The 55,838-nt window shown below is 44.4% G+C and carries 44 protein-coding genes and 1 tRNA gene (1 of these 45 cut by a window edge); 29 read left to right on the top strand and 16 right to left on the bottom strand.

Annotation, left to right across the window (positions count from 1 at the left end):
* The first annotated feature begins 203 nt into the window (after positions 1 to 203).
* Positions 204 to 277: transfer RNA gene (locus NAF19_RS04330), tRNA-Pro, on the top strand.
* A 116-nt stretch (positions 278 to 393) separates the two neighbouring features.
* Here the strand turns inward: NAF19_RS04330 and NAF19_RS04325 are convergent.
* From NAF19_RS04325 to NAF19_RS04310, 4 genes are all read right to left on the bottom strand, one after another.
* A complete protein-coding gene (locus NAF19_RS04325) occupies positions 394 to 828 on the bottom strand; it encodes a hypothetical protein (RefSeq protein WP_252788578.1) in 435 nt (144 codons plus the stop codon).
* Positions 829 to 1,017: 189 nt separating this feature from the next.
* Positions 1,018 to 2,067 (bottom strand): DUF6807 domain-containing protein, encoded by a 1,050-nt coding sequence (locus NAF19_RS04320; RefSeq protein WP_252788577.1) that lies wholly within the window; start codon positions 2,065 to 2,067, stop codon positions 1,018 to 1,020.
* Positions 2,067 to 3,425, bottom strand: coding sequence for a Gfo/Idh/MocA family protein (locus NAF19_RS04315; protein ID WP_252788576.1), 1,359 nt, complete (start codon positions 3,423 to 3,425; stop codon positions 2,067 to 2,069). The genes NAF19_RS04320 and NAF19_RS04315 overlap by 1 nt, the downstream gene beginning before the upstream one ends.
* Before the next feature lie 123 nt (positions 3,426 to 3,548).
* On the bottom strand, positions 3,549 to 5,306 hold the full coding sequence (locus NAF19_RS04310) for an SWIM zinc finger family protein (RefSeq protein WP_252788575.1): 1,758 nt from the start codon (positions 5,304 to 5,306) through the stop codon (positions 3,549 to 3,551).
* 114 nt (positions 5,307 to 5,420) lie between these two features.
* Between NAF19_RS04310 and NAF19_RS04305 the strand changes: the two genes are divergently transcribed.
* Positions 5,421 to 5,864: a UPF0158 family protein gene (locus tag NAF19_RS04305; RefSeq protein ID WP_252788574.1), complete on the top strand. Its 444-nt coding sequence runs from the start codon at positions 5,421 to 5,423 to the stop codon at positions 5,862 to 5,864.
* 58 nt (positions 5,865 to 5,922) lie between these two features.
* Here the strand turns inward: NAF19_RS04305 and NAF19_RS04300 are convergent, their stop codons facing one another.
* A complete protein-coding gene (locus tag NAF19_RS04300) occupies positions 5,923 to 6,387 on the bottom strand; it encodes a hypothetical protein (protein ID WP_252788573.1) in 465 nt (154 codons plus the stop codon).
* Positions 6,388 to 6,617: 230 nt separating this feature from the next.
* Between NAF19_RS04300 and NAF19_RS04295 the strand changes: the two genes are divergently transcribed.
* From NAF19_RS04295 to NAF19_RS04285, 3 genes are all read left to right on the top strand, one after another.
* Positions 6,618 to 7,004 (top strand): hypothetical protein, encoded by a 387-nt coding sequence (locus NAF19_RS04295; protein WP_252788572.1) that lies wholly within the window; start codon positions 6,618 to 6,620, stop codon positions 7,002 to 7,004.
* Positions 7,005 to 7,186: 182 nt separating this feature from the next.
* The gene (locus tag NAF19_RS04290; protein WP_252788571.1) at positions 7,187 to 9,466 is read left to right on the top strand and encodes a TonB-dependent receptor; all 2,280 of its coding nucleotides are present in this window, start codon (positions 7,187 to 7,189) and stop codon (positions 9,464 to 9,466) included.
* Positions 9,467 to 9,589: 123 nt separating this feature from the next.
* Entirely contained in the window at positions 9,590 to 9,808 is a 219-nt protein-coding gene (locus tag NAF19_RS04285; RefSeq protein ID WP_252788570.1) for a heavy metal-binding domain-containing protein, read from the top strand.
* A 9-nt stretch (positions 9,809 to 9,817) separates the two neighbouring features.
* On the opposite strand, the gene NAF19_RS04280 is transcribed toward NAF19_RS04285, so the two are convergent.
* Complete coding sequence (locus NAF19_RS04280) at positions 9,818 to 11,038, bottom strand: hypothetical protein (protein WP_252788569.1); 1,221 nt, start codon at positions 11,036 to 11,038, stop codon at positions 9,818 to 9,820.
* 680 nt (positions 11,039 to 11,718) lie between these two features.
* On the opposite strand from NAF19_RS04280, the gene NAF19_RS04275 reads away from it, so the two are divergent.
* From NAF19_RS04275 to NAF19_RS04260, 4 genes are read left to right on the top strand one after another with little or no spacing between them, the layout of a single operon-like run.
* Positions 11,719 to 12,243 (top strand): RNA polymerase sigma factor, encoded by a 525-nt coding sequence (locus NAF19_RS04275; RefSeq protein ID WP_252788568.1) that lies wholly within the window; start codon positions 11,719 to 11,721, stop codon positions 12,241 to 12,243.
* 12 nt (positions 12,244 to 12,255) lie between these two features.
* Positions 12,256 to 13,071 (top strand): zf-HC2 domain-containing protein, encoded by an 816-nt coding sequence (locus tag NAF19_RS04270; protein WP_252788567.1) that lies wholly within the window; start codon positions 12,256 to 12,258, stop codon positions 13,069 to 13,071.
* 12 nt (positions 13,072 to 13,083) lie between these two features.
* Positions 13,084 to 13,935 (top strand): DUF4097 family beta strand repeat-containing protein, encoded by an 852-nt coding sequence (locus tag NAF19_RS04265; protein ID WP_252788566.1) that lies wholly within the window; start codon positions 13,084 to 13,086, stop codon positions 13,933 to 13,935.
* A 14-nt stretch (positions 13,936 to 13,949) separates the two neighbouring features.
* Positions 13,950 to 14,768, top strand: a complete 819-nt coding sequence (locus tag NAF19_RS04260; RefSeq protein WP_252788565.1) for a DUF4097 family beta strand repeat-containing protein — start codon at positions 13,950 to 13,952, stop codon at positions 14,766 to 14,768.
* Between the two features lie 64 nt (positions 14,769 to 14,832).
* On the opposite strand, the gene NAF19_RS04255 is transcribed toward NAF19_RS04260, so the two are convergent.
* Positions 14,833 to 16,896 (bottom strand): beta-L-arabinofuranosidase domain-containing protein, encoded by a 2,064-nt coding sequence (locus NAF19_RS04255; RefSeq protein ID WP_252788564.1) that lies wholly within the window; start codon positions 16,894 to 16,896, stop codon positions 14,833 to 14,835.
* A 254-nt stretch (positions 16,897 to 17,150) separates the two neighbouring features.
* Between NAF19_RS04255 and NAF19_RS04250 the strand changes: the two genes are divergently transcribed.
* From NAF19_RS04250 to NAF19_RS04220, 7 genes are all read left to right on the top strand, one after another.
* Positions 17,151 to 18,197 carry a sensor histidine kinase gene (locus NAF19_RS04250; protein WP_252788563.1) on the top strand — a complete coding sequence of 349 codons (1,047 nt, stop codon included), beginning with the start codon at positions 17,151 to 17,153 and terminating at the stop codon, positions 18,195 to 18,197.
* On the top strand, positions 18,194 to 18,907 hold the full coding sequence (locus NAF19_RS04245; protein WP_252788562.1) for a LytR/AlgR family response regulator transcription factor: 714 nt from the start codon (positions 18,194 to 18,196) through the stop codon (positions 18,905 to 18,907). The genes NAF19_RS04250 and NAF19_RS04245 overlap by 4 nt, the downstream gene beginning before the upstream one ends.
* A gap of 105 nt (positions 18,908 to 19,012) precedes the next feature.
* Positions 19,013 to 21,784 carry a TonB-dependent receptor gene (locus NAF19_RS04240; protein WP_252788561.1) on the top strand — a complete coding sequence of 924 codons (2,772 nt, stop codon included), beginning with the start codon at positions 19,013 to 19,015 and terminating at the stop codon, positions 21,782 to 21,784.
* Positions 21,775 to 22,569, top strand: a complete 795-nt coding sequence (locus NAF19_RS04235; RefSeq protein ID WP_252788560.1) for a DUF4249 family protein — start codon at positions 21,775 to 21,777, stop codon at positions 22,567 to 22,569. The genes NAF19_RS04240 and NAF19_RS04235 overlap by 10 nt, the downstream gene beginning before the upstream one ends.
* A gap of 114 nt (positions 22,570 to 22,683) precedes the next feature.
* Positions 22,684 to 23,463, top strand: coding sequence for a serine hydrolase domain-containing protein (locus NAF19_RS04230; protein ID WP_252788559.1), 780 nt, complete (start codon positions 22,684 to 22,686; stop codon positions 23,461 to 23,463).
* 37 nt (positions 23,464 to 23,500) lie between these two features.
* Positions 23,501 to 23,755 (top strand): hypothetical protein, encoded by a 255-nt coding sequence (locus NAF19_RS04225; protein ID WP_252788558.1) that lies wholly within the window; start codon positions 23,501 to 23,503, stop codon positions 23,753 to 23,755.
* A gap of 82 nt (positions 23,756 to 23,837) precedes the next feature.
* Entirely contained in the window at positions 23,838 to 24,734 is an 897-nt protein-coding gene (locus tag NAF19_RS04220) for a CPBP family intramembrane glutamic endopeptidase (protein ID WP_252788557.1), read from the top strand.
* A 121-nt stretch (positions 24,735 to 24,855) separates the two neighbouring features.
* Here the strand turns inward: NAF19_RS04220 and NAF19_RS04215 are convergent, their stop codons facing one another.
* The 3 genes from NAF19_RS04215 to NAF19_RS04205 form a co-directional block, all read right to left on the bottom strand.
* A complete protein-coding gene (locus tag NAF19_RS04215; protein WP_252788556.1) occupies positions 24,856 to 25,143 on the bottom strand; it encodes a sigma-70 family RNA polymerase sigma factor in 288 nt (95 codons plus the stop codon).
* Between the two features lie 300 nt (positions 25,144 to 25,443).
* Positions 25,444 to 26,058 carry a response regulator gene (locus NAF19_RS04210; RefSeq protein ID WP_252788555.1) on the bottom strand — a complete coding sequence of 205 codons (615 nt, stop codon included), beginning with the start codon at positions 26,056 to 26,058 and terminating at the stop codon, positions 25,444 to 25,446.
* Positions 26,059 to 26,060: 2 nt separating this feature from the next.
* On the bottom strand, positions 26,061 to 28,052 hold the full coding sequence (locus tag NAF19_RS04205; RefSeq protein ID WP_252788554.1) for a tetratricopeptide repeat-containing sensor histidine kinase: 1,992 nt from the start codon (positions 28,050 to 28,052) through the stop codon (positions 26,061 to 26,063).
* A 160-nt stretch (positions 28,053 to 28,212) separates the two neighbouring features.
* On the opposite strand from NAF19_RS04205, the gene NAF19_RS04200 reads away from it, so the two are divergent.
* From NAF19_RS04200 to NAF19_RS04150, 11 genes are all read left to right on the top strand, one after another.
* Entirely contained in the window at positions 28,213 to 29,490 is a 1,278-nt protein-coding gene (locus NAF19_RS04200) for an OmpA family protein (RefSeq protein WP_252788553.1), read from the top strand.
* 38 nt (positions 29,491 to 29,528) lie between these two features.
* Positions 29,529 to 30,068, top strand: a complete 540-nt coding sequence (locus NAF19_RS04195; RefSeq protein ID WP_252788552.1) for a hypothetical protein — start codon at positions 29,529 to 29,531, stop codon at positions 30,066 to 30,068.
* Positions 30,069 to 30,142: 74 nt separating this feature from the next.
* Entirely contained in the window at positions 30,143 to 31,153 is a 1,011-nt protein-coding gene (locus NAF19_RS04190; RefSeq protein ID WP_252788551.1) for an RICIN domain-containing protein, read from the top strand.
* A 26-nt stretch (positions 31,154 to 31,179) separates the two neighbouring features.
* Positions 31,180 to 32,607 carry a hypothetical protein gene (locus NAF19_RS04185; RefSeq protein WP_252788550.1) on the top strand — a complete coding sequence of 476 codons (1,428 nt, stop codon included), beginning with the start codon at positions 31,180 to 31,182 and terminating at the stop codon, positions 32,605 to 32,607.
* 20 nt (positions 32,608 to 32,627) lie between these two features.
* The gene (locus NAF19_RS04180; RefSeq protein WP_252788549.1) at positions 32,628 to 33,728 is read left to right on the top strand and encodes a hypothetical protein; all 1,101 of its coding nucleotides are present in this window, start codon (positions 32,628 to 32,630) and stop codon (positions 33,726 to 33,728) included.
* Positions 33,729 to 33,776: 48 nt separating this feature from the next.
* A complete protein-coding gene (locus NAF19_RS04175; RefSeq protein WP_252788548.1) occupies positions 33,777 to 34,907 on the top strand; it encodes a hypothetical protein in 1,131 nt (376 codons plus the stop codon).
* On the top strand, positions 34,904 to 35,746 hold the full coding sequence (locus tag NAF19_RS04170; RefSeq protein ID WP_252788547.1) for a hypothetical protein: 843 nt from the start codon (positions 34,904 to 34,906) through the stop codon (positions 35,744 to 35,746). Before NAF19_RS04175 ends, NAF19_RS04170 begins: the two co-directional genes overlap by 4 nt.
* Before the next feature lie 15 nt (positions 35,747 to 35,761).
* Entirely contained in the window at positions 35,762 to 38,383 is a 2,622-nt protein-coding gene (locus NAF19_RS04165; protein ID WP_252788546.1) for a zinc metalloprotease, read from the top strand.
* 101 nt (positions 38,384 to 38,484) lie between these two features.
* Complete coding sequence (locus NAF19_RS04160; RefSeq protein ID WP_252788545.1) at positions 38,485 to 40,977, top strand: hypothetical protein; 2,493 nt, start codon at positions 38,485 to 38,487, stop codon at positions 40,975 to 40,977.
* A 65-nt stretch (positions 40,978 to 41,042) separates the two neighbouring features.
* Entirely contained in the window at positions 41,043 to 43,541 is a 2,499-nt protein-coding gene (locus NAF19_RS04155) for a hypothetical protein (protein ID WP_252788544.1), read from the top strand.
* A 137-nt stretch (positions 43,542 to 43,678) separates the two neighbouring features.
* Complete coding sequence (locus NAF19_RS04150) at positions 43,679 to 44,548, top strand: pirin family protein (protein WP_252788543.1); 870 nt, start codon at positions 43,679 to 43,681, stop codon at positions 44,546 to 44,548.
* A 71-nt stretch (positions 44,549 to 44,619) separates the two neighbouring features.
* On the opposite strand, the gene NAF19_RS04145 is transcribed toward NAF19_RS04150, so the two are convergent.
* Complete coding sequence (locus NAF19_RS04145) at positions 44,620 to 45,003, bottom strand: hypothetical protein (RefSeq protein ID WP_252788542.1); 384 nt, start codon at positions 45,001 to 45,003, stop codon at positions 44,620 to 44,622.
* A 108-nt stretch (positions 45,004 to 45,111) separates the two neighbouring features.
* Between NAF19_RS04145 and NAF19_RS04140 the strand changes: the two genes are divergently transcribed.
* Positions 45,112 to 46,377, top strand: a complete 1,266-nt coding sequence (locus NAF19_RS04140; protein WP_252788541.1) for a gliding motility protein GldB-related protein — start codon at positions 45,112 to 45,114, stop codon at positions 46,375 to 46,377.
* A gap of 68 nt (positions 46,378 to 46,445) precedes the next feature.
* On the opposite strand, the gene NAF19_RS04135 is transcribed toward NAF19_RS04140, so the two are convergent.
* Together NAF19_RS04135 and NAF19_RS04130 are read right to left on the bottom strand one after the other, a co-directional pair.
* Positions 46,446 to 46,922, bottom strand: a complete 477-nt coding sequence (locus tag NAF19_RS04135; protein ID WP_252788540.1) for a DinB family protein — start codon at positions 46,920 to 46,922, stop codon at positions 46,446 to 46,448.
* 12 nt (positions 46,923 to 46,934) lie between these two features.
* Positions 46,935 to 47,624, bottom strand: coding sequence for a DUF2461 domain-containing protein (locus NAF19_RS04130; RefSeq protein WP_252788539.1), 690 nt, complete (start codon positions 47,622 to 47,624; stop codon positions 46,935 to 46,937).
* Positions 47,625 to 47,918: 294 nt separating this feature from the next.
* On the opposite strand from NAF19_RS04130, the gene NAF19_RS04125 reads away from it, so the two are divergent.
* Complete coding sequence (locus NAF19_RS04125) at positions 47,919 to 48,890, top strand: YeiH family protein (protein ID WP_252788538.1); 972 nt, start codon at positions 47,919 to 47,921, stop codon at positions 48,888 to 48,890.
* Between the two features lie 15 nt (positions 48,891 to 48,905).
* Here NAF19_RS04125 and NAF19_RS04120 read toward each other — a convergent pair whose 3' ends face one another.
* The 3 genes in view from NAF19_RS04120 to NAF19_RS04110 are tightly spaced (at most 12 nt apart) and all read right to left on the bottom strand, a layout consistent with a single transcriptional unit that may run on beyond the window.
* Positions 48,906 to 52,145 (bottom strand): caspase family protein, encoded by a 3,240-nt coding sequence (locus NAF19_RS04120; protein ID WP_252788537.1) that lies wholly within the window; start codon positions 52,143 to 52,145, stop codon positions 48,906 to 48,908.
* A 12-nt stretch (positions 52,146 to 52,157) separates the two neighbouring features.
* Entirely contained in the window at positions 52,158 to 55,496 is a 3,339-nt protein-coding gene (locus NAF19_RS04115; protein WP_252788536.1) for a caspase family protein, read from the bottom strand.
* 8 nt (positions 55,497 to 55,504) lie between these two features.
* Positions 55,505 to 55,838: the end of a caspase family protein gene (locus NAF19_RS04110; RefSeq protein WP_252788535.1), read on the bottom strand. It continues 2,009 nt past the right edge of the window; 334 of the gene's 2,343 nt are visible here — the last part of the coding sequence; its start codon lies beyond the right edge, outside the window; its stop codon occupies positions 55,505 to 55,507.

Here is a 55,838-nt window from a genome sequence, read left to right as displayed (position 1 = left end):
GCTTTCTTGTTTTATACGTATTTCCAATCCGGACAATGAAGTTAAGCCCGCCAGACCCGGTGGTACTGTCCGCTGGTTAGCGGATGGGAGAGTAGGTCGGTGCCAAATCTTATCAAGGTTAAACCCTAGGTTCTTCTTGGACCGAGGGTCTTTGAGTTAAATGCAGGGGCATTGGTTCTTAGTTGAAGCCTGGTAGACCCTTACGGGATTTAGCGCAGTCCGATATCGCGCCACATTTGGGATGTGGAGGCCGCAGGTTCGAATCCTGCCATCCCGACAGATAGCGATACCAATAGAAAAACTCCTTTCAGAGCAATTTGAAAGAGGCTTTTGCTTTAATAGAGAATTATCAGATCAATCGCGTACCCTAAATTACTCAAACAGGGATGTTAATCATGATTTTCTTTTAATCGAGGTTAGTATATGCTTTACATCGTCAATATGTTCTTGATTTGGGACTGTCGAACAAATAAATGTAGCAAATATAAAGTTCTGTCCGTCAGTTATATGCCAAATAGAAGTGTAAGGAAACCGGGAATTAGAAAATTGCGCGTAACCAAATATACCGTAATCACATTTTCCAAATACCTCGTTTTGTAAGTTTCCAAATTCATTTTTTAGCCCTATATTCTTTGATAGTTCAATTAAATCAGCTACGCCAGGATTAGGTATTTTTCCTGACAGAAATTCTGCTGTGGAAATTTGCAATACACCTGAATTATCTATTGTATCATCGATAAAGGTTGGAGGGCCGTTAGGATTATCTGCAGATATATCTTCCCAGTTGTCAGGTAACTTAATCTCCAGGGTTTTCAATCGCTTATCCATTAATCATGTTTAATTATAAAAGTCCAATTTAGCCGATACCCTCTAATTACCCACCATTTTTGCATAAATATTGAAGATTGTATCAAAGAACTAAATTAGCTAATAATTGTAAATCATGCAGAAAAAGGTTGGAAAATTGTACAAAGAGGGCGACTGACACCAAGTTTTATTTTTCGAACTCCCCTCTGATTATTCAGTCACTTTGGCAAAATTCTCAGCAAGCATATTAAGTTTGGCGGTACTTAAGGTTTCTCCCCCACTACTAATCACAATCCTATACCTAAACGTCACTTCCTCCCCCTTTTTCAACCCCAAATTCTTTTCAGATTTCCCATTCGTAAATATTTTTTCACCCAATGGGTTTGCTGCAAACAATCCATAACCCCTGGCATGCCAAAAGGTAGGATAATTCGGGTTTTTAGGGTGATCAATAATCGCGATACTCACCGAATCGGTGCCCATTTTGCCGTAAACTTTGCACCACACACCACGGGTGCTCCAGGCATCGTTACCGGTTTTGCCGGCGCTGGTGAGGTAGTTGCCGTTGGCCACATGGTCGGTGCCGCCTTTTACTACGGTTACATTGCCTTTGTTATCGGTAAATTGCTGGTCTTCCTTAGTCGGCATTTGTAATTCGTGACCCAAACGGAGACCCAGCATGCCATCTTTTGCATCGTTAAAAACAACATCAACATTTGCTTTTAATGTAGTGATACGGTCTATTACGCGTCGGTTTTTATCGCCACTAAATTCAAAATGGGTGGTTTCTTCCAAAAGAACATCCTTTTGCTGGTTTGTCCAGTTAGCATGATAGGCTAGTTTCCCGGTTTTTCCGCCAGACGTTTCAAGTATTTTATCAGTCCGTATCCATCCATACTGGCTTTTTTTATTTGCAGGTATAGCGTACGAATTATTCCAGAAATCAAGCCCGTTTACATTCTCGAAATTAAACCAAAGGCCGATGTGATGCGGATGGTCGGTTGGCTCACCGGCTTTTGGGGCAAGCGGAAAGCCGCGGGTAACTACAGTGCCGTTTGCCGCATATAGCGGGAACAACACCGGTTTTTCCAGGCTATCCGGATACAGGAAACTGGTAAACGGCTTGCCGCCAATCGACACATCAATCTTGTTTTCCGTAGTAGATTTTACAACCTTTACCGACTCTGTTTTTTGAGCAAACACCAAACACGGTAGCAATGCTATCGCGACAGCAAAACTCAGCTGCTTAAATTTGTTCATCACGAATATTTAAATACTTTGCCATTGGCCATTACTTCCTGTGTTTTCTCATCAAACGTTGCCTTATACCCTGTATGTACCGCAGCATTAGTCATAATATTTGCTATGGAGTGGCTATACCCTGCCTCAACCGGAGCATTTGGCTCTTTACGGCTGCGTACACATTCCATCCAGTTGCGTACATGGTTCGAGGTGAGTATGTCGCCGCCTGTATTAGCCGATGCCACAACTTTTTCGGTATTTGCCAGGCTCAATTCGGGCAATAGGTTAGCCTGCATATTCATGGCTGCTGCCATTTTTTGCGTTAGCCCACCGGCTGGCGAAACGGTATTATTTATCAGGTTCAGCTCGCCGCCATTTGAATAGTAAATTTCGGCAGGGTGCTCATCGCCATTGTGCATGCGTGAACCAAATGTAACCTGGAAACCCGTCGACGGGTCATCCAGCGGGCCGTAATCAAAAGCGGCGGTTATGGTATCCCAGTTGCGACGACCATCCTTCCACATATAAATACCACCGTTTGCTACCACGCTGCGCGGATGCTTAAGGCCGGTAAACCAGTGCACGGTATCGATCTGGTGGCTCATCCACTGACCGGGCAGTCCTGAGGAATATGGCCAAAACAGGCGGTACTCCAGGTAAATGCGCGGGTTGAACGGCTCGTAAGGCCGGTTCATGATAAAGCGTTTCCAGTCGGTATCCTCTTCTTTTATTACGCCTAATAATTCGGGCCGGCGCCACCTGCCGGGCTGGTTAACATTCCAGGTTAGTTCGACCATCGTTATCGGCCCAAATTTACCCGAACGGATGAAATCGTTGGCCGCATGGTAATTTGCCCCGCTGCGCCTTTGTGAGCCTATCTGCACAATCTTACCCGACTCCTTCACCGCTTTAAGAGCGGCCCGGTTGTCTTCCATCGTTTCGGCAAACGGCTTTTCAACATAAGCATCGCAACCTGCTTTTACAGCCTCGATTGCATGCCGCGCATGCTGGAAATCGGCAGTGCTGATAAATACCGCGTCAACAGTTTTGCTGTCGTATAATTCTTCGTTATTGCGGTAGGCCTTTACATCGTTCTGCATTTTCTCTTTCCAGACGGCGGCACCTTCTTCCCGCCGGCGCTTCCAGATATCCGAAACGGCCACTATTTCAAAGTTAAGTTCTTTGTAATGGTTCATAAAGCTGGGCAGATGCGAACTGCGGTGCCTGTCGGAAAAACCGACAACCCCAACGCGCACCCTGTCGTTAGCGCCGATGATACGTTTGTAGCTTTTAGCACTAAAACCATTTTTAGCGAGCATTATACCCGCGCCGGCAAGCGTTGCCTGCTTGATAAATTTGCGACGTGATTCTTCCATAGATGTTATTTTATACTGGTAAATTGGTTTTCGTTAACGCGAAATTTAATATTTATGAAGTTACACAAAAAGTAATACCAACTCTGTAAGATGTGTATTACAATATATTTTGGCACCATTAAGTTATTTCAACAAACGGTTTAACTCCTCAACCATAGCTGGCCGGCGGGGGTATTTGGTTCTTAGTTTTTGCGCCGTAGCTAATATTTGGTCTTTACCGGCCGGCATATCTGTTATTAAGTCCTCCATTAATTTAACAAGCGTAGCATATTGACTACGGTCGCTTGCATTATCGCCCTTTAATTCTAGGCCGGGCAAATAAATAGGCACTAATTCGTCCGCATATTGATGTACCAGGTATTTGTGATACGGCAATATTCTATCCAGTCTGTTTTCGTTCTTAACCAATGCAAACAACTTGTCCCAATACTTTTCTTGTATATAAAATGGCGAAACCGCAGTTAACAAATGAGCGCTTAGCGGCATCCACGAATCGTTGGCGTGGGCTTTTGTTACTCTTTTTATAGTCTCATCAATCAGTTCGTCAATTATTACCTTCCACTCTTCTTTTGAATAAGTAGCCTTCCATTTATCGTAGTATATGCTGTTAAGCCAATGACTTTCAAGTGCAAACTTTCTATAATAATGCCGCGTTAATGCGATATCATTCTCCAATATAGCTATACGCAATAATTGCTCTTCCCACTGTGATACAGTGCCCGGATGCTTTTGTTTCTCTGCTATTAATATACCGCCTGCAATTAATTTTTTTGCATGCTCGAAGTCCTTCCTATCTATTGCTTTGTCAACTTCTTCCTGCCGCACTTCTTTAATATCAAGGTTTTTCTGAACCAATTCTTCGACTTCTTCAGTTCGGCCTAACGCTTTTAAAAAGTCGATTTTTTGAGTCCGGTAAAAGTTGCGCTCGTAATCGTCATGGTTGCCGGTGAGTTTTTGCACCTGGCTGTCGATAAAATCAAGGTACATCTGCTCCTTTTTTAGTTCGATAGCCAGATTTTCAAATAAGGAAAACAGATTATAACCGGAATCACTATGGTCAAAATATTTATTACTGGTGAATTCTTTATACAAAACACTAAATATGTGCTCTTTTAAGTCATACGCAATTTCGTCGCCAGTAACAATCGAGTCAATAAGTTCTACTATGTCATAGACTGTACCCCCTAATGAGCCGTTCGAATCGTCGGCACTCGCCAGCACCTCCTGCATTTCGTTTAACGCAACATTAGCGATGGTAAAAGCATCCAGATAATTTCTCTTATGAACCAGTTCGTTGGCCTTACCGATAAGCTTATCTATTTCGTTTGCCAGGCCTGACGACGAACGATAGTCGACGTATCCATGGTCGGAGTACTTTTTAACCAGCTTCCGTACCAGGTCGGTATATTTCTGGCCAACATCTGCCCTGTCATCTTTTTCGGCAAAAAAGATCTCAAGTGCTGTTTTAAAATCTTTATTTTTCTTGGCGTAATCTTTAACAAAACTTGCATATTCTGCGGCAGTTATTTTGGTAAGTAAATCGTCAAACGGGTTTTTCGCGCGGCTTTTTTTAGTAATAACCGGGCGGTAAATGATCTCCTCGCGAATGGCATACAAAACAGCCACCACGTGTTTGCATATATCACCATCATAAGGGCAGTCGCAGAAGTATTTGGTGATTTCATTATCTTTTTTTACGGAGACTTCCACTGAATAATCCTCCGTGCCTTCTACCTCCGCAGTCCATTCGCCATCGTTTTCTTCAATTTCCAAAACAGCTCCATTAGCAAAGTATTGAACTCCTTTGTTTAGCATTGATTTACCTATCCGTTTCTCGAAGTTTTGGATGGTAAGCATATTGTCGCCTTCAATTATATCCACAGGTGGTCTTATTTTGGTTGATATTTGGCAGGTTGTGCGACCTAATATAGTGCCTTTTTTCTTTTAAATTTGCTTTTGAAAACATTATAAATTCGAATTTAAAATCTACCAACAATGCCTATAATAACACCCCAAATACTAAAGCAAATTGCCGAAGAACTTGATATGGGAATGGTTTGCTATTTCCATAAGGTTACCGGCGAACTTGAAATTTATCCTGATGAGAATCATAACCCGGGCTTTGATGATGAGTGTTGGATTGATGTAATGGATAAGGTATCGGAAAATCGGGATGATTACATTGAGTGCGAACCCATGAGCAGCCGTGAATCATTCAGGGTGATGGAAAACTTCATCGGCCAGATTGGCCACATCCCCACACGCAATAAATTTATCGATGTTATTTCGCGCAAAAGACCTTTTGCCCATTTTAAGGATATGCTTGAGGATTATCCCGAATTGCTGAAACAGTGGTATGCGTTTAAAGAAGAAGCCTATATTGAGTATGTAAAGGCCCTGATTGACGCCGCAAATGTCGACGAAGAGGAGAAACTGTGACACCTGGTTAGCAATCAAAAAAACTAATCTCTAATCGCTAAGCTCTGGCCTCTAACCCCTACTTTTCCCGCAAATATTTTTCGATAATCACCCTGTCGATAGTAGTGCCTTCCACTTTCTCAACGCCTTTTTGAATCAACGTATCGCCGCTGAAAGTAACGGTGAAGGTGAATGGCTTGCCTTCCCAGGCTTTGTCTTTATAGTAATCGAGATGCTCGGTATATCGGTCGCCCTTTAAGGTATATGCGCCGCCGCCTGCATCAAATTTGTTTGATGAATCTTTGGCGGTATTCATGGTGTGATTTAAAAATGCAAAGTGCGTATCGTTAATAATTTTTATCATCTGCTGGTCTTTCGGGTAGCTGGTTTGCTCGGTTTTTCCTTTACTGATAGTTGCGCCGGATACCAGCCGCCAGGTACCAATTATAGGATTAGCCGCCTCCTTCTTTTCGGCAGGAGCATTGCAAGCCATTAAAAAAACAGTAACTGTTAATGCTACTAAAGCTGCAGGTTTAAATTTCATGATGATGGGTTGTGGTTTATTCGCTAAAAATATAAATTAAAATGGTAAGTTGTATGTGGTGCTAAAAGGTTCACGGGAGTAATGGCAAGCTTTTTTTTAGGATTTTCCCTGGATACGCAGCTGGGTGAAATTTAAGTAAGGCGCCAAACAACCAGGATGATTTGCTGATCGAATTATAATATATAGGCCGGCTTGACTTTTTAGCAACCAGCCCTTACATTTGCGCCGGCATGTTAAAACGGATAACAGCATACTTTCTTATTGTTTCACTCATGGCGGTGCACTTTTCGCGGTTCTTCATCTTCGCGGGCTTTGAGCTGAACAAAAAATACATTGCCACCACCCTTTGCGAAAATCGCGATAAACCATGGCTGCATTGTAACGGTAAGTGTTATTTCGTAAAAAAGATAAAGCAGGCACAGGAAAACGAGCGAAAAGAAGCTGCAAGAGACAGCTTTAGCCGCCTGGAAATTTCTTTTTTCCAGGAACCGTTTAAGCTTGCTTTTGTTGAACCTGTCGCTTTGCAGGATAATAAATCCATATTCCCCAACTATTCGTACCAATATACCAATCACTATATTGACGCGATATTTCATCCGCCTAAAACAATAGCATAATCTTCTTTTTTTGCCTTGGGGTTGTCATCCTTTTATAGCGATGATTACCGGCTCCATATTTAATTATTGTAGCTCTTTCGGTTGATTTATTAAATCGACCTGATTAGCGCATTTAACTAAAACTAATCCCGGTCGGTTAATACCTGCCGTAAATGCCTTTGGCATTATAATATTTCATCTGCATGAATTTTCTTCAATTAAAAAAATTGACTTTGCTGCTGTTTACAGTTTGTACTGCGCAAATGGCAATTGCACAACATATATTTAAAGGCAAAGTGGTTGACAGCGCCACTAACCAGCCTATTGAAAACGCATCCGTTTACGCAAACGGAAACTCTTGTGGAACGTCAAAATCGGGCAATTTTCAAATGGCAATGCCAGGCGACAGTTGCACCATGATGGTACATTGCCTGGGCTACCAGAAAAAAGCTGTGAAACTTACAAAATCGGGAGAACGGGTAGTTATCGCCTTAGCTGCCGGAAGCATCAGCCTTGATGAAGTTAAAGTATCACCACACTTAGGTGCAAATTCATTTTATACGCTCAGCGCGCTCGACCTCAGGCTGCGCCCGGTTAATTCTTCGCAGGATTTGATGCGCCTGGTGCCCGGCTTGTTTATTGCCCAGCACATGGGAGGCGGCAAGGCCGAGCAGATTTTTGTACGCGGTTTCGACGCCGACCACGGCACCGATTTAAATGTTTCGGTTGATGGCATGCCGGTGAATATGGTATCGCACATACACGGGCAAGGCTATGCCGATTTGCATTTTTTGATCCCCGAAACAGTATCAACCTATGATTTTGGTAAAGGGCCCTACTATACCGACAAAGGTGACTTTGCCACCGCGGGGTATTTAAATTATACAACTAAAGATGCACTGGATAAAAGTTTGATAAGTCTTGAAGGCGGACGCTTCAATACCTTCAGGGCAACTGGCGTTATCGACCTGCTAAGCAGCAAAGCCAAGCAAAGTGGTGAAAATGCCTACATAGCCGGGGAATACAACTACACCAACGGACCGTTTGCGCTGGCTGAACATTACAAGCGTTTTAACCTATTTGGCAAGTTCACCAAACAGCTTGGACAGAATAATAAGCTTTCGATAAGCGCGTCAACCTTCAGCACCAGCTGGATACCATCGGGCGAGATACCTGAACGTGCAGTAGTTGCCGGCACAACAGCCATTGATGATAATGGCAATGCCGTTAAACTTTCAATAGCCGCCAGTCCCATCAACAGGTTTGGTACTATAGATAGTGCGCAGAGCGGTAAAAGTACACGCACCAATGCCTTAGTGAAGTTATCTTCGGATTTGAAAAATAATTGGTCGCTGGAAAACCAATTGTATTACACCCATTATACATTCCAGCTGCACGTCAACACTACTTTTTTTGCCGATGACAATGACAACGGCGATTTAAAATACCAGAACGAGACCAGGGATATGTATGGGTACAATGGAAGGCTTAGTAAACGCAGTTATTTAGGCAATGCCACCCTTACATCAACCCTTGGCATTGGCGATAGGCAGGATAAAATATACGGCCCGGTTTATAACAGCATAACTCACAGCGGGCAGTTTTTAGAAATCATAAGTGCTGGTGACATCAAAGAAAATAAAGCCAATGCTTATGTAGATGAAACCCTGGAAACCGGTAAGTGGCTGATCAATGCCGGTGCACGGATTGATTACCTACACTTTAATTTTCATGATACCAGCCAGAATAAGGCAATCATCAGCCCAAAGTTTAATATACAATACACAGCTAATGAACAAATTCAGTTTTACCTGAAAGCGGGCAAAGGTTTTCACTCCAACGATGCGCGTGCGGTAATCGGCAACAACGGCCTGCAAACTTTGCCAGCCGCATACGGAGCCGACCTTGGCCTGAACTGGAAACCCATCCCGCATTTATATTTGAATGCAGCTGTGTGGTATCTGTATCTACAGCAGGAATTTGTTTATACCGATGACGGCACCATTGCGCCAGGAGGCAGAACCCGTCGTGACGGCATAGATTTTTCAGCGCGTTATCAACTGGCTAAATGGCTGTTTGCCGACTTGAATGTAAATCTCGCTAAACCAAGGCTTATAGGTGAAGCTAACGGCGCAAACTATTTGCCGCTTGCCCCAACTTTTACCAGCACCGGCGGATTGGATTTTAAGTTTAAAAACGGTATTAGTGGCGGCATCAGCTATCGTTACATGCACAAACGCCCCGGAAACGAAAGCTATACGCTAACAGCCGATGGGTACTATGTCACCGATTTGAAGGTAAACTATACGCGGCCAAAGTTCGAAGTCGGTCTGTCGGTCGAAAACCTTTTCAATGCCAAATGGAATGAGTTTGAAGCTGAAGAAGTAACGCAGCTGCGTAATGAATCAGCTCCTGTCGATCAAATGAGCTTTACACCCGGGACACCATTTTTTGCTAAGTTAAGGGTGGCATTTTTCTTTTAAAATCACTTTTGCGCTCTGCATTTCTTTGTGCATTCTCTGAGCCCTTTGTGGTTAAATGGAACCAAAGAGGGCACGGAGCTAATGGAAAAAAAGATTTTGCATGGATTATTAAAACACAAAACAATGAAGAAACTATTAACAATACTTGCTTTAGTGGCATTGATATTTACTGTAACGGCCTGTCAAAATAATAGCCGTGCTGCCGCCGGCGGCAACACGGAAACTAAGAAAAAAGCCAAATATTACTGCACCATGCACCCTTCAATAACATCCGACGAACCGGGAACCTGTCCTAAATGTGGAATGAAGCTTGTTGAGTGGGATAGTGTCGACAAAAAATAAATCAGCCGTTTATTTGTGGTAATGCGTGGTCGTTTTGGTGTTTACCAAATCGTCGACCACCAGCAGTTTGCCGCTGTAGGTTTCGCTTGTTGCGGTTACTTTGCCTTCCAGCATACTCTGGCCCATGCAGGCAGGATTATTGCCATGGCCCAGCGGCCATTTGCCCTGCGTATCGGTTACAGCAATGCCTGCTTCGGCCGCCATTTCCAGCCCGAAATCGGTGCAGTTGGTATGGCTGAGCTGGTATTTTTTATGGTCGTATTTTTTTACGATGGACAGCATGCGGTTAAAGCGTCTTTTTGAAATAAACGTGCCGGATATTTCGTCCCAGCTGTGCAAACCATCATCCTTAAAAGTAGACGGCGACGAAGGAAACAGCGGTGTTGCGGCTAGCGGGAAATTCTTTTTTGGATAAAAACCAAATGAGCGGCTTACTATGGTACTATCCGTATTGTATTTTATCAGCGTGATAAAAGTATGACCCACATTATTTAACACATAAACCCTGCGTTTACCCGATACCGGCTGCCGCACATGGATTAACAATGCATAGGTGGCGGCTTTTTTACCATCCTCAAACGGGTTGATAATATCACTGGCTTCAATAGGTGTCGACTTAATTTCGGCATCGCCATTGTAGGATGTGCTGTCCCTGTTTATCAGGCTAATGTCGGTAGTATGGATATTCATTATCCCGGTGGCAACGCTATCTTCAACTGCCGACGAGTCTTTTTGGCGGGTAAAATTAACAGCCATTAATTGCTTACTGTCAACCGATGCCGTTACCAGCGGCCTGTATTTTACTGTATCTATATTGTTTTCAATAGTAAGTGTTTTAAAATAGCACTTCATGGCCAGCGAGTAAAGGCGCAGTTTGGTAAATGCTATGGCAAGCCGGTAGTAAAATTTCTGGCCATGCTTTTTCGCTTTAAATACAGTAACGCCCTGCTCTTCTTTTAGCAGCCTGGTTAGATACTGCCGCTCGGTAACGGGGTCGTCGAGCTTCGCGTGCAGCAGCTCAATTCGTAAACTGTCTTTTATCCTGTCTGATACGGAATCGCTAAACCTGTTTTGGTGAATAACGGGCTGGGGTAAAATAGATGTGCTGCTTTGCGAATAGCCGTTGTTAAAAAGTAATAAGAACAATGGCGTAAGTAACCAGTAACGTTTGCGGTTAAGGAGTTGGTTAGAAAATATCAGTTCGTTAAAACTGGTAATAAAATTGTGCATCAGGACAAATAAAAAGAAAAAACGCTGAACAGGTGCAAGTTAGTACAAAATGCCCGGTAATTTAACATTTGCTTAACACTTCCGACGGCGTCTTGTTTTGGCTATGGGTAGTATTATGCCAAATACTGCACATCTACAAAAATTTAAAACTTGCGGCTAAACCAAATCACGGGCAATTATATAAGGTGAATTTCTGGCAAGGGCAAACTTAATTTTCCAAAACCCTGGTATCGATTGATTTATTGTCACTTCGACAATACTTGTCAATTGCGCAGTAAAGTAATCTTAATGTTAAATAATTAATAAAAAACAGGTAACTATATTATTTACATTGTAACTGTAGTTTAAACATGTATATTTGCACCATTAAATGTAAACAGCTGGTCGGCAGCGGCGGGTACGTTCCCGTAAAAGATGGTTCGAGTCCATGTTTACAGCTCTTCTCATAATTTAGGTTTATAATTGGTTTAGAACGCGCTCCTGCCCATCAGGAGCGCTTCTTGTTTTTATGGGGCTTTGTATTGACGTCTGCGGCCGTCAAAAAAACTAATCTCTAAACTCTTATCTCTAATCACTAAAAAAAACTTACATTTCCTGTAACCATTTTATTTTACCGGAGTATCTAACCATAATAACACTAATAAAGACACTGATTGAACTCGTTGGCCGACAATACAATCATGCTGAAGGTGAAAGCCGGAGACCTGGATAAAATGGGACTGCTGTTTGAGCGGTACCATCGCCCCCTGTATGGCTTCCTTTTTCACATGACGTATCAGCGCGAAACAAGTGAGGATTTGGTGCAGCAGGTGTTTTATAAGATGCTGAAGTACCGGGAAACTTTTACAGCAACGGGCGAATTTGTGCACTGGATGTATTCCATCGCCCGCAATACGCTGAAGGACCAGGGCAAAAGTTTAAAACAGCGGGTGAAGCATGAAAATACGGACGACCACACAGAACGGTTATCCGGTGGCTTAACACCTGAGGAGCAGCTTGAAAAAAAACAGGCTAAGTTGGGGCTTTATAAGGCAATGGAAAAACTGAGCGACAGCCACCGCGAGGTGCTTACGCTCAGTAAGTTCCAGGAACTAAAATACCAGGAAATTGCGCATATACTGGATATATCAGAAATAGCCGTAAAAACCCGGGCGCACCGTGCTATGCAGGAGCTGAAAAGTATTTATGAAAAAGCAGAACGCTAAAACAGGAAAACGATGAAATGTGAGCAATATGAAGGGCTGTTTGCCGGCTGGATAAATAACGAGCTGAAGCCGGCCGAACGCGAAACGCTGGAGCAACACCTTAACGGCTGTGCCGCCTGCCGCGAAGAGCTGGCCAGCATGCAGCAGTTATGGGCCATGATGGACGAGGTTGAAGTACCTGAGCCATCTGCTAGTATGAAGACTGATTTCACGGCGATGCTGAATGATTTTAAAGCAACCGAAGCAAACAAAAAGGGCTCATCAGCAGGTATCAGACAACAGCTTGGCTGGCTGTTACAATGGCGGCAAAAATGGCCGTTGGCTTATACCTTTGCCATAATTTTGGTAAGTTTTGGCTGCGGGTACCTGTTTTTTAACCTAAAAGGCGGCAGTAAGCAGGATAAGCAAATGGCTGACTTGACCACCCAGGTGCATGAGTTGAAGCAAACCATGGCGCTGGCATTGCTTGAAAACCCTTCGGCATCCGAGCGTATTCGGGGGGTAAGCTATACCACCGAAATTAAGCATGCGGATAAAGAAGTGATAGACGCTCTGCTGGCAACCCTGAATAACGACCCTAACGTGAATGTGCGCTTAAGCACGTTGGATGCATTGACACATCTTGCCGGTCATCCGGAAGTGCGACTTGGCCTGGTGCAGTCCATCACGACGCAGGATTCGCCGCTGATGCAGTCGGCAATTGCAGATGTGATGCTGAAATTACAGGAAAAGAGTTCGGTGAAGTCATTCAAGGAACTATTAAAACAAAAAGACCTCGACCATGGTGTGAGGGATAAAATAAAAGAAACTATTACTCAACTCATTTAAACAAACCATTTTATGAAAAAAATATTGATCCCTGTTTTGGCAGGAGTTGGGCTTTGCCTTGCCCAGTTGGCAACCCAGGCGCAATCATACAAAACCCACATCAGCAAGCAGTTTACCTTTACAAAAGGCAAGGTTTCTATCTGCAACCTGGATGGTTCGGTAAAAGTTGAAGGCTACGCCGGTGACAAAGTGCTGATAGAAATTGACGAAACCATAACCGGCGACGACAACGCAGCAGTTGAAAACGGTAAAAAGGAAATCAAACTTGGTTTTGACCAGGGCCCCGACAGCCTGATAGCATATACCGCCTTCCCGTATGATACCCGCCCCCGCCGCTGGCAGCGTAATAATTATAGCTACCGGGTCGACTATAATTTAAAGCTGGTATACACCGTAAATGTGCCCAACAATGTTGATCTGTATGTATCAACTGTTAACGATGGCGATATATCAGTCAAAAACGTGTATGGAACGTTAAGTATTAATAATGTTAATGGGGGAATTGACGTTGCGAACGCAAAAGGCACTACTAAGGCCCACACAGTTAACGGGCCGGTAACGGTTACCTATTTGAGTAATCCGCCCGATGCATCGTCCTACTACTCGGTAAATGGTGAACTGAACGTTACCTACCCACGCACGCTTTCGGCCGACGTGGAATTTAAAAGCATGAACGGTGAGTTCTTTACCGACTTTCCGGATACGCAAATATTACCGTCACGGGTAACTAAAACAGAAGCGCACGGTAAAAGCGGCACCACGTACAAATTAAGCAAAGCATCAGATGTTCGCTTTGGTGCCGGTGGCAAAACACTAAAATTCGAAACATTAAACGGAAATATTTATATTAAGGAACAAAAATAGAGATGATGAAAACGATGAAAATAACGATAGTATTAGCGGCAGTAATGCTTATAAATACCAGCCTTTGGGCACAAACTGCCGGGACGCAGCAGTTAACAGTGCCGCTTAGCCAGCCCGGCAAACCTTACAAATTGGATGTGGGCCTGGTTGACGGCTCGATAACTGTAACCGGCTACGAGGGTAAGGATATAATTATCGAAATACAGGACAAAGATAAAGACCATAAAGGCCGTGTAAGAACCCATGATGGCATGCACGCCCTGTCAACTGGTGGCCGGGCGGATATCCAGGCCGAGGAAAATAATAACAAAGTAACTATACAAGGTGAGGCGGGAAAAACCACTAACCTGGTATTAAAGATCCCTCAGAATGATGTTACTTTAAAACTCGGTACCGTAAACGATGGCGACATTGTAGCAGGCAATATAGGCGGCGAGTTGGAAATAACCAACGTTAACGGCGGTATTAAATTAACCAACATATCGGGTTCTGTAGTTGCCAATACAGTTAACGGCAATGTTGTGGTAACATTTAGGAGCATCGACACTAAAGCTGCTATGGCCTTTACGACTCTTAACGGTAATGTTGATGTGACTTTCCCGGGAACGTTGAAAGCGGACGTGAAGCTAAAATCAGACCGCGGCGATATTTTTACCGATTTTGACGTGGTTGCCGAACAGCATAAACCAACCGTAACCCAAAAAAACGGCGGCAAAGGTGCCATGTATAGCCTGAAGATAGAAGACTGGGTATATGGCAAAATTAACGGCGGCGGCCCTCAGATGATGATGAAAAACATGAACGGGAACATCTATATCCGCAAAGCCAAATAAGCACTTTATTAACTGAATTTAGATTTGTCAACTTTTAAAAGTTGACAAATCTTTTTCAAACTATCTACTCCGCCACCGGAAACGCCGATATTCTCAATCTCGCCCCGCCCATTGGCACCAACGTAAGGTTGGTTTGTGGCTCAGTTGTTTTAACAGGGCTAACCGGCAACAACCCGCAAAGTCCATACTGGTCAATTTTCCAATCCGGTATTTGTTTCCCTTTTGCTTTTAGTGTTATGGGGGCGTTGGTATTAGTGAAAGGATTATTATCCTTCGGCCAGGCGCCTTTCTCAACTGCGAATGATTCAGCCGGATTGGTTTTGTTTAGCAAAAGGCCATAGTTCCATGCCGAGGCTGGGTAAATTTCAAAAGTAGGCCATTTTGTTGGGTCGGCACTTTCCTGCCATTTGGCATCGGCAACAGCGGTTTCTTTGCTATTGGTATTTTTAACATACTTTTCGTCAATTTTTAACGAGAAAGTAAGCGGGCCGTAATTAACGCTCACGCTATTTTTATTCTTTTCCCATTCGCGGGTCTTTATGGTCATAGGCAGATGCAGGGTAATGCGGTCGCCGTTTTTCCAGGTTCTGTTTAGTTTGATGTAACCGCTGCTGCCTGCATCCAGCTTTGATTCGCCGCCATTTAGTTTGATGTCCGGGTTTTGGCACCATTCGGGCAGTCTTAAGTATAGCGGGAATTTATTGGGTGTTGCCGTATTTACAGTAAACTCAACCACCTCGCTAAAAGGATATTTAGTAGTTGTGGTAACGGTAACTTTTTGTCCGTTACCGGCTTTTGCTGTAACCGATCCCTGCGAATACAATTGCGCGGCCAACCCATTATCCGGTGTAGCCATCCAGCTGTTCTCTGCATAATAAACCCAGCCGGCAGCATGATTATGCTGACAGCAACGACTGCTGAACGGGTTCATATTTAAAAACGGGCCATCGTTATCAATGCCTGGCGCGTGGTTTTTGCTGTCGCTAACTACCATGTTAGGGGCGGTTAAATAACGCAGGCCGCGGTAGTCTGGTAAAAACGCAGCGGGAAAAGTGTTAAACGCCACGTCCTCACAGTTATCAGCCCAAAAAGTATCGCCGGTAAATTGCAGCAAAAACTCGTCCGACGTCATTTGTTCAACCATGCCGCAGGTTTCAACTGCCTGGCGCGGGTCATCGTATCCTTTGCGCGCGTTTTCATCGGCCCCGAACATGCCGCCTGGTACCTGGCCGTAAATGTTGCGGATCAGCTTAAAGTCGTTGTATGATGCCTGCAGGTCCGCGGGCACTTTGCTTTGCATGTAATAAGTCGCCGGCTCACGGAACGATTGGGCAACATTCACGTTATGCCAGTTAGGTAAATTATTTGCCTGTCGCCAGTTTGCAGTATTTTTATCGATTTTTGTAGCCAAATCCAGCAGCCATTTTTCGCCGGTGCGGTTGTACAACCAGTAAACACTTATCAAATTATCGCCGCCGCGGCTGTTTTCCCAGTAATCCTTCAAAAACAAGTTATCAGGTACTCCCAGCTCATATTTAAAATAAGCCTTCATCAGCTTTAAAACCCGCGGGTCGTTGCTGTATTCGTAGTACGATTGAAGGCACCAAAGCATCGGCATATTACCCCACAAATCCCTGCGACCAGGTTTGGTTTCATTCAACGGGCCGAAATCACCATTTGCCCGCTGGTTACGTATTACCGCCTCGATCCAAAACTTCGTTTCCTTTAGCATCTTCGGATCTTTCAACACATAAGCCATATCTCCATAACCTTTTAGCCAGTAAGGCAATTCCTCCCAGCCATATTTGCCGTGCCCGCTTTTATTAACCCAGGCATTGTCGGTTTTTGATAGCCACACGCTTATCTCGCCCAGGTTGCCGGTGAGTCCGTCGCGTTGCAGTTCCAATTGTTTTTTTAGCCAGCCGCCGGGTTTTATAGCAGTTACCGGTAATTTGATAAAGTATTGCGGTGTCAGCGGCGCTTTGTTTGATACGTAGTAGCTGTTGTGTGGTTTATTATCAATCTGCTTTACTACAGAAATAGCCTGGGCGTTTACTTCGCTGGTTGCTAACGTCGCAGCGCAACAAATGGATACTGTTTTAAAGTAGGATGATAATCTGTTTTTCATAATAATTGGTTATTCCGGAATTCAAATGTAAAAAAATAACCGCCGCTGTCATTAAAAAAAACAGGGTTGTCAACTGAATATGAAAGCCATTTTAACAGTAGTTAAATATTTAACGTTAAATGTTGTTAAATAAGCCTTCCAGATGGGCATGTCCGTAAAACCAAACCTGATTTATCGCGATAATTGTACCTGTTATCGGCACATTTAATCACTTAGTGTATTTAAATAACCGAAACTAACTGTCAGTTATCCCCATGATCTTTAAGCGTATTAAACCAGCCGTCATAATCGAAGTTTTATTGCACCTGCTGTTTTGGGCGTTTATTACATTTATCCCCGTATTGTCCAGGCCCTCGGATGGTAACTTTCGCGGGCTGTTTTCGGCATGGCATTTAGTGCTTATTAATTTTTTATTAGCCGTTCAATTTTACCTGAATGCTTTTTACCTGATTCCCGTTATCCTAAACAACAAAAAGAAGGTATGGCTTTACTTTTCGTTGCTGTTACTTTCATTTGTAACGCTCGACTTTATCATGGTGCATTCCAGGCCTGCTTTTATTTTCCCGGGTGGAAGGATGCCATTCGGGCCACTTCACAAACCGCCATTTTTTGTAAATTTTAACCTGTTGCCTTTAGCCGCCATAACTGCTGCGGGTTTCGCTTACCGTTACCTTGCCGACCAATTTGCCGCGATAAGTAACAAGCGTGATATCACCAACGCTTCTTTGGTTTCCGAACTTGCTTTCCTTCGTTCACAAATTAGTCCGCATTTTATTTTTAATGTGATAAACAGCACTGTAGCACTGTCCCGTCTTAATCCGACGGCCGTTGAACCCACGCTGATACAGATGTCAAAGCTGCTGCGGTACATGCTTTACATAAGCGATGAGCAACGAGTAACGATGGCACAAAAGGTGGATTATTTACGCAGCTATATCGAACTGCAAATGCTGCGGTTTGGCAGCGCGGTAAAGGTTGATTTTAAGTTCGACGTTACCGAACCAGAGAGGGCCATTGAGCCGATGCTGCTGATCCCGTTTGTTGAAAATGCGTTTAAATATGGAACGGGTAACGTTGCGGAGCCGGCCGTGAATGTATATCTAAAAACCACAGGTGGTTTATTGGACTTTAGTGTAACCAATACTTACGACGCCGGCCAGCTTTACAAAGACGAAGACCATGGGATAGGGTTAAATAACGTAAAAAGGCGGCTGGAGCTATTATATCCCGGTAAGCACAGCCTTATTATTAGCCAAAAGGGGAATGTATATACTGTTAATCTTCAAATACAATTAAAATGATGCGATGCTTACTTGTTGACGACGAGCCGCTGGCGCTCGACCTTATTGAAGATAATTTGAAACATGTTAACTACATACAGGTAGTTGGCCGTTGCCGTACAGCTGCTGAGGCCATCACTATATTGCAGACTGAGCAGGTCGACCTGTTATTTTGTGATATCCATATGCCTGGCCTCAACGGTTTGCAGCTGGTTAAAAGTTTAATTACGAAACCGATGGTGATTTTTGTTACAGCGTATGAAAAATTCGCCGTTGAGGGATTCGATTTGGATATTCTGGATTACCTGGTTAAACCCGTACCCCTGGATCGTTTTCTGAAGGCCTGTCAAAAGGCGCAACGCCAGTTTGAGTTAAACAAAGCCCTGGCTATACAAGCTTATTCGCCAAAGAAATATTTCTTCGTACATGCAGACTATACGCTGGTTAAAATAAGTTTTGATGATATCGAGTATATTGAGGGATTGAAGGACTACGTAAAAATCAACCTGGCGAATAAGCCAAAAGCTGTCCTTTCACGCACAAGCATCAAAGCCATAGAACTTCAACTGCCTTCGGAACTGTTTTACAGGGTGCATAAATCTTATATCATTAATGTAGACTACGTTACACAAATAAGGCGCGGCAAAGTAAAAATTGTTGATACCGAATTGCCGTTAAGCGATAATTACCGCGATATGATTCATAAAATGATAGGTAAGGGTATTGAATAAAGCACACAATTCCGGCTCTTGTCGGCACATATTGCCCATCCATCTATTTTAATTTCCATAACGGCCTGCATGTTTGACATTCGTTGCTGACAGCAAAGAAAACGGATGAAGAAATTATTACTGCTAATTATAATTATGGGTTGTAGCGCAGGCGCCTTTGCCCAGCAGACACAAAAAATACTTAAAAAAACAAACATCGATCATTTTTTCACCTGTTCCCTTGATCTGTTGCTTGATACCGTATCTGCAAACTATCACCTGAATATAGTCTTCGAGCGCGACTCGGTCAGTAAATTCGATATAGCCAATCATTTTTTTAATGAATCCTTAAAGGAAGTGCTTGAAAAAGTATGCAGGGATAATAAGCTGCATTACTGGATTGAGAGCGATGGCACCATTTATATTCTTCAAAATACAGACGACCTTGCACGGCTAAAAAAGTTAAATACCCTTAGGCAATCGGCAGCGGGGGCAATCAAACCTATATTAATCGAAAAACCTAAGGCGCCGCCGGCGCATTTTATGTTCACCATTAGTGGCCGGATAACGGACCAGGCTACCGGCGAATCGTTACCGTCTGCAACGGTAAAAATCAGGAATACCACACTATCAGCCACCGCCAATACCGATGGTAGCTTTACCCTGTTCAATATCCCGGCCGACACGTGTGTTGTTGAGGTTTCCTATTCGGGATACCAACAGGAATATTTGCGTTTAACCCCTAAAAATATAGATAATCCGATTTTGATAGGAATGTTTAAGGCACTCAACACGCTGAATGAGGTTACTATCAACGGCAAAAAAAGTGGTGTGATGAACACTGATACAAAAAAGGTGGGCGTGCTGCAGTTGTCGCCGGCCAACCTTGACAAATTGCCCAGCCTTGGCGAAAAAGATATTATGCGGGCCTTTCAGCTAATGCCGGGCGTTGGCGCTACCAATGAGTCGTCATCAGGCGCGTATGTGCGTGGCGGAACGCCGGATCAGAACCTGGTAGTTTTTGACGGTTTTACAGTTTACCAGGTCGATCATCTTTATGGCTTCTTCAGTGCGTTTAACAGTAACGCCGTAAAGGACGTTCAGCTTTATAAAGGCGGTTTCTCCTCAAAATACGGCGGCCGGCTGTCGAGCGTTACCGAAATAAACGGCAAGGACGGTAATAAAAACGATGCTAATTTCGGGGTCGACCTGGGCCTGCTCAGCATTAATCTTTTTGCAGAAACCCCCATAACAGATAAGTCGTCGCTGATGGTGGCCTTCAGGCGTTCATACCAGGGGCCGTTTTACGATAAAATATTTAAGCAATTTAATACCTCTACTGCCGTCGGCGGCGCTCCGGGAAGAGGGGCGCCTCCCGGAGGTGGGCCTCCCGGTGGCGGCGGATTTGGTGAGCAAACCACACCCGCATCGCACTTTTATGATGCCGATCTGCGATATACCTATCACATTAACAGGAACAATTCGCTGGCGTGGAGCCTGTATTCGGGTTCGGATAAAACGGATAACAGCCGGCAGTTGGAACTACCTTCGTTTATCAGCGCAGGCAGCGGCAATATCGATATTACGGATTATACGAAATATGGTAACCTGGGCAGTAGCCTTAAATGGTTTAGCCAGTGGAACAAACAACTGCATTCAAATACCTATATCACCTACTCATCTTATTTTAACAACAGGAACCGGACTACGGCAGGTACAGCAAAAGATGAAAACGGCAACCAAACCAATTTTAGCAATGGCACGGTTGAAACTAATAATTTGAAAGACATCGGGCTAAAATCGGAATGGGAATGGCAGATGGATAATAAATTGAAATTATTATATGGCGGCTTCCTGTCGCGGCAGCAAATCAATTACGATTATATTCAAAACGATACCAGCAAGCTCATTAACCAACACAATACGGCTATTTTAGGCGGCAGCTATGCCGAACTTGAAATTGACCCTACAAACAAGCTGCACCTGCAGCCCGGTGCCCGCCTAACGTGGTTTAACCCGACAGGCAGGGTTTATGCCGAGCCCCGGTTTTCGGCAAGCTATGAATTGAGCGACCATTATACGCTTAAGGCAGCAACCGGGCAGTTTTACCAGTTTATGAACGAGGTAACCCGCGAAGATGTGGTTAATGGCAACCGTAATTTTTGGGTGCTTTCAAATAATGCGAACATCCCGGTAAGCTCGTCGCGGCATATTATGGGCGGCGTTGCCTACGAAAACAACCAGTTTTTAATAGATGTGGAAGGCTACTATAAAACACTTTCGGGCCTTACGCAATACACAATTCGTCAATCAGGTTTTGCGCCCGGCAGTGCCGGAACAATCCAGGAAGATTTTTTCCAGGGAACCGGCCGTGCAAAGGGTATAGAAATTTTGCTGCAGAAAAAGTTAGGCAGGTACACTGGTTGGCTGAGCTATACCTTAGCCGAAGCCCAAAATAAATTTTCTGCCTACGGCAACAATTACTACCCTGCCGACCAGGATATACGCCACGAGTTTAAGGCTATTAATATGTATCACTACTACCGGTGGAACTTTTCGGCGGTTTTTATTTTCAGTACCGGACATCCTTACACTGCGCCGCTGTCGACCTATACAATTACTGCGCCTGACGGAACATCATCAACATCATATAACGTAAGTGGGAAAAATGCCGAACGCCTTCCTGATCATCACCGCCTCGACCTTTCTGCAACTTACGATTTGCTGAAGATAAATGGCGATAAAACAGGCAGTATTGGTATATCCCTGTTCAACGTTTACAACCACACCAACATTTGGTACCGCGAATACCAGTTGCAAAACAACGCAGCAATTACTACCGATGTTAACTACCTGGGTTTTACGCCCAATATTACATTTAGTTTAAGATGGAAATAAAGAAGCATATATTTTTCGCCTTTGCAGGCGTATCGCTGTTGCTGGCTTCCTGTAAAAAGGATGTCACAAATACAACCACCAGCTTGCCCGTTGTAGAGGCTTATTTAATGGGGGGTAATGCAATATTGGTGAAGCTTTACCAGCAAAAGGCTTTAACTGATACCGCTACCTACGGAGCGCCCATTACTGGCCAGCAGCTTAGCGTATCGGATGGGAACAATACTGTGCAACTGGTTGAAACGGCCAAAGGAATCTATACCTACAGTGACATCGCGTTTTTAACAGCAGGCAAAACATATACGCTGATATTTAAATACCTGGCGGAAACTGTAACCGCCAAAACAACTATGCCGGCTAAACCTGCGGATTTCGCAACGCAATATGCAGTGGTATATCCAAAAGCTCCATCGGGCCCAAATGCAATCCCTGATACTATAAACCGCTTTACCTGGGCAAACCCCGACTCGTTAAACCACGTTTTGGTTTTTAAAAGCTCTGACGGTACTGAGTTTCCGCTGGGGAGCCGCGGGAATAATACCGAAACGGATTTTGAGCTGAATACCGATAGAAAGTCGGGGTATTATGTTACGACAAACGTTATACCTTTTTACGGGCACTATAAAGTGATACTGTTACGTGTAAACCAGGAATACATAGACTTGCTGAAAAGCAATACCGGCAGGTCGACTTCGCAAAACCTGGTAAATACGCCAACTAATGTTACAAACGGCTTTGGCATATTTACAGCAATGCAAGCGGATACTTTAAGCTTCAACGTGCTTTAGCCGGTTTACCCCTGATTTTGACGGTGCCACCGGGTAATTTAACCGCCCGGGAGTGGTTTTCTTGCAATTAAACCAGTATTTTAATTAAGTTTAGTTTGTAATAAGCAAGCTACTATGAATCGTTTTAAAATCGAACTGGCGTTTTTATTCGTAATGTTATTAAATACAGCATTGGCCCAAACCCATTTCCAAAAGCTCGATGCCTGGCTCGACCAAAACACCCGCGAAATGGGCGGCCGCTCCATACTTGTAATTTATAAAGATGGTAAGCTGGTTTACAGCCATTCAGCCAATAATATGAACATGCGCCAGAAAATGGCAGCCCGCTATGTTGCACGTAAACAAGGCAAAACTGTCGACATGGAAGATTATACGCTGTCGACCCGGTTAAATATTGCCAGTTGCAGCAAATGGTACAGTGCTGCCCTGATGATGACCTTTGTCGACGAAGGCAAATTAAAGCTTACCGATACCGTTGGTAAATACCTACCCATGTTATCGCAGCATGGCAAAGGAGGCATCACCATCAGCCAGTGCCTTTCGCACTTAACGGGCATACAGGCACCTGAACTAAAGGAAAACATAAAAGACGTGGTTGATGCCAACAGCATGGACGAAGTGATTGCCACGATAGCCAAAATGCCCGTGGAAGGTGAGCCTGGTAAAACATTTCATTACAGCAACACTGGATTACAAATAGCCGGGGCAGTTATCGAAAAAATCAGCGGTAAAAATTTTGAAACCCTGTTTGCTGAAAGGATAGCCGCGCCATTGGGTATGAAAAATACCGATTTCGGCAAAAAGAAGGTGGCCCTGCCCGCCGGTGGCGCACTAAGCACACCCGAAGATTATTTAAACTTTTTGGTGATGATAATGAAACAAAGGCGTTTTTAACGGTAAACGGATATTAAGCGAAGCCGGCATTGCCCAAATGCAAATAAACCGCATAACACCCGATGTGAAAATTGCCTATAGCCCTGCCGAGGCCCACGGCCTGGGTTATGGCTACGGGGAATGGACAATGGGTAACAATGTCGTAAGCAGCCCCGGATTGTTTGGCAGCTTTCCTTGGGTGAATAATGATAAAAAGTATTGCGGGTTTTTGATGACGTTTTATATTAAAAACACTGGCCGGAATGAGCGCTATTTTGAGTTGATGAAGTTGGTTGATGAGGCGGTAATGTAATGATACTCACGGGTTATGTTTTATCAATTGATTTTATTTACATTTATTGTAATATTGATTATCAACCCAAAACCCTTTTTACATGGAACAGCCCGTAAACGACAGCCGAAAGGCAATTGCTTTATTTTTATTAATCACACTTGCCTTTAGCTCAGTTTATTATTTCCTGGTGATACACACCGGCAAACTGGGCAGTGGCTTTGGTTTGTATGTAAGCGGGTTGATGTGGTCGCCGGCGCTGTCGGCTTTTATAACCTGTAAAATACTGAAACGAAAAATTAGCAGCCTTGCCTGGGGCTGGAACAAACCCAAATACCAGCTTTGGGCCTACCTGGTGCCATTAATCTATGCACTGGTGGCTTATTTAATTATTTGGATCACCGGCAAAGGTGGCTTTTATAACACTGAATTTGTAACCCAGGTTGCCAAATCGTTTGGCTGGGCGGGTTTGCCAAATGGCGTTGTGATATTGCTGTATTTTATTTTTACCGGTGTAATCGGCATGGCGGGCAGCCTAGCAACCGGCCTGGGCGAAGAAATCGGCTGGCGTGGATTTTTGGTGCCCGAGCTTTTTAAAAACAACAGCTATACCAAAACATCATTAATAGTAGGTTTTATCTGGGCTTTCTGGCATTTCCCCATTTTGATTTTTGCCGACTATAACAGTGGTACACCCGCCTGGTATGGCCTTACCTGTTTCACTGTTATGGTAGTCAGCATTAGCTTTGTGTTTACCTGGTTCAGGTTAAAATCGGGCAGTTTATGGACTGCTGCGATTTTACATGCCAGTCATAACCTTTTTATCCAAAACTTTTTTACTCCGCTAACCAAAGATACCGGCCAAACCAAATATTTTGTGGATGAGTTTGGAGCGGTGTTACCCATAGTATGCCTCATCACCGCAATTTATTTTTGGACAAGGAGGGGCGAGGTTAATCAGCCGGATATTGAGGAAGCACCGTTGCAGGTGGCAGCCTGATATATTTTTTATAATCCCCGCATGGACTGGTAACGTTAGCCATGCGGGGATTGTTAGTTAACATGTATCAGATGAACGTTAATTTACTTGCCCAATATCCTCTAAAACAAACCTTAGCCGGTTAAGCGGGTGTAAGCTGTTCCCAGTTGCCGGCCTGCATGTCGGTTGGTATCTTGCGGCTGCCTTTTTTTGAATAAGTAATTGCTGTGTTAAGCACAACCTTGTACATCCAGGTTAAGAATTTAGCATCACCCTTAAACCCCGGGTACGACCACAATTGATACAGGATCTCCTGGCAGGCGTCCTTCCGGTCATCAGCATCACTAAAATAGATATTGCTTATTTTGTGAATAATCCCAATATTCTGATTGATGTGTTCTACAAATTTATCTTCGGCAATGTGCTGCATGATAGCTGTTGACTTATTCGATTGTTAATACACAATTAGTATATGCAAAAGGTAAAAAACTACATAAAGATTGGAATTTATTTTGGAGAGGCTTGTTATTTGGAGCCATCGGCAGCCAATATTGGTAGAAAATGAGAAGATTGATTTCCCGTGCCGTAGGCACGTTACTTCGCAAACTATGCACAGCGGCGTTTCGTACCTACGGCACACACATTTTTGGGGATGATTTTCCGCTACCAATATTTAACCCCTACGAGATTTGAAGAAAAAGGCTTTCGGGGGATTTTAGGTAATATCGCCTTATATCAAATTATTACTCACCGCAACCTTAATCAACGCTGCTGTATTCTTCACCTTATATTTCGACAACATATTTTTCCGGTGAAAATCGATGGTGGTGACATCAACAAATAACGATTCGGCTATCTGGGGGTTGGTAAACCCATCGGCTATCAATTCCAATACTTCGCGTTCGCGACGGGTAAGCGGGGGTAAATCGACCGCATCGGGGCGGCGGAGGGCTGCAGATACCGAGCGGCTGTAAAATGTTTTTCCTTTGGCAACTGTTTGTATGGCTTCAATTATTTCCTGGCGGGATGCATCCTTCAGTACATAACCGCTGGCACCATTTTCCACCATTTTGCGGATGATGCCAGGCTGGTTGTTAATACTCAAAGCTATTATAAATATCCCGGGATATTTATCTTTTACCAGCTTGCAAAGCTCAATGCCTGTGGTATCGGGCAGGTTAACATCCATTAAAATTACATCAGGATGGTGGCTTTTTAGCACCTGCATCAGGTTTTCGCCCGATACGCAGGTGGCCAAACATTCCATATCGGGCTCGGCAGTAATAAACGCCTTTACGCCCTCCGTTACCAAACTATGGTCCTCGACCTGTATAATCTTTATCATAATTAAACCGGTAATTGAATCAATACAGAAGTGCCTTTGCCTCTTTCGGATTTTACATCAATATTCCCCTTCAAAAAATCCACGCGGCTTTTTAAATTTTTATAACCCATCCCTTCAGCAAACGACAAGTTGGCCAGCTCGAAGCCCTTGCCATCATCTTCTACTGTAATACCCAATATAGCTTCTTTCAGCGTTATCTGCACTATGGCCGTTTTGGCGCCTGCATGCTTTACAACATTGTTTATCAGTTCCTGCACAATGCGGTACACGGCAATTTTTACCGCTTCGTTTGCCGTCAATTTATCAATATCAAAACTTTGATAAGTTACCTTTAAAGCCCCGCTGGTAGCAATTTGATGGCAATAATCCTCTATCGCATCATTAAGGCTTAATTTAAGCAAACTTTCGGGCATCATATTATGTGCCACACGTCTCAGCTCGGATATCGACTGGTCCAGCATGTTCATTGTTTTTTCGAAAGCGGCAGCATTGTCTGCACTAATTATCATGTTTTGTTTCATACTGCTTAAAGAATATTTAGTACCCGTTAATATTCCGCCCAGGCCATCATGAAGGTCTTTGGCAAGACGGCTTCGTTCAGCCTCCTGCCCCTCCATCAGCGCTTGTGTTGATAAAAGTTCTTTCTCTTTTTTCAAAATCTGTATTTGCTGTTCCTTTAGTTCGCGCTCGTTTATCAGCAGTTTTTCTTTACGGATACTGTTGTTGCGTATTAGCCAGGTAAATACTATTAGCACCGCTAACGCACATGTTAAAATCACGATATAAATGGTGCGCGTTTGCAGGGTAAGCGCCTGTATTTGCTTTTCCTTATTAAGGTTGCTTATTTCCACCTCTTTTTTAGCAACATTATATTTGGTTTCCAATTCCTGCGTGTTTATCAAAATCTGGTCGGCATGAAGCTTTGCACGAACAGAATCTTCCAGGTTGCGGCTGTTATGATATGCTGCAAAATTGCCCATCAGCAACTCCACATCACCAAGCGCACTGTAAGCTTCTTCCTCTACCGAAACAGCTTTGGTCTCCCTTGAAATCGATATCGATTTTTTTAAATGCCCGGCCGCTGCAGGATAATCCTTATTGAAAAAAGCGTAAAGGCCCAGGTAATATTCGGCATCGGCCATAGTCCTGTCGTTCCCCGTTTCCTTGCTCAAGACCACTATCCGGTCGGTATATTTTTTGAGGTCGTCGTACCGCCCCTGTAATACAAAAATTTTATTAAATCCTACCAACTCAGTCAGCAAGGTTATTTTGTCGTTCTTTTTCTCACTTATAGCCTTAGCTTCTGTTAACAATGCAAGGGCTTTATTAAGTTTACCAAGGTTTATATAAACGCTGCTGGTGTTTACCAAGGCCTCGGCAAGCACGTTCTGATCCTTAACAGACCGGCTCACCTCAATTGATTTTAAACCATATTGTAAAGCCTTCTCGGGCGAATGACCTATAGAAGAAAATATGCCCAGCACATTAGCATATACCGCCGCAAGGTGCCTTTTATCGTCGAGCCTTTCATAAGCGGCTATTGCCTTAAGGTAATAGGCATAGGCCTTTTCAATATCCGATGCATCGGTATAACAGCCCGCAATATTGTTGTAAACGGCGCCTTTAAAATGGTCGTTGTTGGTGGTTTCGGCCAGCGCAACGGCTTTTAAGGCCATAGTTATGGCTTCAAAATTTTTTGACCTTGAACTTAGCACATCGCCATAACAGGCATAGTACCTTAACAACCCGGTTTTGTTTTTTAACCGGTTTGCAATAACGTAGGCCATGTCATAATAATAAATGGCCGAATCGGGCTTACTCCCGGCATATACATTATACCCCAGGCCAAGCAAGTTCATCATTTTGGTGCTGTCGTCCATTGAGTTTTTAACTGCAGCAAAAAGTTTCGCACGCTCCCCCGCGTTATCATCCTGGGCCATGCTTTTAAAAGGCCAAAGGATTAGGTAAAACGCAAGTAGTAAAAGGTACTTCATTTATCAGTATATATTATATATAAGCAACAATGTAAAAGTGAGATTTATTTTTTTATGAAAAAACTCCCTTTTTAGGGAGTATGGTGTTGGCTCTCAACAAAATACTTTTGGATTATAATAAGTATTTAAATTTGTTCACCCTAACAAAAAAAATAATATCATGAAGAATTTTAAAATTTTAATTGCGACAATCGCCCTGGGTTCGGTTACCCAGTTTAGCAGTGCTCAGATACTAAAACCAGGCGAAGTGGCCAAAGAAGCTGGCACAAGCGAAGTAAACAACACCGAAACCAGTGTCATTGATAATGGCGTAAGCAAAGCCTCGAGTGCGATAAAAGGCTTGTTTAAAAAGAAGAAATCCACACCTGCACCTGCCGTAGCAACAAATGCTCCGCAAGCCCTGCCGCCGCCAACACCGGCTGTGCAAAACAATCAGTCGATGCAGGGAACAGGCAGTCAGCAGGGGCCTATATCTGCCTATAACAACTACGACTTTGTGCCTGGCGACAAAATTATTTTTGAAGACAGTTTTACGGATGACGATAACGGCGAGTTTCCGTCACACTGGAATTTAGGTGCAGGCCAGGGAGTAATTAACACCATTGCCGGCCGCAAAGCGCTTTTATTAACCGATGGTAACTACGCCCACGTTAGTCCGCGGATTAAATCGGCATCATACTTAGGCGACCCATCGACCATTGAATTTGATACCTATAGTAATGGGGGCTATCCGCCAAAGATTTACCTGTATAACACCACTGCCAACGCAACAGCGGCATCAGGTAACTTCGGTGTTATCACTATAGGAAACAATGACGCACAGGCCGCCAATGAGACAGGCGTTGACCTTTTAGGTACTTACCCTGCTGCAATAGCGGGCGAAAACTATACTAATAAATGGCACCATATAGCTATTGCTTTTAAAAAGAACCAGGTAAAAGTTTATGTCGACCAATACCGGGTATTAGTTGTTCCAAATTTAGGTACTCCCCATGCAATTGATATTGAAGGCATTGGCGGCGCCGATAATCCAATTATATTAACAAACATGCGCGTTGCAAGCGGTGGCGGCATGAACATGCTGGGCAAAAAATTTACCGATGCTAAATTAATTACCCACGGGATAAACTTTGACGTAGACAAAGCCACCATTAAACCCGAGAGCATGGGCACCCTTAACATGATAGTTGGTATACTAAAGGATAACCCGGATTTAAAATTTGAGGTTGACGGCCATACCGATAATACCGGCGGAGCAGCTCACAACGCAATGCTTTCGCAACAACGCGCCGATGCTGTAAAGGCACAGCTGGTGACTATGGGCGTCGATGGTTCGCGCCTTACAACCAAAGGCTTTGGCGATACAAAACCAATAAGCGATAACCTAACTCTTGAAGGTAAAGCCAATAACCGCCGGGTTGAATTTGTAAAACAATAAACAACATAAATAACAATTAAAAACAACAAACACTATCTATGAAAAAACAAATGATGTATTTATTAATGATGCCCCTGTTATTTTTAATATGGTCGTGCAGTACGAAAAGTGACCCGACGCCAGCAGCTACCTACAAGTTTACGGTTAATGGTAACACATACACCGAAATTGCCTCTTCGGATTCTACAAGTACCACTGGTGGCCAAACCTACAATGTGTTGGGCGTGTCTGGCCAATCAGCAGATAAAAGCGCGACATCTGTACTAATATTCTTTTTTCCGGGCTCGGCAAAACCGAAAGCAGGCACATACACTATAGCGGCCGACCTTACAAAATCGACCGGAAACCAATGTGGCATTTTGGTTACCGACAAAGTAAGCGTAGCCAAGCAAGGGCTATACTCAACCACCGGCCTTGACGGTACTTCGGTCACCTTAGCGGTGAGTTCATCGGGCAAGTTAACAGTTACAATGCCTGCAATTGCTATAAAGGGCTCGAACTTTAATAATACCGACCCTAAAAACACGGTCATTACTGATGTTACCGGCTCGGTATCGGGCAGCGTGGCCGAACAATAACACAATTATATCTGCGAAAAATACCAACAGGCCGGCCAAATAGTTTACCGGCCTGTTTTAAACCCCTAACGAAAATGAAAAAGATATTTTTATTGATCAGCATGTGTATGCTGGTTTACTGCGGCGTAATTGCCCAGCCGGCCACCTTCCCCGTGACCGATAAGCAGCCCGCGCTGGTTGACGGGCTTGAACTGGGTTACGTCATCAAATCAACCGAAGTAAAAACAGTTAGCAATAAAGGCGACTTTAGCCGTTACTCCGTAAGCTTTTACGTTCGTAATACTACCAACCAGGGCAAAATAATGCTTTACAAACAGGGTTGGAATGTTCTTAACAACGTATCCGACCAGTTGGCGCAGTTTAACTGTTTAAATGCCACCGGCGCCAGGTTAACATCAAAAGAAGCCATTATTAATGCCGAAGCTTGCAACGTGCTGGCGATGGTGAACGACTGTGACACCAAAAAAGTTGACAGGGTTAAACAATTTGTGCAGATAGGGTACTGGATTAAGCCCGGCCAAACCATAAGCACCAGCGCTATTTTAATTACTCCTTTAAATACACTGCCCGATATGCGGGTAACGTACCTGGCGAGCCAGCTAACACCACTCGCGTCGGCATCAATAGGTGGCCCTCAACTGGTTCCTGTTGCAGGCGACCAAAATTATATGCCGCCACCACCTCCCCCGGTTGACGAGCACGTATTTGTGAAGCTTAAAAACAATTTCAACAACATGTACCTGAATAACCAGCAAGGCCCGCTGCAGGTAACTAATATCGATGCTGACTGGTGGAGCGCCCAATGGGAAGTGCTGCACGTGCCCGGAAGCCATTACGTTAACATAAAAAACAGGTGGAAAGAAAATTACCTGTTGGTTGATCAGCGCGGCTATGTAACCTTTACAGACAATTACAATGATCGTGCGAGCTTATGGACCATGGAACCTACAAATGAACAGTACGTTACCAGGTTCCGTAACATGATGACGGGCGGTTACCTGTGCATTGCTGCAAACGGTGTGCTGATACAATCAAAAACACCCGTTAATAACTTTGCCTCGGGCTGGCTTATGGAACAACCCTGATAACGGTCGTTGTAAATTGATAAACCATGAAAAAGTATTTCCTGCTGATTTTACTGGCCTTTACCATTAACTGCTATGCCCAAAAAACAGGCAGCATTAACTTTACTATAAATATAACCAGTCCCAGTTTTGCCGGGCGTACCGTAGTGCAAAACGCGGTGCAGCCTTACACTAAGTATACTGATTATAACGCCTATTGGTTTACTAAACCTGATGGTGAAAGGTACGTAATGATAAACGGCGGTAAAAACTTGGGGATAGTGATTTTGCGTAACCCTGACAACGACGCTGATATTGCATACCAGGATAGTTACCGTGGCGACCAGTTGGACCTTGAAATGCGCTATAACGGGTCGCCATATAGTTGCCACCCCGATAACGATAAAGGCCCCGTACATATACATTATAATACATTTACCCCTGGCGAGCTGGAGTTTACATTCACCGGCCCCGTAACCTTTGCCACCGGCACAAATACCAGCGACTACATAAAAGGGAACATAAATGGTACCATTCATTTATGCAGAGATGCTATGTATGAAAAATCGGTGGTGGCCCCAAACTGTAATTGCGACCCCACTATTTATGCCTCGTACTATAGCCCCGAGGTTGGCCGTACGCCGTCTGCCTGCGAAAATGCGGTGCTGTGGCGTGTTTATAACGCGCTGCACCCTGCTTTTTATCCACTCCTGAATATTGCCATAACTGATGACGGCAAAGCAAAGTTTACCGAAGGCACTATTATGTACCGGCAGGACCATAGCATGGTTGATGTTACCGAAGCGCTGGAAACTACGGACGCGTGCAATGCAGCCAACAAACGGCGCGACCTGGTATCGGTAGATGCGCATACCCGTTTGTTTAACCAGGACGATTACAAGATGAGCTTTATGCAGAGCGTAAACACCGACCAGTTTTCGCCCAAAAACCCAGCAGAGCTGCAAGCAAATATGGTGAAGATGGTAAAGTTATCCGATTCGCTGTATAAACTGGTGATTGCAAAAAAGATGTCGTCGGAAGATGCTAACAGACAGGTTAATGCTGCCACGAAAGCTATTAATGATAGCCAGAAAGGGGTGCCCGATATACACCAGGCCGAAGTGTATGCCCACCTCGATGTATCTGCAAGGGTTAACGCGCAGTATGCGGACCCTCAATTTTACGGGCAGCTGCAGCACAATGTACCAGGCGCAGCATTTGAAATTTACAGGCCTTCGGTAAAGTATAGCGATGGTAATTGGTCGCCGTTTATCAAGTACATAGGTTTCGGTAAGTTTAATATAGTAAAAGCAGGCGACCAGGTAAAAAGTATAGCACCGGTGGTAACGCCCGGTACTAACAAGTTAGCGCTCTTTAACGTGGTTATAGAAATAAGAGGCGGAAAAGACCTGGTTGAAACCGCCACAAGCACCATCAACTTTGCCGCGGTGCCGGCATTGTTAAATAACAACTAAACATTTAAAACCCCGACGAAATGAAAAAGATTATCTATACCCTTGCGTTCTTATCAGCTGCCAGTGCAGCAAATGCCCAGGGCGGCTTTTTAAATAAAATAAAAAATAAATTAACCAGCAATGCAGCACAAAATGCGCAGCAGGCAACCGGTGCCAACACGTCTACCGCGCCTGACGGCAGCGCCATACACTACAGCGACCCTGCTAAATTCGGTACGTTAATACTAAGTTATTCCCAGGCGGAAATGAACAACCACCCGGATGGGTATGATATATGGTTCCCGGAGATAAAGGTGGTGAACAACCAGGTAGTGGCCAAAGTTGCCGAATCAAATTCCACCATGTGGAACTACAGTAACGGGCAGCTGCAAAAAACAGGAGAAACGCCGCCAAATATTAACCGCAACAACCTCAAAAACGGCAGCGAGCTTGATGGGTTCAGCACTGATTTCACACAAACTGATGCGGCTAATGCACTTATGAAAAACGGGCGCAATGTAACCAGTGGCGTGATCCCCGGCAAACAGGAGCAAACCTATACTTTTAACGGAAAAGTTGTAGGCAGTTTTTGGATTGCGCAGATTGCGCATAACGCCGACTCGAGTGTAGTAGCTGTTGCGGGTGCAAGTATAAGCGGCGGTATAAGCTATCACATGAATTCTTCGGCAGGCACAAAATTTACATTTCCGAAAGCTTACGGCGCTTTGCCACTTATCAGCCCCGACGGCAAAATGATGGGTGTAATAACGATTCTTGATAAAAAAGTATATGTGTCGAACGGGCAGAACTGGCCTTTTTCCAATTTAACAAATAACCAGATATGGCTGCGCAATACCGGTAACGTATTTAACTTCCCTGACGCCAATAAGCTGATCCTTGAACGCAACGGAACCCTGTTTTATAAATTTAACAACCCTGGTGATGCAAAGCTCCTGTTCCTGAACGCTAACGAAACCGGCATGGCCTGGGAAGGTTACCGCGGCCTGTATTTTTCTGACGGTACCGTATTTGAAAACGCCTCGTCGCCCACCAAAGTGATCCTTGACGGTAAGGAAGTGATTGTGTTTTTAGACGTGGACCTGGGCAGCGGTAAACTTTACCTGTGCAGGCACGATTTGTAGTTATTAAGGAATACATGCAAAGATAAAATAATTAAAAACATACTAAAAGTGAAAAAATACATAACACTAATAGCTCTTATAGTAATATCCGCAAAGCTGTTTGCACAGGACGGGCGCGCTTCAGACGAAGACCTGGCAAGGGCCATGCGCGGCGGTCGCTTATCGTTAAACGCCGAAAAAAGCATCCTGTCGGCAGGTGAGCAAACTCAAATAAACATAGATGTATATATCCCGCCAGCTACAAACAACAATGGGGATTTTATCACAGACGGCCACCCGGTGCACATGTCTGATGCGGCCCATGCGCTGGCAAACGCTGGCATACCCATATCATACCACGCGCGAAACTGGAAGATTTTACAGGGCGGCGGTTCGCTGGATATAATTGATGAATATTTGGTAAAATATACCGCCCCGGCAAATGCTCCAAGGGATAATACGATGGTGATATCGGTAGAACTGATACCCACCGGGCACGACCTACCTAAGGTGGTGCTGCTGAAAACCCTGTATTTTGAAAACGGGGATAACATATTTGCGTTTAACGTTCCGGCATCGGGTATTAACGATGCGCGTTACAGTCAGAAAACTACCGGCGCTAAAGCATCTGCCACTAATCCGTCGACCGTTGCGGCAATCGACCCAGCAATCCTGGCCCGTATACCCGCTGCGGAAAGGGCAAGGCTGCAGGCTCAAAAGAACCATGTAGATGCAGCGGTACAAGCCAGCGATGTAAACGTATTAAGCTTAACCAGTAACGCGAATGCCATTTACGACCCGGCAAATAATGTAACCGTAATAAAATTCATAGGCCTCGGGCGCGATTTGGGCCCCGGTCACCCCTCGGCTGCAGGTAACGGTTTTATGATTATAACTTATACCGGCGGATTAACTAAAGGGGTGCACCCCTTTAATGGCATATCAAATTCAATTTCGTTCGGTCCCGACATCCGGCCAAGCGTAAAAAACTGTGCATGCGCAATGCAGGGTAATCAAAGCCTTCAAAAGCTAAAATGCGGCGGCACACTTACTATAACTAAGATGGACGGCGATTTTATTACGGGTACCATCAGCTCAACGATATGGAACAACAAGACCGGACACGACAAAACTTTTAACAGAGGAACGGTTTATGGCGTTTTTAAAATAAGGAAAGCATATCAAGATTATCACCCATGAAAAAACTAACGTTATTTACCCTGATGTTTACAGGGGTGTTTATAGCAACGATCACGCTGGCACAGAAAAGCGCCTCTTTCAGGCAGCAAAGGCCAGAGGAGACCGCTTTTTTAAATAAGCTGCACCAGGAATTATTTGATGCGCTGCCGCATACCTACAAAAACTGGGCAACCGGCAAAGAAGATCTAACATTCGATGCCACTAAGTACTGGTGCCGCGACCCGGGTAGCTGGAGCATTTGCAACGGGTTTATTTTAAAAACAATCGGTATAGCAGACCCTTACCAGTTAGACTGGCAGGTAGATTTTACCATGCCCGATGAAGAAATGGCCCCGTTGTTGAGTGCGGCAGTAGGTAATATTAAAGATTTTACCAATGCGCCGCAGGTTGCGGCAGCTGTTAAATCAACCAATAAAAGTAAGCTGTCAATTTTTATTGTTACTAATCTTTTTATAGTGGGCACAGATAGCTCAACGCCGTTGTCGTATTGCGCAAAAACGCTGCCGGTGACCCTGTCAATACCGGTGCCGGTTACGCTCGCATTAAAAGGCTTGCATTCCGCCGAATGCCCTATTATGGATGGCGGCAGCGTGAGCCTGCACGGCAATTATTACGATAACGCCATCGTATTTTTAGGGAAGCCTGTTGTCGGCAAAAAAACTGAAACCACCAGCGACGGACTTACCACCACCCGCTATGCAATCGGTTATGACCGTACAAGAATCAGCAAAATGGAAGTACAGAATATAGTGGTAACATTTAAAGGCGATTCGGCAGATATCGATGAGGCCATAAAGCTTATTAACTGGCAAAAATTAAGTGATTTAATTGCGAAATAAAGATCGTTAGGGACCATGTTGCACCAAGGGCCGGTTTCGCAGCCGGCCCGCAATGTGGGTTTAAAACAAAAAAATGAAATTATGCGTGGTTATATACTCCTTTTTGCTTTGATAATATGCGCCGCATATTCGTTTGCCCAATCGGCAGATGATGCGGAGTTTAAAAGAATAATGATGCAGTACGAGCAAAAGCTAAAGCACGTAACCAATCCCGCTGATGGTGTTAAGCTGCTAAATGAGATGCGCGCCAAACAGCAGGAGTATCTTGCCAAAAAAATGGATACCGTTGCGAAAATAAAAAATAAATATGGGGTGGACCAGGCTGAAGCCGCTGCGGCTAAGATGAGAGCCAACCCGGGTAGCGGCGCTCAATTCGAAGGCAACCCATTGTACACCAAATGCAAGGTGGAAATGACCTACAGTTACAACCAGGACGACTACTCCGGCGGCGAAACCGGTCATGCCTCGTTTAAGGGGACAGGAAATTGCTCGCTTAAAATGACCACTTACCTTTTTAGATATTTAGGAAAAATAGTGCTGACAACGCCGAAGGAGGCAATAATAGAACAAACGGTAAATGGCACTTTAAGCGCCACCGGGATCGATGTTAGTACCGGAGGAACTTTTACATACAACGATCGTGCATCGGCTATATCGCCGCCGCTGCCGGGTTTGTCCCTTAATTACGAAAGCCCTACACATTGGAATGCCGGGGCAAGGGTGGTGCTTAAAGGCACCCACACCCCCAGCGTTGGCGAAGCCGTTGTTGATACGCCGGACATGCACGCCGATGCCACCAACGATAATGGTACGCTGGTTATTGCAGGCAACACCATTACAATTACCCGCAACTACAACGACAACACTACAACCGGCAGTGGTAATCATATACAAAAGCACAGCTTTACCGGCGCGCTAAAAATGGTGATATCGCCCGCTGCGGATCAGAAATACCTTGCCTTTTTTGATTTCGACGGCGGACAGGAGGCCTACGCGCATTGGATGCCCGAAGGCTACCGCGCTCACAGCCTGGTGCATGGCAATTACATCGACGTAAAAATAAAGGTTGAAAGCCCTGCTCAACCCGGTAAGGATTTTACAAGCCAGATTAAATATATAAAGTGGGAACTGCCCAGCGATGAAGTAAGCAGGGTGCCTGGTTACGCCAATAATGCGCCAGACGAATCTGTTAACAGCCATAAGTATGGTATACCCAAAAGTATCATCAGTAAACTGGCCGACCTGCAACTGCACCTCACCACCGATTTGGCCGACACCACCGTTGAAAATTTAAAGCTTACCAGCACCGCTACCAATAACTACACAGCGAGGGTTTACAGTTTTGATTACGGTGCATGGGGAAAGCTTATTGCGCACATTACCCTTACCGACGGAACGGAGATAATAGCAAAAGCCCGCGATACACAAAGTGAGTTTTTATTGCTGCCGAAGCGCGACCCGGAATCGAAAATTGCGACGTATTTCAAACAAATGAACCGTGTGCTTGATAAGAAAGATGATGCTGACGATGAGAAGATATTAAGCGATGACAAGTACCCCGGTGATGGCTTTACATTGTACGAAGAGTACCGCGGCTTTATGGAAAACGGCAAACATTTTAGGGGCGACCCCAATGCCAAAGATGTAATGATTTACAATGGCGTAAATACCAACCGCAGCCGCGACGGTATTGCCACTTATGAAATGATATTGAATAACTACACCAGCCATGTGGTTAAAACGCATCACCGGTTTACGTTAGAGGAGTTTGGCCTGCAGCAATCGAGTCCCAGCAGCACGGAAATTAAAGCCAGCCTTGACAATAGTGTCGAATTGCCCTATCGCGACAAATGGTTGAATTTTAACAACTTTGCCGATCTGCATAAAACAGACCAGCATGGAATATGCATACTCGGTACCGAAGCAACGCTCGGATATGCATTTGCATCTGCCAATGTGGGCGGGCACTGCGGACCGCCAAAAGATTTTGATTTCCTGGTAATAAGTGCTGATTTTTCGCCCGATACCGGTGGTTATGCAAGGATAAAGGTAGACCTTGATTCATTGGGTAATATTACTGTAAACCCTAATGGACACAGCCTGGTAACAACTGATGAATATGCGATAACCGTGGCCCACGAAATGCTGCACAACAGTGGTGTTAACCATCATGGCGACCATAAAGATTTTAACGATGGCGACAAATCTACATTTGTTTACGCCGATAATGGAACCTGGAAAGTAAACGGAATCCCGGGGGTAACACTTTATTGGGAAGCAAATCCGGGCGTTGCCATCACCGATATCGACCCCAAATTTGGAAGGATGATGCGTGAGCGCAAGAACAAACTCGTGGTCCGGTCGTGGCATGGCACCTGTAGCGGTAACGAAGATTGCGTGATGCGGTACGATGATGCCGATGCATATTCTCAATCGCCGTCAAGCAACGTAATTTACATTGTGCCGCAGTCGCGCGGGCGGTATGGCGAATTAACCGGAACACATTTATGTACATCGGGCGCGGGCACCGGGGTAAATGCCCCTGGTCATTTCCCCATAAGCAGATACAGCGACGCAAATACCGGAATGGGCGATTGCATACATCAATTTTGTATAAACGACAAATTCGCACACTAAAAAAGTAATTACCGGGCGGAGTAAAGAAAAAGCACCGGTACGTAAAGCAAAGATGAAATTGAGGACAAATATGATTAGCTTTAATGGATAATAGGCTGATTATGAAACAAAGAAAAAAAAACCTTTTAACGCTATTACTACTAATTGTTTGTGTTTGCCGCGTTTTTGCCCAACCCACCAGCGATGCGGAGGCTAAAGAAATGGCCCAAAAACTAATGCGCATGACGCCGGCGCAAATAATGAAGTTTCGCGATTCGATGATGAAGGCGGTAATGAACAAGCAGGCGAAGGTGTTGCCCAATGGCAAGCAATTACTTTTGGAGCACCATTATGATACTACTTATACTACCGTTAGGTTCAATTATACAAGGAACGAGTCGCAGCATACCACGGCAATGGGTGGTCACAGCACAATAATAGTTTACGCTAAATCGGCAAAGGCGGCTATGCTTTACGAGGCCAACGGGCATACCATTATTAGCTGTTCACTCAATCCGCCAAAGGCAAACACAGCGCCGCTGGATAAGGCCGTAAAGAGCCTGGACAAGAATTTAAAGTACATGCCTGTCAACAAACAGGTAGAGGCCGTCAACACTGCCAGGATGGCGGCTTTTGGCTCCATGACAGTAAATAATAACTCGCTTACGGGCCTGGCCAGCGAAAATGGCCTTTATTCGGCCGATGAGGCCAACACTATTATCAGTACCAAACCGCCGGTTATTAGCCTGGGTTTTAGCTTTGATTACGATCCTGTTGAAGGCTTTTCGACCATAGGAGTCGGTGGTACGTACCACCGGCATACAGACGGAAGTTATGTAGATGAATTTAAACACCTGGTGCATGGGTCGAGTGATGACGTTGTAAGTGCGGGTATGGGTGCAACAACCGACCCGGCCGTATCGCATCTGACAGGCGCGGCCACCCCTCAAAAGTCCGACCCCGACGCCGCCTACATCAAAGTAACCAAAACTGCGCGGGGCTTTAATATTAAATGGACAAAACGAACCACGTACCCCGAGGTAAATGGTGTTACCACAGAGGAATTAAACGCCGACATTGGCGAGCCGGACGAGCAATATGAGGCCGTAATAAGGCCTTTTGGCAAAACAAACTACGAGCATTGGCTGCCAAAAGGCCCTAAGGTAGATGGCAGCGACGATTCAAAAGGCGATGACAGCTCCCGGTTTTATATAAGGGTAAGGAACCGCAACGATACTTCAAAAATATATCCGGGCAACTACACTGTTAAATGGGCGCTGCACCAACGAACGAATTATAGGGGCTTTAACAGCAATTATCCCCTGCAGGAACAAGGGCCCAATAAGGATCCCGACATGAAATTTTCAGACTCGGTGAAGATGGATAATCAAATATTTGACAGCCCATTTGTAACCGATAGTGTTGCAACAACGCAAAACGGCAAGGGTAACATTGGCATAGTGCGAATAATGTGCATGGATTACGGCGCCTGGGGCAAGCTTTACGCTACTGTAACGCTTGATGACGGAACCGAACTGCAGGCGGCGCCCTATTATGATAGTGGAAAGGTTTATATTACTATCCCGTTTGATAAGGATGATAATAAAATTGCAGATGCTTGGGAGAGGAAAGTGCATATTTTAAATAAAGGCTATGATATTAATTGGGATGAGGACGTAAAACCGGATAATCACCGTACCGGGGATAATATCCCGCTGATTGATGAGTATCGTGGTTTTTTGGTTGAAGATGACAACTATAAGCCTGTTTATGCAAGGCTGTCGCCGGAGGTTAAAGAACTTTTTACGATTGGATTGGCTGATAAAAGTGCTTTTGGCGAGATGTATAAAGCCGAAATTAAAACGGGCGCAATGGGGTATAGTCGCATTACAGAAGTTAAGGTATACCATTACACAAACTCCAAATACGGAATGTTTGAAACCGGCGACAGGTATAAGTACGGGCGCTGGATAAATTTTAACAGCCCATCGGGCGTTAAAACGCATGGCGTGGCAATTTTTGCTTATGATACTCCAAACGAAAAAGGCGATCCGAATGCCTTAGGTTCAACAAAGCCAATTTTTGATGTTGACAGCAACAAAGGATATAACGGTGCGCAAACGCCTGACTATACCGACTATGTTGAGCTTTGGACATACAACCTGATAAATCTTAACGACCAAATAGCAAAAGCAAAAACGTGGTATTTACCGGCAAATACCGATAATTTTCATCTCCAGGTCGATCCGCATATATTACACGTAAATGCCCAGTACCATTTACACCTCGACCCCGCTACATTTTCGAATGTTGTTGCGGCCCATACCCCCGAAATGATCAAGCAGATTATTTCATTTACAATTGCACACGAAATTTGCCACGCAACAAATATCCGGCATCACCAGCCCGGAGTAAAGGATGGTGCGTACGAAGGAGTTTCGACTTGCCCGGTAAGGTACTGGCTGGATTTTTCGCAGGAGCAGAACCATGCAGACTGGCTAACCTTATTTTTTGCGGGCAAATGGAACCCGGCCACGCTGGTTACCCCCGATGGATATCCGATGGGTTTATGTACAACTGAAGATAATTGTTTTTACCAACTTAAATTAAAATAGTATCAAATACAGCTAACGCAAAATTCAATATTAGCAGCTATTTGGTATTTATAAATTGTATTGATATGAAAAAGCTACTAGTACTGATAATAACTATAATGGTTATTTATCCCGTTTGCAAAGTTTTTGCGCAACCCACCAGCCAGGCCGAGGCTGACGAAATGGCCCGGAAACTAATGCGCATGACACCGGCGCAAATAATGAAGTTTCGCGATTCGATGATGAAGGCGGTAATGAACAAGCAGGCACATGCGCTACCCAACGGCAGCCAGTTGCTGATACAGCATCATTATGACACCACTTATACAACGGTACATTTTATGTATACCCGAAAGGTATCAGAGTCGCTTAACGGTTCAGGGGGCTCTTCTACTTATTTATGCGTTGGGAAATCGCTCAAGGCGCCAATGATGTACGAAGCAAACGGGCATACCATAATTCAATGCGCTATGAATCCGCCGGGTGCAAATACCGACAATATTGATAATATGGTAAACAACATCAATAAAGACAAAAAATATATGACCACCGCCCAGGCAACAAAGGGCCAGGATATAGCGCGGCAAATGGCTTTTGCATCCATGAACGTCAATGATAATTCGCTTACCGGTTCAGCCAGCGAAAATAGCCTTTACAGCGGAAAGGGCGCAAATACGATTATTGTAACAAAGCCGCCGACAATCAATATGGGATTTTCGTTTACATACGACCCGGTGCAGGTAATGTCGACAGTGAGCGTTGGGGCAAACATACATATTCACACTACGGGCAGAGACGACAAAGGCAACCATTACGATTTCGATAACATTACCGGCGTGGGCATGGGCGGCGGCACCGATCCGCATTTTGCGAAAATAGTGGGAGTAGCCACCCCGCCGGCTACTAACCCCGACGAGGCTTACATACACGTTGAGAAAACAGCATACGGTTTTAAGATAAGCTATTCCAAACATCAATACCTGCGTGAGTCGAATGCAAATATTACGGAGACTCTTACAGCCGACATCGGCGGCCCGGAACAACAGTATGTGGCCGTGTTAAAGCCAATGCCCAAAAGCAAGTATGAAACCTGGCTACCCAAAGGCCCGAAAGTTGATGGCAGCGACGATACCAAAGGGGATGACAGCGCAAAATTTTATGTAGAAGTACACGACAAAAACAACCCCAATACACTCTACCCGGGGAATTTTACTGTACGTTATGCGTTAAAAAACATAACCCATTACAAAGGTTTTAATAGCAATTATCCGCTTGAGGGCGCTGATGATAAGGCTGATTTAAAAATATCAGATAGTACAAAATATTTTTGGACAAATGCCTTCGACCCAACTAAATGCACCGATAGTGTTGCAACCTCGGTAATAAATAATGGCAGCCTGGCCATTGTGCAAATAACCTGTATGGATTACGGGGCCTGGGCCAGGTTAACTGCGGAAGTTACACTCGATAATGGCGACGTGATAAACGCGAGCCCTTATTACGATAAAAACAAAACATATATCACCATTCCGTATGATAAGGATGACAACAAAATTGCCGACGCCTGGGAAGAACATGAGCATATTTTGGGCTATGGCTATGGCTTGAACTGGGACAGGGATTTAAAGCCCGACAACGGTAACCTTGGTGATAATATTGCATTAATTGATGAGTATCGCGGGTTTTTGACCGAGGATGATAGCTTCAACCCAGTTTACACCAGGCTATCGCCACAGGTTAAGGAACTTTTTACTATCGGATTGGCAGATATGACCGGTTTTGGAGCAACATATAAGGCAGCCATAAAGGCCGGTGCGCTGGGATACGGAAAGGTGACAAATGTAAAAGTGTATCATTTTAGTAATTCAAAATACGGACGTCTGGAAAATTCAATAATGAATTCAACTTACGGTCGGTGGGTAAATTTTAACAGCCCTTCAGATAAGCATTTGCACGGTATTGCCATCTATGCTGATGATCACCCGGCTGTGCGACCCGACCAGGCAAAAGCGCTTGCCACTACAGTTCCGCTTATAGGAGTTGATGCCGGGAACCAAACTACCGGCGCATTTGTGCCGGATGAGGTGAAGGAAATTCATTTGTGGACGGACTACATTGTTAATGTGCAGCCATTTAAGCCCAATGAATTTCCACCTGATCAGCCGCCGGGCCACGAAGCATTTGCGCGACGAATGGCAACCGCTATAGCTGCAACCAACGCCGAATTTCATGTGAACATAGATGTTAGCCACGCATCGCCGGTTGTTGCCCAATACTACGATGTGAATATTACCCGCCTGATAACATTTACGGTAGCGCATGAGCTTTGCCATGCCACCCATATCCACCACCACCATATAGGTGATGGAGGCACCGATGAAATGGCTTATTTTAAAGGCGTGGGCAATTGCCTGATACGGTATTGGGGCGACAGCGATTTTATGCCGAACTGTGCAACCTGGCGGCAGATGTACATTTTTGGTTTGTGGAACCCCGCATCTATGCTTTCGCCCGGCGGCCAGCCCATGGTGCTGTGTACCAGTCAGGACGATTGTTTTCACCAGATGAAGCTGACGGCGAATTAAACACCATTATGTAAAAACACCTGAATTTCTGCCAAGCTCTAATCTCCAATTAACTAATCAACTACTTCTTGACCTACATCAAGTATCAACCTCCAGTCATTAGGTACCTTTGTATATAAATTATCAAGGAGAACAAAATGCAAAAGTTAATTGAAAAAATATACAGCCGTCCTGCCCGCCCCGGTATGGTTGGCGACGGTTTCAGGGTATTTAATTATTTCCCTAATGCCGGACTTACACAAAAGCGGGTGAGCCCATTTTTGATGATGGACTTTAACGCCGAATATGATTTTGGCCCGTCTGACCATATTCGCGGGGTTGATGTGCACCCGCATAAAGGCTTTGAAACTGTTACTATTGCCTACAAAGGCAGCGTGGCACACCACGACAGCACCGGCAAGAGCGGCGTGATTAACCCCGGCGATGTGCAATGGATGACAGCCGGCGGTGGCATCTTACACAAAGAATATCACGAGGAAAGCTTTTCGAAAAAAGGTGGACCGTTTGAAATGGTGCAGCTTTGGGTAAACCTGCCCGCAAAAGATAAATTGACCGCGCCAAAATATCAACCTATAACAGCGGCCGAAATGGGCAAAGTAACACTGCCTGACAACGGCGGCATAGTAAACATTATTGCAGGTGATTTTAACGGCAAAAAGGGCCCTGCTACCACTTTTACTGCAGTTAATATGTTTGATATTAAATTAAACAAAGGTGGAAAGGTGAGTGCAGGCATCCCGGTAATCCATAACTCGGTATTATTGGTTATTGATGGTAAAGTAACCGTTAACGCCCAGCAATTGGATGAGCATGATTTTGTTTTGTTTAAAAACGAAGGCGAGGAAATTGCCATTACTGCTGATGAAACAGCAGTGGTTTTATTATTGAGCGGCGAGCCTATTAACGAGCCTATTGCCCAGTACGGCCCTTTCGTAATGAATACCCACAAGGAGTTGCAGGTAGCATTCCAGGAGTTTCAGTCGGGCAAATTTGGGGTGCTGGAATAATATAATCTTAAGTTTTCATAAACAGGAAAAGCGGCTTAGTGGCCGCTTTTCCTGTTTTATACTTGTTGTTTTTAGTTCGATGCCGAGCCCCAGCCATCACTCCAGCCGCCGTTAAGGCCCTGGCTTTGCGAATCTTTTATCAGCTTTTGATATTTAATAACCTGCTCCGGAGTTAATACGCTTTTTATTTTTTTGATGGTGGCAGCACGCAATGGCCTTACATCAGCCAGCATTTTGTTGGTATTACCTTTTTCCTTTACTTTAATTTTATCAAATTTCTCAACCGACTCCTTGTAAATATCGGTAACCTTTTCAGTTTGCCTGGCCGATAGGTTCAGCTCTTTTTGTAAGCCTTTAGCCTTTTCTACCGGATCGGTTACCACTTTTTTGGGTTGGGCGATAACTGCAGTTGTCATGCCGATAAACAAGCCGCATATTAAAATGATTTTTTTCATCGATAAAATTTAATGGTCTTTATTATTAATAAAGATAAATATATTTTGTTCAGTATATTAAAATATATTTACGGTATCGACTATTAATACCTGATACCTCCCTCGGTTATGAAAAAAATATCGTTCCTGTTACTTGCATTTTTTAGTGCAATCGCATCGTTCGCCCAATCAAAATCCGACAGCTTATTACAAGCCGGCAATGTGTTTTACAAAAAGCATGATTATATGAAAACCGCCGAAATATGGACAAAAGCCGCGGAAGCCGCTGATAATAAAATTAGCAAAAGCACTATTTATTTTTATGCCGCCAGTGCTTATGCCGGTGGCAAGGATAGCATTAGCAGTTTTAAATTATTGGAGTTGGGCATCGGTAAATACGGGTTTAATGATATACCCATGCTAAAGGCCGATGACGATTTCGACTTTATGAAAGGCAGTGCACATTGGAAGAAGGTTATCGGTAGTATGAAGCCGGCCTACTCAACCAATCCGCGGAAAGCAAAAATTATCGATAGCGATGTAAAAAACTTTTGGGCAGCATTTGACAAAGTTGCTGCTGATACCGCTTATGCTGAAAGCATCTATAAAAAATATTATTTTGATAAAGGCACTACAGCATTGCTTGATTACTATGTAAACAAGATGGGGCACAACCTGTATTCGTTTACGCGGGATCACAACGGGATGAAAAAGTTTTACACCAGTATCCGTCCCAATACTTTTAAAGCTGCAACTTACAAGCAGGATTATATTAATAGCTATGTGGCGTTTAAAAAACTATACCCTGATGCCATTTTCCCTGATATTTATTTTGTGATAGGGAAGTTGAATTCGGCCGGGACTTCTACAGGTAACGGCCTTATTCTTGCAGCCGATCAATCGGCAAAAACCAGCGCTACCGATTTGTCTGAAATAAAAAGCTGGCAGTTGCATTACCTGAATCCGCTGAAAGGCCTGGTTCATATTGTGGCCCACGAACTGATCCACTACCAGCAAAACAGCATGGCGTCTGACACTACACTGCTGCGCGAGGCTATAATTGAAGGAATGGCCGACTTTATGGGCGAACTGATTTCGGGCAAACAAACCAACGACAGGTTGGTGGAATTTGCAAAAGGCAAGGAAAAGACAATTTGGACCGATTTTGCAAAGGAGATGTATCTTGACCGCAAACAGAACTGGATAGGCAACGGTGACGATGACCGCCCCGACCACCCCGCCGACTTGGGTTATTGGGTTGGTTACCGAATTTGCAAAGCCTATTACAGCCACGCAAAAAATAAAAAACAAGCCGTTTATAATATGCTGCACATACAGGATTATAAAAAGTTTTTGGCGGATAGTAAGTTTGAGGCGGAGGTGAATGCCCTTTAACCGGCGAAGAATTCTTAAAAAGCCCGTGGATGGAATCTCACATCCCCGGGCTTTTTATCTACTCACCCCTACTTTTTCACCAATAACAATTGCCCGTTATGCGAGCTTAAATGGTTGGTGCGGCTTATCAATAAATTCAATTTGTTTCTTTCGGGCTGGGTTGCAAATTCTTCCGCTGTAACATACGTATGCCTGGAAAGCCAATCTTCAACCGTCATTTTGTTGAATTTTTCATTGAGGAATTGGTGCAGCTTATCCCAGCTCTCCTTTAACCATCCGGTTTCAGGATAAACAGCGTTAGGCTGCTGGGCGTCGATGAAAAGATGATCAAGGTCGGCATGCGAGCGTTTGCCCAGTTCCAGGGCTTCCACCATCCTGTCGTGCACAGCCAATAAATGGCCTATTACATACACAACTTTATTGCGGCCGGGAGCAATCTCCTCGTCCATTGCCCAATCGCTTAGCGAATCAAATAATTTGGTGGCCTGCGCAATGCGCTGTTCCCAGGCCGCAAGGCATTGGGTGATAATCAATTTTTCAGACATGTGTTTTATAATTCAGATTAATATTCCGTTGATATCAGTCATTAGCACTTCGCTCATGTAATCGAGAAAAGGCCGCGTATTTTTAAAAGCCTGGTTTATCAAATCGATAAAATTATCGCTCAAAACTTCTTTGTCGGTAAACCGGCGCATTACCAGGTATTGTTTAAAGCGCAGCAAGTCGACGGCCTCGTGCGAGCCGTCATAACCCTTAGGTTGTGTTTTTAATTGTTCACCCTGCAGAGCACCAAAAGTGTTTACAAAAGTTTCGTTACTAAGAATGGCCCGCAATGGTGCCGGATCAAATCCAATATCATCACGCACTAATTTGATATCCTGCGTGTTTGGTCCCCAAAAACCGGCCATTACAAAGCTTTTATCGCCGGGTTCAAAATGGTAATAATATCCCCCGCGTCTTTGCTTGCCCGCCCGTTTAAAACGCCCGCCCCAATAAGTGCTGAAAGGGGTTTTATCCTTAGAGAAACGAACATCGCGGTAAATGCGGTACATGCTTTTTGCCCCGCCGGCAGTTTCAATAACATCGTGCAGGTTTAGCTCGTGCAGCATGCGGTCGGCAAAAGCAGCTACCCGGGCCTGCTCTTCTAGATATGTAGGTTTATTAGCCGCAAACCAATTGCGGTCGTTATTTGCTTTTAATTCGTTAATAAATTTAAAGGCCGATGCCGGAAATTTTACTTTAGCCATTTTTTAGTCCTTCATAAAGCAGGGGTGGTTACCTAAATCCCCGGCTTTCATTGGTTGGTTGTGTTTTTCAAATCTAACGGCTGTCAATGTAATCGAAGCTTGTTTAGTAAATCATTACACAAGTATTACTTATATCGAAAATGTGCCGAAAAACCACTTTTTTCATTCCAAATGAGTGATGAAGCACATACAGAGCACGGTTTGTCATTACTTTAAGTTATCGAGTATTCCACTTTATGATATAAAATACATTAGAATGCTACCGATACTTGCATCAATAAATAATTTATAGTTATGCAAGTACTACAACCGGCTGCAAACTCCCGGTCTCTAATTAACATCAACGCTTATACAAAAAAGGCGATATTTATTATCTGCGTGTCTTTTTGCCTCACGCCCTTTGCCAGCCCGGCATTAGCCCTTCTGGCCGGTCTGGTAATAGCGCAATTAATTGGGCATCCATACCTGCACCTTAATCATAAAGCTACTCATATACTGCTCCAGGTATCGGTTGTTGGCCTGGGCTTTGGCATGAACGTTCACAGCGCTCTGCAGGCAGGTAAACAGGGTATTTTATTTACTGTAGCCTCAATAGCAGCCACTTTGGTATTTGGTTACTTTATGGGCAAATGGCTAAACATCGATAAGAAAACCTCGTTCCTTATTTCGTCTGGGACAGCTATTTGCGGCGGCAGCGCTATTGCGGCCATTTCACCTGTAATAAAGGCCGAAGAAAAACAAATATCGGTTACCTTAGGCTGTGTGTTTGTACTTAATTCTATCGCGCTGTTCGCGTTCCCTGTTATCGGGCATTACTTTAACCTGTCGCAAACACAGTTCGGTCTCTGGTGCGCCATTGCCATACACGATACCAGTTCGGTTGTTGGTGCGGCAGGCAAGTATGGCGCCCATGCGCTGGAAGTTGCCACCACCGTTAAACTGGCCCGGGCGCTATGGATAATCCCTGTAACTTTTATCGCAGCTGGGCTGTTCAAAAATCAGTCTAAAAAAATAAAAATCCCCTACTTTATAGGGCTGTATATTTTGGCGATGATAGCCAATACTTACCTCCCGAAAATCTCGGCTGTAAGCCCTTATTTTATTGCGATTGCAAAAGCGGGCTTAACGCTGACATTGTTTTTAATTGGCGCAGGCTTATCACGAACTGTATTAGGGGCTGTGGGCTTTAAACCTTTTTTGCAAGGAGTAGTATTATGGATTGCTATTTCGGCTACGGCTTTGTATGCAGTTATGCACCTGGCGTAAAAAAGCAATTAAAGCTTATTTCACAATCTGCACCGGGAAATCGCTCCCAAAACCATAGCTGGCCGGATACTGCGGCGTGCCATTATATTTCTTCATTAAATCGGGAACCTGAATTTGTAAATAGGTTTTGAGGCCATTTACCGTAACCATCTTGTTGCTGGTGGCCTCGCCCTTCATGGCTTTTAACAGTACATACGTAAACGCCCCATGCCCCAATTGCGAAAACTCGTTGGCAAACTGTTGGCTACCACTGGCTGCTATCCAATGCGTACCCGTACTGCGGGCAACCAACGCCAGGCTTTTCAGCTTGCCGGCATCGTTGCTCATTAGCGAGGCAAATGCGCCGGCGCTTTGGCAGGCGTCCAGAATAAATACCTGTTTCTGTGCGGTTATATCGATGGCATATTGCTGCAATAATTTGGATGGGATGCCATGCTCCGCCAATGCTTCATCTACATTTTTTAAGTCCGCAACATCGGTCGGTACCAGGTAAAACTCTTTATTTTTATCGCTGATAACTCCGTGGCCAGCGTAGTAAAATATTAATACATCCTGTGGTTTGGCGTTTTGCTGCACCGTTTTAAATGCCTGTAAAATACCGGCTTTGTCCGCCTTGTCATCAGTAATAAAATAAGTTTTAATATTGGCCGTAAACGTGGCTGCATCGCGTTCGGCCTCTTCTTTAAATGCTGTTGCATCGGCCAGGGCGTAGTTGAGGCTCATTTTTGGGTTTTTATATTGATTGATGCCAACCACAATTAAATGCACAGTGGCGTCCTTATCAATCCCGGCAATAAAAGTGTTTAAATTATTTGCCGCAGGACTGGCTGGTATGTTGGCCTGCGTTGTGCCGTTGTCGTAACGTACGGATATCTCGTCTGGCGCGCTCTCTGTGCGCTGGCTGTTAAGCGCAACTGCGCGGATATTGTTTACCCCCGGCAATAAGTTTAACGTATATTTTTTGCTATCGGTGCCAGTGGAATTATCAGTAACAAACAATCCGCGGGTGGCAAGGTTTACAATTTTACCATTATGAAACAGGCGTATCTCATCAACTTTATCATTTTCTGCAGATGCATTTACGGTAATCTCGGCAATGCCGGTGGTATTGTTATAGGTTGGCACTTTATCATCAACCACGTTTAAATTGCGGTAAACCTGTTTGTAGCTAATCTTTACTTTCGGCACCGCTTTGATATTTACATCCACGGGAGCAAATTTTTCGCCGGCAACTATACGGGCAAACAGGTTAGGCGTATAAAACTTTTCGAAATAAGCGCCGGGGTCAACAAACTCGTTGCCGCGCACAAAGTAAAATTTTTTGAGGCTCTCCATATTGCCGTCGTACAAGCCGTCGGGGGTAACAGCTATCCAATCGTTAAGGCCTTTAAAATGGGCAAGGTCGACCACGTGTTTAGCCGTTAATCCGTCGTATACCTGTACCATGTTGGTTATCTCGCTCATTAAGGCTACCAGGTAATTGTTCCCTAAAAACGATATTTCATCGGCGCCCAAAATGTCCCCGGCGCGGCTAACTTCTTTCCCGGTGGCAAATTCATAAACAATCAGCATATTATTTTTGCTCATGTAGTAGTCGCCACGGTTACGATACGATACTGTGACGTATTTTTCATCGGGCGAAATGGCAAATTTGTTTACCCTCATGCTGTTAATTTCAAGCAGCGGTATTTTTGCAAGCTGCCGGCCGGTGCTTACCGAGGTGGTTATTAAGCTTGGCGATTGCGGCCCCTGGTCGTGTAAAACATCTACGCTATACAGCTTATTGCCGGCGCTGTTAAAAATTGGGTAGTCGCCAACCTGCACCTCTGCAGTTAGCTCCGTATTTGTTCGATAGTTATAAATGTTAACCCGCGCATCAGGGTAGTGCTGGTAAACAACTGTTTGGTTATCAGGCGATGCAAAATATCTTGGATAGGTTAGGCTGATAGTTTTAATTACGGCCCCGCTGCTTAAATTAATTATATTGCCGGCGCCGGCTTTTTCTATAAAGCCTATGGTGCCATCTGGCGATATGCTTTTTACGCCCTTATCAGAGGTAGTCAACACGCGGCCCGTGTTAATATTAACAATCGTTTGCCGCGAAAAATTGCCTGACAGGTAATAATCGCCCTGGTCGCCAAAGGCCGAACTATAGCGGTTTGCGCCTTCTTTGGTGGCAAAAGGAACTGTTTTTTCAAACTTGTAGCTGCCGAGATTCCAAAAGCGTGCTTCGTTTGCTGCGGTAGTAAAAATAAGCTGATTTGTTTTGGTGTTTACAGTCATCAGCTGTAGTCGCGCAGTTTCATTTTTAAAATCCCGTAGCTTTTCAAAACTATCCATCGCATATAGGTGCCCATTACTGCTTTCGCGGTCGAAAAACACGAAGTATTGTTCGCTGGCAGCTACCACAACATTGTAGTCCATTTCAAAAAAGTAATGCAGTTCCTGGTTAGTTGCCCTGTCAATCACCCGGCGGGGCGACATCAATACATATTTGCCATTGTTCGAAAAGCTAACAGCATCTACAGTTATGGTTTTTTCCTCTAGCACCGTTACCACACGGGTATCAAGGTTTACTTTGTAAAGTTTGGTTTTGCCGTTAACATAAAGCTCGTTATTGTCTGGCGCAAGGCCAATTTGGTCGGGCTGGGCGTCGGGTTGTTCAAATTGCAGGGCAGCACTATTGTCTATATTATAAGCCATTAGCTTACCGCCTTCTACAATCGCAATATATTTTTTGTTGAATTTGATATTGTTGATGTTAAACGAGCCTTCCGGGTCAGGCGCTTTCCAATTAATGGTTTTCAAAAGTGTTCCGTCTGCGGTATTGCGTATCATAATAGTTCCGGCGCTAACTACGGCAGCCATGGTTCCGTCGGCGGATATAATGATGCCTATTTTATAGTCGCCTTTCATTTTGGCCCTCAAAAACTCATATTCCATTTTCCCGTTAAGCATGTCCCAGTATTCCCATCCGCTTTCCATGCGTACGGTAAGGTGCCGTTTATCTGCCATAAACTTTAGCTGGCCCTGCACATCGTCGGTTAGCTGCAATGTTTTTAATTGCATGCCGTTGGCTATACTCCAAATTTTCACCGATTTATCCGATGCACCGGTGGCGATATATTTATCGTCGGGCGATATGGCTGCCGCCTGCACATACCCGGTGTGGGCAATGGGGATACGCAGCTCCAGCTTTTGGGCAACGCAATCAGTAAAAATAACCGCCAGAAAAAAAGTAAATATTAGTTTCATCTTGTTTGATATTTATTGCATTACCTCTACCGGAAAATCGTTGCCCAAACCATAACTCGAAGGGTATTGCGGCGTGCCGTTATATTTCTTCATTAAATCGGGAACCTGCACCTGCAGGTAATTTTTCAAACCGTTTATGGTCACCATGTTATTGCTGGCCGCTTCGCCCTTCATGGCTTTTAGCAACACATAGGTAAATGCGCCGTGACCAAGCTGGGCAAACTCGTTGGCAAACTGCTGGCTGCCGCTGGCGGCTATCCAATGCGTGCCCGTGCTTCGCGCTACAACGGCAAAGCTTTTCTGGCGGTTGGCATCATTGGTCATCAGCGTGGCGAAGGCCCCGGCGCTTTGGCAGGCATCTAGTATAAATACCTGTTTTTGGGCGGCTATGTTAATAGCATATTGCTGCAGCATTTTTGAAGGTATGCCGTGCAGTTCAAGCGCCTCGTCAACATTTTTTAGATCGGTAACATCATTCGGTACCAGGTAAAACTCCTTATTTTTTTCGCTGATAACCCCGTGTCCGGCATAGTAAAACACGAATACATCCTGCGGTTTGGCATTTTTTTGCACTTCGGTAAGGGCGGCCAAAATGCCGCTTTTATCCGCTTTATCATCAGTAACAAAATATGTTTTTACGTTGGTTATCATCGTATGTGCATCGCGCTCGGCTTCATCCTTAAATGCGGTCGCGTCGGCTAATGCATAATTGAGGCTCATTTTGGGGTTTTTATAGGCGTTTATGCCAACCACCACCAGGTGCAGCGTTGCATTTTTATCGATAGCAGCAATTATGCCGCCAGCGTTTGTACTAACCGGGGCCGGGGCGACTGCTGCATTGCCCCCTTTATAAATTACAGCCAATTCATCGGGCGCGCTTTCTGTGCGCTGCGTGTTTAGCGCCAAAGCACGGACGTTGTTCTGGCCGGGCAGCAGGTTGATGGTGTATTTTTTTGTAACTGTGCTTGCCTTGCTGTCATTTGTTACTATCAGATTCCGGGAGGTAAGCGTTACAATTTTACCATTGTGAAAAACCCTAATTTCATCAATGGCATCGTCGGGCGATGTTGCTGTAACACTAATTTCCGCTACACCGGTTGTGTTATTAAAGGTGGGGATATCATTGCTTACAACAAGGTTGCGCTGCCCGGCCTCGTAGGTCATTTTTACTGTTGGCACCCTTTTAAGGTTATTAATGTCAACCGGCAGCGGCGCAAACCGCTCACCATTAAGAACCCTGTTGATAAGCAAGGGGGTAAAAAATTGCTCGTACAGTCCCTCGAGTGGTATAATTTCCTTCCCCTGGGTGTAATACATTTTCTTCAGCATAGTGGGTGTAGCATCAAATCTGCCATCGGGGGTAAAAGCCGCCCATTCTTCATTGTCATCAAACAATACCAGTTTCAGCAGCTCTTTTTGGTTTTTCCAATCCCATATCCTTATGGTATTATCAGCCGAAGAAGATATAAGGTATTTTTCGTTACTCATAAATGCGCTATAGCTCACATTATTGGGGTGACCGGTCAGTTCGCCGGTTTTAGTAAAAGTAGCCAGGTCCCAAATTTCAATTTTGCTGCCAACGTTTAGCAAGGCATATTTCAGGTCGCTGGTAACCACCGCGTTGCTTATCTGCTTGCCGTCACCAAAAACTTTTAGTTTAATAGGCGCACCGTCACTTACATTTAGCCACATTGCCTTATTCTGGTAATGGTCAATACAAAAAACCACCGCGTTATCCCTGCTGAAGTTGAAGGAGTAATCCCCCCCTTGTCGCTCCCAAAGCTTTGCACCTGTCGTAACATTAAAACAGGCCATATAACCAATGGGCTCACCCTTCCTGATACTAAAAGCGATAAACGTTTTGTTATCCGGCGAAAATGCACCGGTACCTGTTTTTCCCTGAAACAAATAATCATCCCCGGTGGGAATTTTTTTAAGCACCTTTTTGCTTTTTATATCAATTATTCTAACCTCTGCGCCTCCAATGGTGGCCAGCAACGTTCCATCGTTCGAAAAAACAATTTCCTGGGGGCTGGATGTTTGCGGAGTGTCAATTGCGTCATATTTTTCGCCAGGGGCTTCCGTGTTATAAAGATTAACAGAATTTACAGTTGCATTTACCCCCGTTTTTCCATCGGGGGAAATACCGATGAGATCAGGTATAGTCATGAAGGGCCCGGGCTTATTAAACGACAAGTTATGAGCCCTAAAGCCGTTGCGGGTTATGCTCAGCTGCTTAAAAGTTTTATAAATGCCGCCAAGTAATATGGTACTGGCCAATGCGCTTGATTTTAATGATCCAACATACATCAGCGCATCGCCAAAATTATCACCGGCTAAATTATTGTTTGTATTAATGGGGTACAGCTTAACTCCACCCTCGGCAAATGACTGTGTTCCAATAATAAAAACTCCAGGCTTCGGCGTAAAACACATACTGCGAGCTTTGCCAACAGGCACGGGGTATAAATTTGGCACCGTGTGATTTATATAATCAAAAACCGCAAAATCTTCGCCAGATGCTAACAAACACTGCCCGGATTTTTTGTCAAACTGTATTGTTTGAAAGTTATATTCATAAGTAAAAGTGCCCTGAAACGTAATGTTTGTTTCCCAGCTTACTTGTTTTGTATCTGCATTAATTAGGCGTATGGTATAATTACGACTATATTTTTCCAATTCCTTTATGCCCATCATTTCACCATTGGGAAGGAAACACAACATCTTTACATCAGTGTTAAATTTCTCTAATTCATTACCGGCGGTATCAATCAGCGCCGATTCTTGACGACCGTTAAAACAGAGCAGTTTGTTCTGTTGTTTATTTAATGATATCCTGTAAATGGCAAAATAATAATTATCAGCAGACGACTGTGTATACAGCTTTTTAACCGAAAAATCCTGCAGGTCCATGCTAATGATAGTTGCCTTGTAATTTTCCGGCCGGGTTGATATGTACAGTGTCCGGTCGTTAGCCGCCAGTGCTGCGGATACAAAACCTTTCAATGCAACTTGTTTGGTTATTTTGAATTTGCCGAAATCAAAGATCATTAATACATCCCTGCCTAATGCTATCAATTCGGTGCCGTTGCTTTTAAAAATAAACTGGTTAAACATATAAGGCCCCCCGGCCGCTGTTTTATCCGGGAAATTATAAAGCAGTTTGCCCGAGGCCATCTCCCAAATCTTAGTGGTATTATCGTCGGACGAAGAAATAAGGTATTTATTATCCGGCGATACAATTGTTGAAGCGATGTGGGCAGTGTGCCCGGCGGGTAAAGTAAGCACGGGGCCTTGCGAAAAGCCTTTCAATCCTAAAAAACAAAATATCAGCAAAAATATTTTTTTCATGGCCTTATTTATTTAATCACCTCCACCGGGAAATCATCACCCAAACCATAGCTCGATGGATATTGCGGTGTACCGTTATATTTCTTCATCAAATCAGGCACCTGTACCTGCAAATAATTTTTAAGGCCATTTATGGTCACCATTTTGTTGCTTGCCGCTTCTCCTTTCATGGCTTTTAGCAACACATAGGTAAATGCGCCGTGACCAAGCTGGGCAAACTCGTTGGCAAACTGCTGGCTGCCGCTGGCCGCTATCCAATGTGTACCAGTGCTACGCGCTACAACGGCAAAGCTTTTCTGGCGGTTGGCATCATTGGTCATCAGGGTAGCGAAGGCGCCAGCG

This window comes from Mucilaginibacter flavidus (assembly GCF_024055575.1).
Taxonomy (GTDB): domain Bacteria; phylum Bacteroidota; class Bacteroidia; order Sphingobacteriales; family Sphingobacteriaceae; genus Mucilaginibacter; species Mucilaginibacter flavidus.
The sequence above is the reverse complement of the archived record's forward strand: the minus strand, read 5'-3'. Positions and strand labels throughout refer to the sequence as shown.

Excerpts from the sequence above, each read along its gene's own strand:
- NAF19_RS04300 (WP_252788573.1), bottom strand. The coding sequence starts at position 6,387 with ATGAAATTTAAACCTGCAGCTTTAGTAGCATTAACAGTTACTGTTTTT.
- NAF19_RS04280 (WP_252788569.1), bottom strand. The coding sequence starts at position 11,038 with ATGCACAATTTTATTACCAGTTTTAACGAACTGATATTTTCTAACCAA.
- NAF19_RS04150 (WP_252788543.1), top strand. The coding sequence starts at position 43,679 with ATGCAAAAGTTAATTGAAAAAATATACAGCCGTCCTGCCCGCCCCGGT.
- NAF19_RS04305 (WP_252788574.1), top strand. The coding sequence starts at position 5,421 with ATGCCTATAATAACACCCCAAATACTAAAGCAAATTGCCGAAGAACTT.
- NAF19_RS04130 (WP_252788539.1), bottom strand. The coding sequence starts at position 47,624 with ATGGCTAAAGTAAAATTTCCGGCATCGGCCTTTAAATTTATTAACGAA.
- NAF19_RS04125 (WP_252788538.1), top strand. The coding sequence starts at position 47,919 with ATGCAAGTACTACAACCGGCTGCAAACTCCCGGTCTCTAATTAACATC.
- NAF19_RS04285 (WP_252788570.1), top strand. The coding sequence starts at position 9,590 with ATGAAGAAACTATTAACAATACTTGCTTTAGTGGCATTGATATTTACT.
- NAF19_RS04135 (WP_252788540.1), bottom strand. The coding sequence starts at position 46,922 with ATGTCTGAAAAATTGATTATCACCCAATGCCTTGCGGCCTGGGAACAG.
- NAF19_RS04200 (WP_252788553.1), top strand. The coding sequence starts at position 28,213 with ATGAAGAATTTTAAAATTTTAATTGCGACAATCGCCCTGGGTTCGGTT.
- NAF19_RS04195 (WP_252788552.1), top strand. The coding sequence starts at position 29,529 with ATGAAAAAACAAATGATGTATTTATTAATGATGCCCCTGTTATTTTTA.
- NAF19_RS04120 (WP_252788537.1), bottom strand. The coding sequence starts at position 52,145 with ATGAAACTAATATTTACTTTTTTTCTGGCGGTTATTTTTACTGATTGC.
- NAF19_RS04165 (WP_252788546.1), top strand. The coding sequence starts at position 35,762 with ATGTTGCACCAAGGGCCGGTTTCGCAGCCGGCCCGCAATGTGGGTTTA.
- NAF19_RS04295 (WP_252788572.1), top strand. The coding sequence starts at position 6,618 with ATGTTAAAACGGATAACAGCATACTTTCTTATTGTTTCACTCATGGCG.
- NAF19_RS04320 (WP_252788577.1), bottom strand. The coding sequence starts at position 2,067 with ATGAACAAATTTAAGCAGCTGAGTTTTGCTGTCGCGATAGCATTGCTA.
- NAF19_RS04215 (WP_252788556.1), bottom strand. The coding sequence starts at position 25,143 with ATGCAGCACATTGCCGAAGATAAATTTGTAGAACACATCAATCAGAAT.
- NAF19_RS04170 (WP_252788547.1), top strand. The coding sequence starts at position 34,904 with ATGAAAAAACTAACGTTATTTACCCTGATGTTTACAGGGGTGTTTATA.
- NAF19_RS04260 (WP_252788565.1), top strand. The coding sequence starts at position 13,950 with ATGAAAATAACGATAGTATTAGCGGCAGTAATGCTTATAAATACCAGC.
- NAF19_RS04145 (WP_252788542.1), bottom strand. The coding sequence starts at position 45,003 with ATGAAAAAAATCATTTTAATATGCGGCTTGTTTATCGGCATGACAACT.
- NAF19_RS04315 (WP_252788576.1), bottom strand. The coding sequence starts at position 3,425 with ATGGAAGAATCACGTCGCAAATTTATCAAGCAGGCAACGCTTGCCGGC.
- NAF19_RS04245 (WP_252788562.1), top strand. The coding sequence starts at position 18,194 with ATGATGCGATGCTTACTTGTTGACGACGAGCCGCTGGCGCTCGACCTT.
- NAF19_RS04140 (WP_252788541.1), top strand. The coding sequence starts at position 45,112 with ATGAAAAAAATATCGTTCCTGTTACTTGCATTTTTTAGTGCAATCGCA.
- NAF19_RS04250 (WP_252788563.1), top strand. The coding sequence starts at position 17,151 with ATGATCTTTAAGCGTATTAAACCAGCCGTCATAATCGAAGTTTTATTG.
- NAF19_RS04185 (WP_252788550.1), top strand. The coding sequence starts at position 31,180 with ATGAAAAAGTATTTCCTGCTGATTTTACTGGCCTTTACCATTAACTGC.
- NAF19_RS04240 (WP_252788561.1), top strand. The coding sequence starts at position 19,013 with ATGAAGAAATTATTACTGCTAATTATAATTATGGGTTGTAGCGCAGGC.
- NAF19_RS04275 (WP_252788568.1), top strand. The coding sequence starts at position 11,719 with ATGCTGAAGGTGAAAGCCGGAGACCTGGATAAAATGGGACTGCTGTTT.
- NAF19_RS04325 (WP_252788578.1), bottom strand. The coding sequence starts at position 828 with ATGGATAAGCGATTGAAAACCCTGGAGATTAAGTTACCTGACAACTGG.
- NAF19_RS04180 (WP_252788549.1), top strand. The coding sequence starts at position 32,628 with ATGAAAAAGATTATCTATACCCTTGCGTTCTTATCAGCTGCCAGTGCA.
- NAF19_RS04205 (WP_252788554.1), bottom strand. The coding sequence starts at position 28,052 with ATGAAGTACCTTTTACTACTTGCGTTTTACCTAATCCTTTGGCCTTTT.
- NAF19_RS04220 (WP_252788557.1), top strand. The coding sequence starts at position 23,838 with ATGGAACAGCCCGTAAACGACAGCCGAAAGGCAATTGCTTTATTTTTA.
- NAF19_RS04155 (WP_252788544.1), top strand. The coding sequence starts at position 41,043 with ATGAAAAAGCTACTAGTACTGATAATAACTATAATGGTTATTTATCCC.
- NAF19_RS04210 (WP_252788555.1), bottom strand. The coding sequence starts at position 26,058 with ATGATAAAGATTATACAGGTCGAGGACCATAGTTTGGTAACGGAGGGC.
- NAF19_RS04265 (WP_252788566.1), top strand. The coding sequence starts at position 13,084 with ATGAAAAAAATATTGATCCCTGTTTTGGCAGGAGTTGGGCTTTGCCTT.
- NAF19_RS04160 (WP_252788545.1), top strand. The coding sequence starts at position 38,485 with ATGAAACAAAGAAAAAAAAACCTTTTAACGCTATTACTACTAATTGTT.
- NAF19_RS04230 (WP_252788559.1), top strand. The coding sequence starts at position 22,684 with ATGAATCGTTTTAAAATCGAACTGGCGTTTTTATTCGTAATGTTATTA.
- NAF19_RS04225 (WP_252788558.1), top strand. The coding sequence starts at position 23,501 with ATGCAAATAAACCGCATAACACCCGATGTGAAAATTGCCTATAGCCCT.
- NAF19_RS04190 (WP_252788551.1), top strand. The coding sequence starts at position 30,143 with ATGAAAAAGATATTTTTATTGATCAGCATGTGTATGCTGGTTTACTGC.
- NAF19_RS04115 (WP_252788536.1), bottom strand. The coding sequence starts at position 55,496 with ATGAAAAAAATATTTTTGCTGATATTTTGTTTTTTAGGATTGAAAGGC.
- NAF19_RS04235 (WP_252788560.1), top strand. The coding sequence starts at position 21,775 with ATGGAAATAAAGAAGCATATATTTTTCGCCTTTGCAGGCGTATCGCTG.
- NAF19_RS04270 (WP_252788567.1), top strand. The coding sequence starts at position 12,256 with ATGAAATGTGAGCAATATGAAGGGCTGTTTGCCGGCTGGATAAATAAC.
- NAF19_RS04255 (WP_252788564.1), bottom strand. The coding sequence starts at position 16,896 with ATGAAAAACAGATTATCATCCTACTTTAAAACAGTATCCATTTGTTGC.
- NAF19_RS04290 (WP_252788571.1), top strand. The coding sequence starts at position 7,187 with ATGAATTTTCTTCAATTAAAAAAATTGACTTTGCTGCTGTTTACAGTT.